General features: G+C 74.4%; 50 protein-coding genes and 1 riboswitch (1 of these 51 running past the window's edge). Of the genes, 34 read left to right on the forward strand and 16 right to left on the reverse strand.

From position 1 onward, the window contains the following. Positions 1–151 precede the first annotated feature (151 nt). From ACI79X_RS19830 to uvrB, 3 genes are all read right to left on the reverse strand, one after another. Positions 152–733 carry a TerD family protein gene (locus tag ACI79X_RS19830; RefSeq protein ID WP_457027137.1) on the reverse strand — a complete coding sequence of 194 codons (582 nt, stop codon included), beginning with the start codon at positions 731–733 and terminating at the stop codon, positions 152–154. Between the two features lie 265 nt (positions 734–998). Continuing rightward, positions 999–2,120: a TerC family protein gene (locus ACI79X_RS19835; RefSeq protein WP_457027138.1), complete on the reverse strand. Its 1,122-nt coding sequence runs from the start codon at positions 2,118–2,120 to the stop codon at positions 999–1,001. A gap of 396 nt (positions 2,121–2,516) precedes the next feature. Then, positions 2,517–4,628 carry an excinuclease ABC subunit UvrB gene (uvrB, locus tag ACI79X_RS19840; RefSeq protein ID WP_457027139.1) on the reverse strand — a complete coding sequence of 704 codons (2,112 nt, stop codon included), beginning with the start codon at positions 4,626–4,628 and terminating at the stop codon, positions 2,517–2,519. Positions 4,629–5,164: 536 nt separating this feature from the next. Between uvrB and glgX the strand changes: the two genes are divergently transcribed. The 5 genes from glgX to ACI79X_RS19865 all read left to right on the forward strand — a co-directional run bounded on the left by glgX (position 5,165) and on the right by ACI79X_RS19865 (position 13,260). Then, entirely contained in the window at positions 5,165–7,270 is a 2,106-nt protein-coding gene (gene glgX, locus ACI79X_RS19845) for a glycogen debranching protein GlgX (RefSeq protein WP_457027140.1), read from the forward strand. Further along, positions 7,267–9,600: a malto-oligosyltrehalose synthase gene (gene treY / locus ACI79X_RS19850; RefSeq protein ID WP_457027141.1), complete on the forward strand. Its 2,334-nt coding sequence runs from the start codon at positions 7,267–7,269 to the stop codon at positions 9,598–9,600. Before glgX ends, treY begins: the two co-directional genes overlap by 4 nt. A 243-nt stretch (positions 9,601–9,843) precedes the next feature. After that, a riboswitch (cyclic di-AMP (ydaO/yuaA leader) is annotated at positions 9,844–9,978 on the forward strand. A gap of 3 nt (positions 9,979–9,981) precedes the next feature. Beyond that, positions 9,982–10,557 carry a transglycosylase family protein gene (locus ACI79X_RS19855; protein WP_457027142.1) on the forward strand — a complete coding sequence of 192 codons (576 nt, stop codon included), beginning with the start codon at positions 9,982–9,984 and terminating at the stop codon, positions 10,555–10,557. Positions 10,558–10,780: 223 nt separating this feature from the next. Next, positions 10,781–12,532 carry a malto-oligosyltrehalose trehalohydrolase gene (gene treZ / locus ACI79X_RS19860; RefSeq protein WP_457027143.1) on the forward strand — a complete coding sequence of 584 codons (1,752 nt, stop codon included), beginning with the start codon at positions 10,781–10,783 and terminating at the stop codon, positions 12,530–12,532. After that, on the forward strand, positions 12,532–13,260 hold the full coding sequence (locus tag ACI79X_RS19865) for a dihydrofolate reductase family protein (RefSeq protein ID WP_457027144.1): 729 nt from the start codon (positions 12,532–12,534) through the stop codon (positions 13,258–13,260). The genes treZ and ACI79X_RS19865 overlap by 1 nt, the downstream gene beginning before the upstream one ends. On the opposite strand, the gene ACI79X_RS19870 is transcribed toward ACI79X_RS19865, so the two are convergent. Then, on the reverse strand, positions 13,236–13,958 hold the full coding sequence (locus tag ACI79X_RS19870) for a VOC family protein (RefSeq protein WP_457027145.1): 723 nt from the start codon (positions 13,956–13,958) through the stop codon (positions 13,236–13,238). The genes ACI79X_RS19865 and ACI79X_RS19870 overlap by 25 nt on opposite strands. Positions 13,959–14,118: 160 nt before the next feature. Here ACI79X_RS19870 and ACI79X_RS19875 point away from each other — a divergent pair, with 160 nt between their 5' ends. After that, complete coding sequence (locus ACI79X_RS19875; protein ID WP_457027146.1) at positions 14,119–14,481, forward strand: peroxiredoxin; 363 nt, start codon at positions 14,119–14,121, stop codon at positions 14,479–14,481. Here the strand turns inward: ACI79X_RS19875 and ACI79X_RS19880 are convergent. After that, positions 14,471–17,053, reverse strand: a complete 2,583-nt coding sequence (locus ACI79X_RS19880; RefSeq protein ID WP_457027147.1) for an ATP-binding protein — start codon at positions 17,051–17,053, stop codon at positions 14,471–14,473. The genes ACI79X_RS19875 and ACI79X_RS19880 overlap by 11 nt on opposite strands. A gap of 34 nt (positions 17,054–17,087) precedes the next feature. Continuing rightward, positions 17,088–18,620 carry a serine/threonine protein kinase gene (locus ACI79X_RS19885; RefSeq protein ID WP_457027148.1) on the reverse strand — a complete coding sequence of 511 codons (1,533 nt, stop codon included), beginning with the start codon at positions 18,618–18,620 and terminating at the stop codon, positions 17,088–17,090. Between the two features lie 115 nt (positions 18,621–18,735). Between ACI79X_RS19885 and ACI79X_RS19890 the strand changes: the two genes are divergently transcribed. The 4 genes from ACI79X_RS19890 to ACI79X_RS19905 are packed head-to-tail and all read left to right on the forward strand — an operon-like array spanning position 18,736 to position 23,477. Continuing rightward, positions 18,736–19,803 (forward strand): ATP-dependent DNA ligase, encoded by a 1,068-nt coding sequence (locus ACI79X_RS19890; protein WP_457027149.1) that lies wholly within the window; start codon positions 18,736–18,738, stop codon positions 19,801–19,803. A gap of 35 nt (positions 19,804–19,838) precedes the next feature. Continuing rightward, the gene (locus tag ACI79X_RS19895; protein WP_457027150.1) at positions 19,839–21,404 is read left to right on the forward strand and encodes an alpha/beta hydrolase; all 1,566 of its coding nucleotides are present in this window, start codon (positions 19,839–19,841) and stop codon (positions 21,402–21,404) included. 26 nt (positions 21,405–21,430) lie between these two features. Further along, positions 21,431–22,504 (forward strand): DNA polymerase domain-containing protein, encoded by a 1,074-nt coding sequence (locus tag ACI79X_RS19900; protein WP_457027151.1) that lies wholly within the window; start codon positions 21,431–21,433, stop codon positions 22,502–22,504. A 49-nt stretch (positions 22,505–22,553) separates the two neighbouring features. Then, entirely contained in the window at positions 22,554–23,477 is a 924-nt protein-coding gene (locus ACI79X_RS19905; protein WP_457027152.1) for a tyrosine-type recombinase/integrase, read from the forward strand. Positions 23,478–23,506: 29 nt separating this feature from the next. Here ACI79X_RS19905 and ACI79X_RS19910 read toward each other — a convergent pair whose 3' ends face one another. After that, a complete protein-coding gene (locus ACI79X_RS19910; RefSeq protein WP_457027153.1) occupies positions 23,507–23,878 on the reverse strand; it encodes a hypothetical protein in 372 nt (123 codons plus the stop codon). A 128-nt stretch (positions 23,879–24,006) separates the two neighbouring features. Between ACI79X_RS19910 and ACI79X_RS19915 the strand changes: the two genes are divergently transcribed. Together ACI79X_RS19915 and ACI79X_RS19920 are read left to right on the forward strand one after the other, a co-directional pair. Beyond that, positions 24,007–25,992 (forward strand): primary-amine oxidase, encoded by a 1,986-nt coding sequence (locus ACI79X_RS19915; RefSeq protein ID WP_457027154.1) that lies wholly within the window; start codon positions 24,007–24,009, stop codon positions 25,990–25,992. Between the two features lie 47 nt (positions 25,993–26,039). Beyond that, positions 26,040–26,633, forward strand: a complete 594-nt coding sequence (locus ACI79X_RS19920; RefSeq protein WP_457027155.1) for a TetR/AcrR family transcriptional regulator — start codon at positions 26,040–26,042, stop codon at positions 26,631–26,633. 4 nt (positions 26,634–26,637) lie between these two features. On the opposite strand, the gene ACI79X_RS19925 is transcribed toward ACI79X_RS19920, so the two are convergent. After that, on the reverse strand, positions 26,638–27,225 hold the full coding sequence (locus tag ACI79X_RS19925) for a TetR/AcrR family transcriptional regulator (protein WP_457027156.1): 588 nt from the start codon (positions 27,223–27,225) through the stop codon (positions 26,638–26,640). A gap of 285 nt (positions 27,226–27,510) precedes the next feature. Between ACI79X_RS19925 and ACI79X_RS19930 the strand changes: the two genes are divergently transcribed. From ACI79X_RS19930 to ACI79X_RS19995, 14 genes are all read left to right on the forward strand, one after another. Further along, entirely contained in the window at positions 27,511–29,007 is a 1,497-nt protein-coding gene (locus ACI79X_RS19930) for an APC family permease (protein WP_457027157.1), read from the forward strand. 31 nt (positions 29,008–29,038) lie between these two features. Next, a complete protein-coding gene (locus tag ACI79X_RS19935; RefSeq protein ID WP_457027158.1) occupies positions 29,039–30,385 on the forward strand; it encodes a flavin monoamine oxidase family protein in 1,347 nt (448 codons plus the stop codon). A gap of 28 nt (positions 30,386–30,413) precedes the next feature. Further along, positions 30,414–30,710 (forward strand): hypothetical protein, encoded by a 297-nt coding sequence (locus ACI79X_RS19940; protein ID WP_457027159.1) that lies wholly within the window; start codon positions 30,414–30,416, stop codon positions 30,708–30,710. Positions 30,711–30,885: 175 nt separating this feature from the next. Continuing rightward, positions 30,886–31,848 carry an MBL fold metallo-hydrolase gene (locus ACI79X_RS19945; RefSeq protein WP_457027160.1) on the forward strand — a complete coding sequence of 321 codons (963 nt, stop codon included), beginning with the start codon at positions 30,886–30,888 and terminating at the stop codon, positions 31,846–31,848. A gap of 8 nt (positions 31,849–31,856) precedes the next feature. Next, positions 31,857–33,473 (forward strand): FAD-dependent monooxygenase, encoded by a 1,617-nt coding sequence (locus tag ACI79X_RS19950; RefSeq protein WP_457027161.1) that lies wholly within the window; start codon positions 31,857–31,859, stop codon positions 33,471–33,473. A 28-nt stretch (positions 33,474–33,501) separates the two neighbouring features. Further along, the gene (locus tag ACI79X_RS19955) at positions 33,502–34,707 is read left to right on the forward strand and encodes a cupin domain-containing protein (protein WP_457027162.1); all 1,206 of its coding nucleotides are present in this window, start codon (positions 33,502–33,504) and stop codon (positions 34,705–34,707) included. Further along, positions 34,704–35,543 carry a hypothetical protein gene (locus ACI79X_RS19960; RefSeq protein ID WP_457027163.1) on the forward strand — a complete coding sequence of 280 codons (840 nt, stop codon included), beginning with the start codon at positions 34,704–34,706 and terminating at the stop codon, positions 35,541–35,543. The genes ACI79X_RS19955 and ACI79X_RS19960 overlap by 4 nt, the downstream gene beginning before the upstream one ends. Continuing rightward, the gene (gene fahA, locus ACI79X_RS19965; RefSeq protein ID WP_457027164.1) at positions 35,540–36,754 is read left to right on the forward strand and encodes a fumarylacetoacetase; all 1,215 of its coding nucleotides are present in this window, start codon (positions 35,540–35,542) and stop codon (positions 36,752–36,754) included. The genes ACI79X_RS19960 and fahA overlap by 4 nt, the downstream gene beginning before the upstream one ends. A gap of 40 nt (positions 36,755–36,794) precedes the next feature. Then, positions 36,795–38,243, forward strand: a complete 1,449-nt coding sequence (locus ACI79X_RS19970; RefSeq protein ID WP_457027165.1) for an aldehyde dehydrogenase family protein — start codon at positions 36,795–36,797, stop codon at positions 38,241–38,243. 32 nt (positions 38,244–38,275) lie between these two features. Next, on the forward strand, positions 38,276–39,400 hold the full coding sequence (locus ACI79X_RS19975) for an NDMA-dependent alcohol dehydrogenase (RefSeq protein ID WP_457027166.1): 1,125 nt from the start codon (positions 38,276–38,278) through the stop codon (positions 39,398–39,400). A 133-nt stretch (positions 39,401–39,533) separates the two neighbouring features. Continuing rightward, positions 39,534–40,226 carry an IclR family transcriptional regulator gene (locus tag ACI79X_RS19980; RefSeq protein WP_457027167.1) on the forward strand — a complete coding sequence of 231 codons (693 nt, stop codon included), beginning with the start codon at positions 39,534–39,536 and terminating at the stop codon, positions 40,224–40,226. A gap of 1,079 nt (positions 40,227–41,305) precedes the next feature. Further along, entirely contained in the window at positions 41,306–41,578 is a 273-nt protein-coding gene (locus tag ACI79X_RS19985; protein ID WP_457027168.1) for a hypothetical protein, read from the forward strand. Positions 41,579–41,725: 147 nt separating this feature from the next. Continuing rightward, on the forward strand, positions 41,726–42,001 hold the full coding sequence (locus ACI79X_RS19990) for a type II toxin-antitoxin system Phd/YefM family antitoxin (protein ID WP_457027169.1): 276 nt from the start codon (positions 41,726–41,728) through the stop codon (positions 41,999–42,001). Continuing rightward, positions 41,998–42,273 carry a type II toxin-antitoxin system RelE family toxin gene (locus tag ACI79X_RS19995; RefSeq protein ID WP_457027170.1) on the forward strand — a complete coding sequence of 92 codons (276 nt, stop codon included), beginning with the start codon at positions 41,998–42,000 and terminating at the stop codon, positions 42,271–42,273. The genes ACI79X_RS19990 and ACI79X_RS19995 overlap by 4 nt, the downstream gene beginning before the upstream one ends. A 199-nt stretch (positions 42,274–42,472) precedes the next feature. Here ACI79X_RS19995 and ACI79X_RS20000 read toward each other — a convergent pair whose 3' ends face one another. Continuing rightward, entirely contained in the window at positions 42,473–43,192 is a 720-nt protein-coding gene (locus ACI79X_RS20000) for an SDR family oxidoreductase (RefSeq protein ID WP_457027171.1), read from the reverse strand. Positions 43,193–43,274: 82 nt separating this feature from the next. Between ACI79X_RS20000 and ACI79X_RS20005 the strand changes: the two genes are divergently transcribed. After that, positions 43,275–43,853 carry a TetR/AcrR family transcriptional regulator gene (locus ACI79X_RS20005; RefSeq protein ID WP_457027172.1) on the forward strand — a complete coding sequence of 193 codons (579 nt, stop codon included), beginning with the start codon at positions 43,275–43,277 and terminating at the stop codon, positions 43,851–43,853. A 96-nt stretch (positions 43,854–43,949) separates the two neighbouring features. Here ACI79X_RS20005 and ACI79X_RS20010 read toward each other — a convergent pair whose 3' ends face one another. The 3 genes from ACI79X_RS20010 to ACI79X_RS20020 are packed head-to-tail and all read right to left on the reverse strand — an operon-like array spanning position 43,950 to position 47,439. Next, positions 43,950–45,500: an acyl-CoA synthetase gene (locus ACI79X_RS20010; RefSeq protein ID WP_457027173.1), complete on the reverse strand. Its 1,551-nt coding sequence runs from the start codon at positions 45,498–45,500 to the stop codon at positions 43,950–43,952. Next, the gene (locus tag ACI79X_RS20015) at positions 45,497–46,615 is read right to left on the reverse strand and encodes a DUF5938 domain-containing protein (protein ID WP_457027174.1); all 1,119 of its coding nucleotides are present in this window, start codon (positions 46,613–46,615) and stop codon (positions 45,497–45,499) included. The genes ACI79X_RS20010 and ACI79X_RS20015 overlap by 4 nt, the downstream gene beginning before the upstream one ends. A 20-nt stretch (positions 46,616–46,635) precedes the next feature. Then, positions 46,636–47,439, reverse strand: a complete 804-nt coding sequence (locus ACI79X_RS20020) for an SDR family NAD(P)-dependent oxidoreductase (protein ID WP_457027175.1) — start codon at positions 47,437–47,439, stop codon at positions 46,636–46,638. Between the two features lie 141 nt (positions 47,440–47,580). Here ACI79X_RS20020 and ACI79X_RS20025 point away from each other — a divergent pair, with 141 nt between their 5' ends. After that, entirely contained in the window at positions 47,581–48,198 is a 618-nt protein-coding gene (locus ACI79X_RS20025; protein ID WP_457027176.1) for a TetR/AcrR family transcriptional regulator, read from the forward strand. 31 nt (positions 48,199–48,229) lie between these two features. Here ACI79X_RS20025 and pdxR read toward each other — a convergent pair whose 3' ends face one another. Further along, positions 48,230–49,633 (reverse strand): MocR-like pyridoxine biosynthesis transcription factor PdxR, encoded by a 1,404-nt coding sequence (gene pdxR, locus ACI79X_RS20030; protein ID WP_457027177.1) that lies wholly within the window; start codon positions 49,631–49,633, stop codon positions 48,230–48,232. 68 nt (positions 49,634–49,701) lie between these two features. Here pdxR and pdxS point away from each other — a divergent pair, with 68 nt between their 5' ends. From pdxS to ACI79X_RS20050, 4 genes are all read left to right on the forward strand, one after another. Beyond that, a complete protein-coding gene (pdxS, locus tag ACI79X_RS20035; protein ID WP_457027178.1) occupies positions 49,702–50,601 on the forward strand; it encodes a pyridoxal 5'-phosphate synthase lyase subunit PdxS in 900 nt (299 codons plus the stop codon). Next, complete coding sequence (gene pdxT / locus ACI79X_RS20040; RefSeq protein ID WP_457027179.1) at positions 50,598–51,266, forward strand: pyridoxal 5'-phosphate synthase glutaminase subunit PdxT; 669 nt, start codon at positions 50,598–50,600, stop codon at positions 51,264–51,266. The genes pdxS and pdxT overlap by 4 nt, the downstream gene beginning before the upstream one ends. 81 nt (positions 51,267–51,347) lie before the next feature. After that, on the forward strand, positions 51,348–52,145 hold the full coding sequence (locus ACI79X_RS20045) for a hypothetical protein (RefSeq protein WP_457027180.1): 798 nt from the start codon (positions 51,348–51,350) through the stop codon (positions 52,143–52,145). A gap of 116 nt (positions 52,146–52,261) precedes the next feature. Next, entirely contained in the window at positions 52,262–54,001 is a 1,740-nt protein-coding gene (locus ACI79X_RS20050) for a GmrSD restriction endonuclease domain-containing protein (protein ID WP_457027181.1), read from the forward strand. A gap of 58 nt (positions 54,002–54,059) precedes the next feature. Here ACI79X_RS20050 and ACI79X_RS20055 read toward each other — a convergent pair whose 3' ends face one another. Continuing rightward, positions 54,060–54,299: a hypothetical protein gene (locus tag ACI79X_RS20055; protein ID WP_457027182.1), complete on the reverse strand. Its 240-nt coding sequence runs from the start codon at positions 54,297–54,299 to the stop codon at positions 54,060–54,062. A gap of 260 nt (positions 54,300–54,559) precedes the next feature. Between ACI79X_RS20055 and ACI79X_RS20060 the strand changes: the two genes are divergently transcribed. Continuing rightward, entirely contained in the window at positions 54,560–54,763 is a 204-nt protein-coding gene (locus tag ACI79X_RS20060; RefSeq protein WP_073420333.1) for a cold-shock protein, read from the forward strand. A gap of 66 nt (positions 54,764–54,829) precedes the next feature. Here ACI79X_RS20060 and ACI79X_RS20065 read toward each other — a convergent pair whose 3' ends face one another. Continuing rightward, the gene (locus tag ACI79X_RS20065; RefSeq protein ID WP_457027183.1) at positions 54,830–55,294 is read right to left on the reverse strand and encodes a hypothetical protein; all 465 of its coding nucleotides are present in this window, start codon (positions 55,292–55,294) and stop codon (positions 54,830–54,832) included. Between the two features lie 83 nt (positions 55,295–55,377). Next, complete coding sequence (locus tag ACI79X_RS20070; RefSeq protein ID WP_457027184.1) at positions 55,378–56,031, reverse strand: hypothetical protein; 654 nt, start codon at positions 56,029–56,031, stop codon at positions 55,378–55,380. Between the two features lie 173 nt (positions 56,032–56,204). Here ACI79X_RS20070 and ACI79X_RS20075 point away from each other — a divergent pair, with 173 nt between their 5' ends. Beyond that, on the forward strand, positions 56,205–57,308 hold the 5' portion of the coding sequence (locus tag ACI79X_RS20075; protein WP_457027185.1) for a histidine kinase. Its footprint extends 1,005 nt past the window's final position; the window shows 1,104 of its 2,109 coding nt (coding positions 1–1,104); its start codon is at positions 56,205–56,207; the stop codon falls past the right edge of the window.

Genomic DNA, 57,308 nt, shown 5'->3' on the forward strand with positions numbered 1-57,308 from the left:
GCGGGGGGGCGCGGGCCGGGGGGGGGCGGGGGCGAACAGGGGGGTACAGCCGGGCCGGGGGGTGAGCGGGGTGGGGCCGGGGGGGACGCCCCGGGCCGGGGCGCCGGACCCGGACGCGGTGGCGTCCGGGCCCGGCGGGTGGTGCGGCAGGTCAGCCGACGTTGACGCCGAAGTCCTGGGCGATGCCACGCAGGCCGGAGGCGTAGCCCTGGCCGACGGCGCGGAACTTCCAGTCGGCGCCGTTGCGGTACAGCTCACCGAAGACCATGGCGGTCTCGACCGAGGCGTCCTCGGTGAGGTCGTAGCGGGCGATCTCGGAGCCGTTGGCCTGGTTCACGACGCGGATGAAGGCGTTGCGGACGGCGCCGAAGTTCTGCTTGCGGTTGTCGGCGTCGTAGATCGACACCGGGAAGACGATCTTGTCGACGGTCGGCGGGACACCGGCCAGGTTGACCTGGATGACCTCGTCGTCGCCCTCGCCCTGGCCGGTGAGGTTGTCACCGACGTGGACGACGGAGCCGTCGGGGCTGCGCAGGTTGTTGAAGAACACGAAGCCCGAGTCGTCGGGGGTGACCCTGCCGCCGGCGTCGAGCATGATCGCCGACGCGTCGAGGTCGAAGTCGCCGCCGGAGAACGTGTTGACGTCCCAGCCGAGGCCGACGTTCACGGCGGTCAGACCCGGCGCCTCCTTGGTCAGCGAGACGTTCCCGCCCTTGGAGAGGCTGACACCCATCTGTTGAGCTCCCATGACTGTCGTCGAGCGCCGCGGCGGTCGCCGCTGCGCAGCGCACCGGCGGGCCGGTGCGACCGGGGGACGCGGGCGCGGGCGCCCGGCGCCGTCCCCCGGCACCGCCGCACCGGGTGCCGGTCGGGCACCCGGCGGAGCGGACGTGTCTCGGATACTGCCGCACGGTCACCCGGGTGAACAGGTGCCGCGACCCGGGCGCCGGACGGGGCCGGGCGGGCGCCACCCAGGCGCCCGCCCGGCCCGCGGCCGCTCAGGAGGAACGGTGCTCGCCGCGCTCGTCGGCACCCGTCGCAGCGGGGACGTCGCCCTCGGTGCGCACGGTCGGCGTCCCGGTCTCCCCGGCGACGGCGGCCGCGTCCCGGCCCGCGCTGGGCTCCGGGGCGCCCACCGCGGCGGCCTCGCGGGCGTCGCGGCGGCTGCGCGCCAGGCTCGCCACGGTGGTGACGAACAGCGTGACGACGATGACCAGGAGCGACAGCCAGGTCGGGATCTCCGGGATGGCGGTGACGTGCTCGCCGCCGTTGATGAAGGGCAGCTCGTTCTCGTGCAGCGCGTGGATGAGCAGCTTGACCCCGATGAAGCCGAGGATGACCGCCAGGCCGTAGTGCAGGTAGACCAGCCGGTCGAGCAGGCCGTCGATGAGGAAGAACAGCTGGCGCAGGCCGAGCAGCGAGAAGGCGTTGGCGGTGAAGACCAGGAAGGTCTCCTCGGTCAGGCCGAAGATGGCCGGGATCGAGTCGACGGCGAAGAGGATGTCGGCGCTGCCGATGGCGACCAGGGCGATGGCCAGCGGGGTGATGAAGCGCTTGCCGTCGACCTTGGTGACCATCCGGTCGCCGTGGTAGTCCGACGTCGTCGGGATGACCCGGCGGACCAGGCGCAGGAAGCCGTTCTCCTCGAACTCCTCGTCGTCGTCCCCGCCGGCGCGTGCCTGCGCGACCGCGGTGTAGATGAGGAACGCGCCGAACAGGTAGAAGACCCAGCTGAAGTTCTCGATCGCGGCGGCGCCGAGGAAGATGAAGACCGTCCGCAGGACCAGCGCGAACGCGATGCCGAAGAGCAGCACCTTCTGCTGCAGCTCCCGGGGCACCGCGAAGCTGGCCATGATCAGGACGAAGACGAAGAGGTTGTCGACGGACAGGCTCTTCTCGGTGATGTAGCCGGCGAAGTACTCACCGCCGTACTGGCCGCCGGCGAAGACCCACACCCCGATGCCGAACACCACGGCGATCGCGACGTAGGCCGCCGACCAGGTGGCGGCCTCCCGCAGCGTGGGGGCGTGCGGTGTGCGCACGTGACCGACGAAGTCGAAGGCGATCATCGCGATGATCGCGCCGACGGTGATCGCCCACACCCAGAAGGGGACGTCCATACGGTGGTACCTCCGGTCCACTGGCAGTTGTCAGCACCGGAGGTCTCTCCCACCGACCGGGATCGGTCGGCCGGTGGCGCCGGGGTCCTGCGGCCCGTGCTGACGACGCCACCGCGGCGGGATACTCCCCTCCACGCAGGACCCGGTCCGCGAGGCGCAGGAACGTCGCACGGGTGGGTCCAGGACGGTCAACGGGCGGCGGGGGGCGCCGGGTTCCCGGACGGGACAGACGGTTGCGTCCGCCTCCCCGGCCGGGGCGGGCGCGCCGGGGCCGGCCCGGCGACAGCGTGCGCCGGGGTGCAGCGAGGGCGCCCGGGACCGCACGTCCCCGCACACCGTCGGGCGCCGCGGACGGTCCCCGCGGGGCCGGCCCACCGGCCGGCCCCGCGGGCCGCGTCAGGCGTGCGCGGCGTCGAGCTGGCGCAGCTCCTTCTTGAGCTCGGTGAGCTCGTCGCGCAGCCGGGCGGCCACCTCGAACTGCAGCTCGCGGGCGGCGGCGAGCATCTGGTCGTTCATCTGGCTGATCAGGTCGGCCAGCTCGGCGCGCGGCAGGCCCTGGACGTCGATCGCCCCGGCCTTGCCCTTGGTCTTCGACGACAGCCCCGGCACCGGCGCCTTGCCGCGGGACTGCTGGCGGCCCGACCCGCCGACGAGCTCGGCGCCGCCGTCCTCGGCCTCGCGGTAGATCCCGTCGAGGATGTCGACGATCTTCTTGCGCAGCGGCTGCGGGTCGATGCCCCGCTCGCGGTTGTAGGCGATCTGCTTCTCGCGACGCCGGCTGGTCTCCTCGATCGCCGTGGCCATCGAGGGCGTGATCGTGTCGGCGTACATGTGCACCTGGCCCGACACGTTGCGCGCCGCGCGGCCGATCGTCTGGATCAGCGAGGTGCCCGAGCGGAGGAAGCCCTCCTTGTCGGCGTCGAGGATGGCCACCAGCGACACCTCGGGCAGGTCGAGGCCCTCCCGCAGCAGGTTGATGCCGACCAGCACGTCGTACTCGCCCTGCCGCAGCTCCCGCAGCAGCTCGACCCGGCGCAGCGTGTCGACCTCGGAGTGCAGGTAGCGGACCTTGATGCCGAGCTCGAGCAGGTAGTCGGTGAGGTCCTCGGCCATCTTCTTGGTCAGCGTGGTGACGAGGACCCGCTCGTCCTTCTCGGTGCGCTCGCGGATCTCGCCCACCAGGTCGTCGATCTGGCCCTTGGTCGGCTTGACGACGACCTCCGGGTCGACGAGGCCGGTGGGGCGGATGACCTGCTCCACCACGTCGCCCTGCACGCGGCCCAGCTCGTAGGGGCCCGGGGTGGCCGACAGGTAGACGGTCTGGCCGATCCGGTCGGTGAACTCCTCCCACTTGAGCGGGCGGTTGTCCATCGCCGAGGGCAGCCGGAAGCCGTGCTCCACCAGCGTGCGCTTGCGGCTCATGTCGCCCTCGTACATGCCGCCGATCTGCGGCACGGTCACGTGCGACTCGTCGATGACGAGCAGGAAGTCGTCGGGGAAGTAGTCGATGAGACAGGCACCCGCGGTTCCCGGCGCGCGGCCGTCGATGTGCCGCGAGTAGTTCTCGATGCCGGAGCAGAAGCCGACCTGGCGGATCATCTCGATGTCGTAGGTGGTGCGCATGCGCAGCCGCTGGGCCTCCAGGAGCTTGCCCTGCTTCTCCAGCTCCGCCAGCCGCTCCTCGAGCTCGGCCTCGATGGTGCCGATGGCCCGCTCCATGCGCTCCGGCCCGGCGACGTAGTGGCTGGCCGGGAAGACGAACAGCTCGTGGACCTCGCGCACGACCTCGCCGGTGAGCGGGTGCAGGTAGTACAGCCGCTCGACCTCGTCGCCGAACATCTCGATCCGGACGGCGAGCTCCTCGTAGACCGGGAAGACCTCGATCGTGTCGCCGCGCACCCGGAACGTGCCGCGGGTGAAGGACAGGTCGTTGCGGGTGTACTGCTCGGTGACCAGGGTGCGCAGCAGCTCGTCGCGGTCGCGCTCCTCCCCCACCGAGATCTTCAGCGCCCGGTCGACGTACTCCGACGGCGTGCCCAGGCCGTAGATGCAGGAGACGGTGGAGACCACGACGACGTCGCGCCGGGTGAGCAGGCTGTTGGTGGCCGAGTGCCGCAGCCGCTCGACCTCCTCGTTGATCGAGGAGTCCTTCTCGATGTAGGTGTCGGTCTGCGGGACGTACGCCTCGGGCTGGTAGTAGTCGTAGTACGAGACGAAGTACTCGACGGCGTTGTCGGGCAGCAGCTCGCGGAACTCGTTGGCCAGCTGCGCGGCGAGCGTCTTGTTCGGCGCCATGACCAGCGTGGGCCGCTGCACCTGCTCGATGAGCCAGGCCGTGGTGGCCGACTTCCCGGTACCGGTGGCGCCCAGCAGCACGGAGTCCTTCTCGCCCGAGTTGACCCGCTCGGCGAGGGCCTTGATCGCCGCCGGCTGGTCGCCCGAGGGCTGGAACTCGCTGACGACGCGGAAACGCCCCTGGGTGGGCCGGATGTCGGTGGTCGCGCGCACGGAGACGACGGTACGACCGACCGGCGACAGAAACCGGTGTGACGGGACGGGCGGCTGCGCCCCGGGGGACGGACGGGACCGTGCCGGTTGACCGGGAGGGGCCTCGGTGCTCGTCCCGGCGCGTCGCGCCCGCTAGCGTGTCGCCTCGCAGGAGCGCGCAGGGACCAGTGCCACCCGGAGACAGGGCGAGGTCGGACCCGGCGCAGCTCCCCGGCCGCCGGACAGGCGCCGCCGGACCTGCGCACGACGCCCCCCGCGGCCCCGCCGTGGGGGGCGTCGTCGTCGGGGCCCCGTCATCAGGGCCCCGTCGTCGGGGCCCCGTCGGCGCAGGGCTCCAGGGGACCGGCCACCGGGCCGCCGGGACCGCTGTGACGCGTGGGACGTGACGTCCGACGCGGCAGGTGTGGGCGGTCGCGGATCGGGCAAGGGACGTGCGGGCACCCCCGTGTCCAGACCCCCTGCCGACGCCCGTGGCGGGGGGCCGTCGCGCCCCCGGACCCCGCCCGCGGGCGCCCCGTGCAGGAGGAAACACGTCCATGACCCAGGTGTGGCCCGGCTCCGCCTACCCCCTCGGAGCCACCTACGACGGCACCGGGACCAACTTCGCCATCTTCAGCGAGGTCGCGGAGAAGGTGGAGCTCTGCCTCTTCGACGAGGCGGGCAACGAGGAGCGCATCCGGCTCCCCGAGATGGACGGCTACGTCTGGCACGCCTTCCTGCCCGGCATCCAGCCCGGGCAGCGCTACGGCTTCCGCGTGCACGGCCCGTACGACCCCGAGAACGGGCACCGGTGCAACCCGAACAAGCTGCTGCTCGACCCCTACGCCAAGGCCATCGACGGCAACGTCGACTGGGACGAGGCCTGCTTCGGCTACCGCTTCGGCAGCGGTGAGCGCAACGACGACGACTCCGCGCCGCACATGCCGAAGTCCGTCGTCGTCAACCCGTACTTCGACTGGGGCGTGGACCGCCCGCCGCGGACCCCCTACAACAAGACGGTCATCTACGAGGCCCACGTCAAGGGCCTGACGATGACGCACCCGCGCGTCCCCGAGGAGCTGCGCGGCACCTACGCCGGCATCGCGCACCCGGCGGTCATCGAGCACCTGCAGTCGCTGGGCATCACCGCGATCGAGCTCATGCCCGTGCACCAGTTCGTGCAGGACGACACGCTGCTGCAGAAGGGCCTGCGCAACTACTGGGGCTACAACACGATCGGCTTCTTCGCGCCGCACAACGAGTACGCGCAGCAGACCGACGGCCAGCAGGTCCAGGAGTTCAAGGGCATGGTCCGGACGCTGCACGAGGCCGGCATCGAGGTCATCCTCGACGTCGTCTACAACCACACGGCCGAGGGCAACCACATGGGCCCGACGCTGTCGTTCAAGGGCATCGACAACCGGACGTACTACCGGCTGGTCGAGGGTGACGAGCAGTACTACATGGACACCACGGGCACCGGGAACTCGCTCAACGTCCGCACCCCGCAGGCGCTGCAGCTGATCATGGACTCGCTGCGCTACTGGGTCACCGAGATGCACGTCGACGGCTTCCGCTTCGACCTCGCCTCCACCCTCGCCCGGCAGTTCCACGAGGTCGACCGGCTGTCGGCGTTCTTCGACCTGGTGCACCAGGACCCGATCGTCAGCCAGGTGAAGCTCATCGCCGAGCCGTGGGACGTCGGCGACGGCGGCTACCAGGTGGGCAACTTCCCGGCCCTGTGGACCGAGTGGAACGGCAAGTACCGCGACACCGTCCGCGACTTCTGGCGCGGCGAGGACGCCACCATCGGCGAGTTCGCCAGCCGCATCTCCGGCTCGGCCGACCTGTACAAGCACTCCGGCCGCCGGCCGGTGGCGAGCATCAACTTCGTCACCGCGCACGACGGGTTCACCCTCAACGACCTCGTCTCCTACAACGAGAAGCACAACGAGGCCAACGGCGAGGGCAACAACGACGGCGAGAGCCACAACCGCAGCTGGAACTGCGGCGTCGAGGGCGAGACCGACGACCCGGAGGTGCTCGAGCTGCGCGCCCGCCAGCGGCGCAACTTCATCGCCTCGCTGATGCTCAGCCAGGGCGTGCCGATGCTGCTGCACGGCGACGAGCTCGGCCGCACGCAGAACGGCAACAACAACGGCTACTGCCAGGACTCCGAGCTGACCTGGATCGACTGGGACTCGGTCGACGAGGGGCTGCTGGAGTTCACCAAGCTGGTCACCCGGCTGCGCACCGAGCACCCGACCTTCCGCCGTCGCCGGTTCTTCCACGGCCGCCCGGTGCGCCGCGAGGAGGGCGACCCGGTGCAGGACGTCGCCTGGTTCACCCCGTCCGGCGAGCTGATGAGCGACGAGGACTGGGACGCCGGCTTCGCCAAGTCGCTGGCCATGTACCTCAACGGCCACGGCATCCGGGAGACCGACGAGCGCGGCGAGGACGTCGTCGACGACTGCTTCTACCTCGCGTTCAACGCCCACCACGAGCCGATCGAGTTCACCGTGCCGCCGGGCGAGTACGCCGAGGGCTGGACGGTCGTCGTCGACACCGCGGAGCTGGGCGCCGTCGAGCCGGTGCAGGTCAAGGCCGGCGACACCGTCCGGGTCGAGGCGCGCGCCACCGTCGTGCTGCAGGCCGCGCCGTGAGCGAGGCGACCGAGCGCCGCCGGGGCGTCCCGGCGGCGACCTACCGGCTGCAGGTGACCGCCGGGTTCACCCTCGACGACGCCGCGGCGGTGGCCGGCTACCTGGCCGACCTCGGCGTGAGCCACGCGTACACCTCCCCGCTGCTGCGCTCGGCGGCGGGCAGCACGCACGGCTACGACACCGTCGACCACGCGCACGTCGACGAGTCGCGCGGCGGGCAGGAGGGCTTCGACCGGCTCGTGGCGGCGCTGCACGAGCACGGGCTGGGCCTGGTGCTCGACCTCGTGCCCAACCACATGGGCGTGGCCGACCCGGCCGAGGCGCCCTGGTGGTGGGACGTGCTCCAGCACGGCCGCGACAGCGCGCACGCGTCGGCGTTCGACGTCGACTGGGACTTCGGCGGCGGGCGCGTCCGCATCCCGGTCCTGGGCTCGGCCGACGACGTCGAGAAGCTCGAGGTGGTGGACGGCGAGCTCCGCTACTACGACAACCGCTTCCCCCTCGCGCCCGGCACCGGCGAGGGGACGCCGCAGGAGGTGCACGACCGGCAGCACTACGAGCTGGTCGACTGGCGGCGCGCGGACGCCGACCTCAACTACCGGCGGTTCTTCGCCATCAACACCCTCGCCGGGCTGCGCGTGGAGGACTCGGAGGTCTTCCGGGCCACCCACGAGCTGGTGCTGCGGCTCGTCGAGGACGGCGCCGTCGACGGGCTGCGGATCGACCACCCCGACGGCCTCGCCGACCCGAAGGGCTACCTCGACCGGCTGGCCGAGGCCTCCGGCGGGCGCTGGACGGTGGTCGAGAAGATCCTCGAGCCCGGTGAGGACCTGCCCGACAGCTGGCGCACCGCCGGCACCACCGGCTACGACGCGCTCGCCGAGGTCGACGACGTCCTCGTCGACCCGGCGGGCGAGGCGGGCCTGACCGCGCTGGACACCGAGCTGTCCGGCCGGGAGGTCGACTACGCGCAGCTGGTGCACGACTGCAAGCGCGAGGTGACCGACGGGATCCTCGGCTCGGAGGTGGCCCGGCTGGTGCGGGTGATCGGCGAGCTGCCGGGCGTTGACGTGGAGACGGAGAAGGAGGCGCTGGCCGAGCTGCTGGCCACCTTCTCGGTCTACCGCAGCTACCTGCCCGACGGCCGCGAGCACCTCGACGCCGCGGTGGCCGCCGTCCGCGACCGCCGGCCCGACCTGGTCGCCGCGGTCGACGCGCTGCACCCGGTGCTGGCGCAGGCCGGCACCGAGGCGGCCACCCGCTTCGAGCAGACCAGCGGCCCGGTGATGGCCAAGGGCGTCGAGGACAGCGCCTACTACCGGTGGGCGCGCTTCGTGGTCCTCAACGAGGTGGGCGGGGACCCGGCCCGGTTCGGCAGCACCGTCGAGGAGTGGCACGAGGCGCAGGCGCGGCGGCTCGCGCGCAAGCCCGAGTCGATGACCACGCTGACCACGCACGACACCAAGCGCAGCGAGGACACCCGGGCCCGCCTGGCCGTCCTCGCCGAGGTGCCCACCGAGTGGGCCGACCTGGTGCGCGGCTGGCTGTCGCGCCACCCGCTGCCCGACCGGCCGCTGGCGCACCTGGTGTGGCAGAACCTGGTCGGCGCCTGGCCGCTGTCCCGCGAGCGGGCGCACGCCTACGCGGAGAAGGCGGCCCGGGAGGCCGGGCTGTCGACGACGTGGACCGACGTCGACGAGGAGTTCGAGGCCGCGCTGCACGCGATGGTCGACGCCGCCTTCGACGACGCGACGACGCACGGCGAGATCGAGGCGTTCGTCGAGCGGATCGCGGCGGCGGGGCGGTCGAACGGGCTGGCGCAGAAGCTGCTGCAGCTGACGATGCCCGGCGTCCCCGACGTCTACCAGGGCACCGAGCTGTGGGACCACTCGCTGGTCGACCCGGACAACCGCCGCCCGGTCGACTACGACGAGCGGCGCGCACTGCTGGCCCGGCTCGACGGCGGTGAGGTGCCCGGGGTCGACGCGACCGGCGCGGCCAAGTTGCTGGTCACCTCGCGGGCGCTGCGGCTGCGCCGGGACCGCCCGGAACTGTTCACCGGCTACACGCCCGTGCAGGTGACCGGGTCCGCCGCGCAGCACGTCGTCGCCTTCGACCGCGGGTCCGGGGAGCAGGGCGGCGCGGTGACGGTGGCGACGCGGCTGCCCGTGGCGCTGGCGGCGTCCGGCTGGGGCGACACCGCGCTGGCGCTGCCCACCGGAGCCTGGCGGGACGTCCTGACCGGCACCCGGGTGGTCTCCGACGCCGGCGGGACGCCGGTGGGCGAGCTGCTCGCCCGGCTGCCGGTGGCGCTGCTCGTCCGCGACTGAGACGGAGGTCACGCGGGGACCGGGCGGTCGCCCGGCCCCTGCGTGACCTGCGGCTCCTCCCCGTGGCCGACGAGGCGCCCCTCCCGACACGCCCGTGACGCGTGGGGCGGACGAGCCACGGCGTGACCCGTTCGTTACCTTGGCTGCGCACGCGGGTCCAGAACGGCCACGTGCCGGAGCCGGTCCGCCGAACCCCGTCCGCCGGGCTCCGTTCCTCTGCACAGCCAGGACGGGGGTGGGGGACCCATCTCGGCGCCTGCACCGTGGTCACGGGGGGACCGGACGCAGCGCCTCGGGGTGAAGCCGCACGTCGTGCGGCCGGGGCACCGATCGCTCCGAACCCGACAGCTCACCTCGCAGGCGGTGGATCGGAGATCCCCCATGCGCACGTCCACCTCCCTGATCCGCCGTGCCCTCGTGACGACCGGCGTCGCGGCGGTCGCCCTCGGCGTCGCCGCCGGCCCCGCCTCGGCCGCCGCCCCCAACGACTGGGACGCCGTCGCCCAGTGCGAGTCCAGCGGCAACTGGTCGATCAACACCGGGAACGGCTACTACGGCGGGCTGCAGTTCAGCCAGAGCACCTGGGCCGCCTTCGGTGGCACCGCCTACGCGCCGCGCGCCGACCTGGCCACCAAGGCGCAGCAGATCGCCGTCGCCGAGCGCACGCTCGACGTCCAGGGCCCGGGCGCCTGGCCCACCTGCGGCGAGGGCCTGGACCCGTCGGCGCCCGAGGCGGGGTCCCCGGCCGCGGCACCGGCCCCGGCCCCCGCTGCCGCCCCGGCCGCCGCGCCCGCCGCCTCCGGCGACACGCACACCGTCGTCCGCGGCGACACGCTGGCCAAGATCGCCCGCGCCGAGGGCGTCGACGGCGGCTGGCGGGCGCTGTGGGCGGCCAACCGCGACGCGGTGCCGAACCCGAACCGGATCTCGGTCGGCCAGGTGCTGCAGCTGCCGTGACCCGCGTGCGGCGGCCGGGGCTCCCCCGGCCGCCGCACCTGGTGGCAACCCCGGGCGCAGCGCAGTGGCCCGCCAGCCGGCCGCGGCGCAGTGGTCGGCCGGCCGCGGCGCAGTGATCGGCGGGCGGCAGCGCAGTGATCGGCGGGCCGCAGCGCAGTGATTGGCGGGCCGCAGCGCGGGCAAGACGGTCCGGTCACCCCGCACGCCCCCTGGAGGTCCCCGCATGTCCGCACCCGTCGAGTTCGCCGTCTGGGCGCCCGTGCCCGAGCGGGTGCGCGTGCAGGTCGACGACGCCGTGCACGACATGCGCCGCGACGAGCGCGGCTGGTGGCGCGCGGAGGTCGAGGCCGGCCCCGACGCCGACTACGGCTTCCTGCTCGGCGACGACGACACGCCGCGACCCGACCCGCGCGCGCGGCGGCAGCCCGCCGGCGTGCACGGCCTCTCCCGCCGGTTCGACCCGTCCGCGTACGCCTGGGGCGACACCGCGTGGACCGGGCGCCCGCTGGCCGGCGGCGTCGTCTACGAGATGCACGTCGGCACCTTCACCCCCGAGGGCACCCTCGACTCGGCGATCGACCGGCTCGGCCACCTCGTCGACCTCGGCGTCGACTTCGTCGAGCTGCTGCCGGTGAACACCTTCGACGGCGCCCACAACTGGGGCTACGACGGCGTGCTCTGGTACGCGGTGCAGGAGAGCTACGGCGGCCCGGCCGCCTACCAGCGCTTCGTCGACGCCTGCCACCAGCGCGGCCTCGGCGTCATCCAGGACGTCGTCTACAACCACCTCGGGCCGTCCGGGAACTACCTGCCGCTGTTCATGCCGGTCTTCAGCGAGGGCGGCGCGAACACCTGGGGCGAGTCGGTGAACCTGTCGGGGCCCGACTCCGACGAGGTGCGCCGCTACATCCTGGACAACGCGCTGATGTGGCTGCGGGACATGCACGTCGACGGGCTGCGGCTCGACGCCGTGCACGCGCTGGTCGACGAGCGCGCCACCCACGTGCTGGAGGAGATGGCGCGCGAGGTCGAGGCGCTCTCGGTCGCCGTGGGCCGGCCGCTCACGCTCATCGCCGAGAGCGACCTCAACGACCCGCGCCTGGTCACCCCGCGCGTCGCCGGCGGCACCGGCATCGACGCGCAGTGGAGCGACGACTTCCACCACGCGCTGCACGCCACGCTCACCGGCGAGGGGCAGGGCTACTACCGCGACTTCGCCGAGGCCGGGCTCGGCGGGGTGGCCAAGACGCTCACCGGCGCCTTCTTCCACGACGACGCGTGGTCGAGCTTCCGCCGTCGCCACCACGGCCGGCCCGTGGACACCACCCGGCTGCCGGGCTGGAAGTTCCTCGGCTACCTGCAGGACCACGACCAGATCGGCAACCGCGCCGTCGGCGACCGGATCTCGGCCACCCTCTCCCCCGGCCTGCTCGCCGTCGGCGCCACCCTGGTGCTGACCAGCCCCTTCACCCCGATGCTCTTCATGGGCGAGGAGTGGGGCGCCGCCACCCCGTGGCAGTTCTTCACCAGCCACACCGACCCGGACATCGGCCGGGCGACGGCGGAGGGCCGCAAGAGCGAGTTCGCCGGGCACGGCTGGGACGCCGACGAGGTGCCCGACCCGCAGGACCCCGAGACCTTCCGCCGCTCGAAGCTGGACTGGTCGGAGCCCGAGCGCGAGCCGCACGCCCGGCTGCTCGAGGTGCACCGGACGCTGCTTGCCCTGCGGCGGCAGCACCCCGAGCTCGTGGACGCCGACCTGTCGGCCGTCGAGGTCGGCTGGGACGACGAGGACCGCGTGCTCGTGGTGCACCGCGGCGGGCTGCGCGTGGTGGCCAACCTGTCCGGCGAGGAACAGGAGGTCGACCTCGACCGGACGGCGACCGGCGTGCTGTTCGCGACGTCCGGCGAGCCGGCGCTGGACGGGACGACGGTGACGCTGCCGGCCGAGAGCGCCGCGATCCTCACCACCTGATGCGCCGGCTGCACCCGGACCCCGCGGACGGCCTGTCCGACGCCGACCTGGCCGAGGCGTACCGGCTGCCGCCCGGCCGGTCGCTGCGGGTGGACTTCGTGACCTCCCTCGACGGGGCGATCGCCGTCGGCGGGCGGAGCGCGGGGCTCGGGTCGCCGGGCGACCAGCGGGTGTTCCGGACGCTGCGGGCGCTCGCCGACGGCGTGCTGGTGGGCGCCGGCACGGCCACCGCGGAGGGCTACCGGCCGGTGGACGCCGACCCCGCCGTGGTGGCGCTGCGGGCCTCGCTGGGGCGGCCGGCGGCGGCGCCGGTCGTCGTCGTGTCGCGGCGGGCGTCGCTCGCGCCGGACGGCCGGCTGGCGGTGCCCTCGACCGTGCTGGTCACCTGCGCGGCGGCGCCCGCCGAGCGCCGGGCCGCGCTGGCCGCCGCCGGCGTGGACGTGCTCGTCTGCGGGGACGACGACGTCGACCTGCCGCTGGCGCTCGACCGGCTGGCCGGGCGGGGGCTCGAGCAGCTGGTGTGCGAGGGCGGGCCGGCGCTGCTGGCGGCCGCGCTGGAGGCGGGCGTCGTCGACGAGCTCGACCTGACCCTCTCCCCCGCGCTCGTCGGCGGCGAGGCGCGGCTGGTCGGGCCCGCGCTGTCCGCCGTCGTCCGCCCGCGGCTGCTGCAGGTGCTCGAGGAGGACGGCGTCCTGTTCACCCGCTACGCGGTGGGCGCCCAGCACTGAGCCGAGAGCTCCTGCGCCTGCCGGCGGGCGTCGGCCGTCGCCTCGCGCTGGGCGGCGTCGAGCGGGACGGCGGCCAGGTCGCGCAGCGCCTCCCGGGCGGCGGCCGGCTCCTCCCGCCGCACGGCCAGCTCGGCGAGGAAGGCGAGCGCCTCGACGCGCTCGACCGGGTCGGCGTCCGGGGACCGGCGCAGGGCGCCGGCGAGGAGCTTCGTGGCCTGGTCGACGTCGCCGCGGGAGTCGGCCGCGACGACGGCGTCGGCGAGGCTGCGGGCCAGCCGGGACGCCGGCACGGCCGACTCGGGCTCCGCTCCGCCGCGCACGACGCGGATCCAGTTGCCGCCGGGGTCGACCACGCTGAAGCCGGTCGACCCCTCGGCGTTGCACCGCGGCCGCGGCCGGGTGATGCGCGGGAAGCCGGTCAGCGGCAGCCGCCCGTACCGCTCCCGGAGGCCGGCGGCGAAGGCCCCGGAGAGCTCCGCCGGGTCCTCCACCACGAGCAGGCAGCTGCCGTAGGAGTCCTCGGGACGGTGGCCGGGCAGCGCGAACCAGTGCAGGTCCACGTCGTCGCGTCGCGTGGCGAGACAGGGGTTCGGGCGCTGCTGCCGGTACGTCGTCTCGAAGCCGAGGGCGGCGGCGAAGCCGGCCACCTCGTCGATCGAGGCGCAGGGCAGCAGGGGGACGGTGCGGGCGCCGGCCATCCCCGCAGTGCACCACCCCGGCCCGCTCCGGCGCACGTGCTCACGTGGGTACCGCTGGCGCTCGGATGGGGATCCGCGCCCCATGTGCGCAGGTCATCGCGTCCCTAGCGTCGTCGCCGGACCCGCCGCCCCGGGCGGGCCGCGACCGCAGGAGGACGTCATGGGCAAGGCCGTCGTCAGTCTCGCCACCGGTCTCGAGGACCCGGAGAAGGTCACCGTCGCGATGCTCATGGCCGTCGGCGCCGCCGAGACCGGCCGCGAGACGGTCGTGTTCGCGGCCAAGGAGGCCGTCCGGCTGGCGCTGGAGGGCACCGCGGTCGGCACCGCGTGCGCCGGGTGCCCGCCGCTGCCCTCGCTGATGGACCGCTTCCTCGCCGCGGGCGGTCGGTGGTTCGTCTGCCCGGTCTGCTTCGAGGCCAAGCAGCTCGACGCGGGCCGGCTGGTCAAGGGCGCCGAGCTGGCCGGGACCATCCCGCTCTGGACCTGGATCGGCGACGAGGGCGCCACCACCTTCAGCTACTGAGCAGCCCCAGCTCCACGGCCCGGCGGACCGCCTCCCGCCGGCCGCCGGCGCCGAGCCGGCCGAGGACCGCGGTCACGTGGTGCTCGGCCGTCCGCGGCGAGACGACCAGCCGCGCGGCGATCTCCGCGTTGCTCAGCCCCTCGGCCAGCAGCCGCAGCACCTCGGCCTGCCGGGCGGTCAGCCCGGCCGGGTGGGCGCGGGAGGTCCCCCGGCGGCCGTGCCGCACGGCGAGGCCCAGCTCCCGCATCCGCCGGGCCACCCGCGCGGCCAGCGGCGCGGCGCCCAGCGCCCGCGCCGTCTCCAGCGCCTCCGCCAGCGCCGTCGGCTCGTCGAGGGCGGACAGCCACAGCGCCCGGTCGCGCGGCCAGCCGATGGCGCCGAAGGCGTCGGCGGCGGCCCGCGGGTCCGCGGCCAGCAGGGCCGCGTGCGCCGGGGCGGACGGGCCGGCGGCGTCGTGGCGCACCCCGGCCAGCGACGCCCAGGCCGCGAGCCGCCCGCCGCCCCAGCCGACGGCACCGGCCGCCCGGGCCAGCTCCACGGCGCGGGCGGCGCGCGCGCCGGGCAGCGGCCGCCCGCGCACGAGCGCGTCCTCGACCTCCAGCTCCAGCACCGGCACGAGGCGCTGCAGCTCGCCGGTGCGGTCGGCCCGCGCCGCGACGTCGGCCAGCCGCTCGACCGCGTCGGGGTCACCGCGCCGCACGGCCCGCTCGGCCAGCAGCGTGCGCGCCAGCAGGTCGCTCACCGAGCCGTCGCGGCCGGCCTCCGCACGGGCGGCGGCCTCGACGTCCACCGGTTCGCCGGCGCGCAGCCGCAGCCAGGCCGTCGTGAGCCGGGCGTAACCGCCGAGCGCGTCGACCTCGTGCGCCGCGGCGTGCGCGGCCGCCCGGTCCGCGGCCGCGCGGGCGGCGTCCGGCCGCAGCCACAGCAGCTGCGTCCAGGCCAGGTTGACCAGCGCGCGCACCGCCTCGTGGTGGTCGCCGCACGCCGCGGCCGCCCGGTGCGCCTCCTCGAGCGTCGCGGTGGCCGCGGGGTCGGCCTGCGCCTCGACGGTCCCGGTGGTCACCCGCGCGTGCGCGGCGGTGGCGGCGTCCCCGAGCCGGTCGGCCAGCGCGGCCGCCCGCCGGCCCTCCGCGAGCGCCTCGTCCGCGCGGTCGCCCAGCATGGCCAGCTGCGCCCCCGCGGCCCGGGCGCGCGCCAGGTCGGCCGAGTCGCCGAGCGGCTCCAGCAGCGCGACCGCCTCGGCCGCCTCCCGGCGCGCGGCCGCGCCGTCCCCCGCGTACCAGTGCAGCCGCGCGCGGACCCGCGCGCACCGGCCCAGGCCCCGCCGGTCGTCGGTGGCGCGGTGCGCGACCGCGGCGGCGTCGACGGCCGCCAGCGCGTCGGGGACCCGGCCGGCGAGGTACGCGGCGCCCGCCAGCTCCTCGTACAGCGCGGCCCGCTCCGCGTCGGGCAGCGCCCCGGCCAGCGGCACCGCGCGGCGGTAGTGGGCGAACGCCTCGCGGTTGGCACCCGCCGCCGCGGCGGCGCGGGCGGCGGGCAGGGCGGCCGCGGCCAGGGCGGCGACGTCGCCGGCGGCCTCGGCGTGGTGCACGAGGTCGGCGGGGTCGGCGCCCAGGCGCTGCAGCGCGGCGAGCACGGCCGCGGACAGCCGGCGCCGGTCGGCCGCCGGGAGCGCCTCGGAGACGGCGCTGCGGGCGAGCTCGTGCCGGAAGGCGACGGCGTCCGGTCCGACCCTCAGCAGGCCGGCCCGCTCCGGCTCGGCGGCCGACGCCGCCCAGCCCGGGACCGTCGCGTCCAGGACGTCGGTGCCGGTCCGCGCCGGCACGACCGACACGAGCTCCACCAGCGCCCGGGCCGCCGGCGACAGCGCGGCGACGCGGCCGGTCACGGCGTCGCGCACCGACGGCGGCGGCGCCGTCGTGCCCGCGGCGGCGAGCTCGGTGACGTAGAACGGGTTGCCGCCGGTGAGCGCGTGCACCCGCGCCGCGCCGTCGCCCACCGCCTCGCCCACCGCCTCGCCCACCGCCTCGCCCACGAGCTCGGCCACCGCGGCCGCCGACAGCGGCTCCAGCGGCAGCCGCGTGACCGCCGGCGGCGGCAGGGCGGCCAGCGCGGACCGCAGCGGCGCGCCGCCGTCCGGCTCGGCGTCGCGGTAGGTGAGCACCAGGACGGCGGGGAGCCCGGGCACCCGCCGGCCGAGCGCGCGGACGACGTCGAGCGTCGCGTCGTCGGCCCAGTGCACGTCCTCGAGCACCAGCACGGTCGGTCGGGACAGCTCGGCGAGCACCGCGTCCAGGACGTCGCCGCGGCCGGCCAGCGCCGCGGCCAGCGGGCCGCCGGCCTCCCGGGCGACGTCGCGCAGCGGACCGTGCGGGCGCGGCGTGGCCAGGTCGTCGCAGCGGCCGGTGAGCACGCGGACACCGGGGACCCGCACGGCCGGCCCGGTCACCAGCGCGGTCTTGCCGATGCCCGCCTCGCCGGTGACGAGCACGACGCCGCCGCGGCCGGCCGCCGCCGACCGCGCGGCCGCGGCGAGGGCGGCCAGCGGCTCCTCCCGCTCCAGCAGGCGCACGTCCGGACGCTAGCCCCACGGGGCCGCGCGCCGGTCAGTCGTCGCCGCCCCGGCCTCCCCGCCCGTTCCCCCGGCCGTTCCCGTTCTCGTCGCCCTTGCCGTTGCCGCGCCCCTCGTCCTCGCCCTCGTCCTCCTCCTCGCCGGGCGCCGGGGAGGGCGCCTCCGTCGTCGGCGCGGTGGTCGGCGGGGCGGGGGCCGGCGGCGGGGCGACGGCGTGCGTGACGGTGACGACCGTGCCGGGCGCGAGCGCGCCGACGGGGTCGAGGGTGATCACCTGGCCGTCGGGGACGTCGGCGGTGGTGACCGGGCGCGGCGTCACCTGCAGGCCGAGGGCGGTGAGCTCCTGCTGCACCTCGCCCACGGGGCGGCCGACGTAGTCGGCGGCGGCCACCGCGACCGTCGGGTCCGGGGCCGGCGCCGAGGTGGTGGTGGGGGCGGGAGCGGCCGGGGTCCCGCCGTCCCCGGCGTTCGCCAGCACCACGCCGACGACGACGGCCAGCGCCGCGAGCAGCGCCACGAGCGCGACCAGCAGGCGCCGGCGGCGTGGCTCGGGCGCCGGCGGGGCGGACGGGGACGCGGGCGGTGACACGGGCGGCGACACGGGCGGCGACGCCGCGGCCGACGGCACGGGCGGCGGCGTCAGCACCCGGGTGGCCGGCGGTGGGACGGCGCCGCCCAGCACCGCGGTGTCGGCGCGGGCGAGCGCGGCCGCGCCGGCGGCGGCGGCGCCGGGCGCACCGCCGGAGGTCACGGCGTCGAGGGCCGCGCGCAGGGCCGCGCCGTCGGCGAACCGCCGGGCCGGGTCCTTGTCCAGCGCCCGCTCGACCACCGCCCGCAGGCCGGCCGGGACCTCTTCCGGGAGCGGCGCCGGCGAGGCGTGCACCTGCATGAGCGCGACCTGCATCGGCGTCTCGCCGTCGAAGGGCAGCCGCCCGGTGAGGCACTGGTAGCCCACGAGACCGAGGGAGTAGACGTCGCTGGCCGGGGTGGCGGGCAGGCCCGACACGAGCTCCGGCGCCATGTACTGGGCGGTGCCGATGACCTGCCCGGTGCCGGTGAGCGCCGCGCTGGCCGACGACCGCGCGATGCCGAAGTCGGTGATCTTCACCGTGCCGTCGGTGGCGACCAGCACGTTGCCCGGCTTGACGTCGCGGTGCACGACGCCGGCCGCGTGCGCGGCGCCGAGGCCGGCCGCCGCGTCCCGGAGCAGCCGCGCCGCCTCCGGCGGGTCGAGCGGGCCGCGGGTCAGCAGCCCGGCGAGCGACTCGCCCTGCACCAGCTCCATGACCAGCCAGGCGACCGGCTCGCCGTCGGCGCCGTCGCTGCCCTCCCCGTAGTCGAACAGGGTGGCGATGTGCGGGTGCACCAGACCGGCGGCGTGCTGCGCCTCGGCGCGGAACCGGGCGCGGAACGTCGGGTCGCCGCTGAACTCGCCGCGCAGCACCTTGACCGCGACGTCGCGCCGCAGCAGCTCGTCGCGCCCGCGCCACACCTGGCCCATCCCGCCGGTCGCGAGCAGGGACTGCAGCGTGTACCGGCCGCCGAGCGTGCGCACGCCCGCCGTCACCGGCCTCCCCCGTCTCCCGGATGCATCCCCCGAGGATCCCGCACGCCCCCGGGGACCACCCGTCCGGTCGACGTCGTCGTGTGCCGTGTCGGGCCCCGCTGGTTGACTGACCTGCATGGACCTGCCCGTGCTGCCGCCGGTCAAGCCGATGCTGGCGAAGGCGGCCACGAAGCTGCCCACCGCCGACGGGCTGTTCTACGAGCCCAAGTGGGACGGGTTCCGCTGCATCGTCTTCCGCGACGGCGACGAGGTCGAGCTCGGCAGCCGCAACGAGCGCCCGCTGACCCGCTACTTCCCCGAGGTCGTCGCCGCGGTGAAGGAGGCGCTGCCCGAGCGCTGCGTCGTCGACGGCGAGATCGTCGTCCCGCAGGGCGACCGGCTGCACTTCGAGTCACTCCTGCAGCGCATCCACCCCGCGAAGTCGCGGGTGGACCTGCTCGCCGAGCAGACGCCGGCGCACCTCGTGGCCTTCGACCTGCTGGCGATCGGCGACGAGTCGCTGCTGGAGACGCCGTTCGCGCAGCGCCGCGCCCGGCTGGAGCAGGTGGTCACCGGCACCGACCGGGTGCACCTGACCGCGCTCACCCAGGACGCCGCCACCGCGCAGCGCTGGTTCCAGGAGTTCGAGGGCGCCGGGCTCGACGGCGTCGTCGCCAAGGCCCCCGACCTGCCCTACGGGCCCGACCAGCGGCTGATGACCAAGGTCAAGCACGTGCGCACCGCCGACTGCGTGGTCGCGGGCTTCCGCTGGCACAAGAGCGGGCCGATCGTCGGGTCGCTGCTGCTCGGCCTGTACGACGACGGCGGCCTGCAGCACATCGGCGTCGCGGCGTCCTTCCCCATGGCCCGGCGCGCGGAGCTGGTGGAGGAGCTGGCGCCCTACCGCGCCGACGCGCTCGACGGGCACCCGTGGCAGGACTGGGTCAACGCCGAGCTGCAGGAGGACGGCGAGCACCGGATGCCCGGGGCGCAGAGCCGCTGGAACGCGAAGAAGGACCTGTCCTGGGTGCCGCTGCGGCCCGAGCTGGTCGTGGAGGTCAAGTACGACCAGCTGGAGGGGCGGCGGCTGCGGCACACCGGGCAGTTCCTCCGCTGGCGTCCCGACCGGGCGCCGGAGAGCTGCACCTACGACCAGCTCGACGTGCCGGTCCGCTACGACCTCGCCGAGGTCTTCACCGGATGACCGGCGGCGGCCCGTCCCGACCTACGGTGGACTCCATGCGTCTGCGCCGCGGCATGCTCGCCGCCACGACCGGACTGCTCCTGGCGGTCACCGGCTGCACCTCGTTCTCCGAGTCCTCCGGCGGCGCCGACGCGTCGTCGTCGGCGGCCTCCTCCACGCCCGCCGAGCCCGAGGCCGCGCCCATCACCTGGACCGACTGCGACGCGCAGATCACCGACCTGGTCGCGGGCACCCCCGGCAGCGAGCGCGACCTGGCCTTCGAGTGCGGCCGCACCGAGGTGCCCATCGACCACGACGAGCCCGACGGCGCCACGCTGCCGCTGTTCCTCGTCCGCGCGGCGCTCGCCGGCCAGACCGACCGGATCGGCTCGCTGCTGGTCAACCCCGGCGGCCCCGGCGGCTCCGGCGCCGACGCGGCGATCGGGCTGGCGCTGACCATGCCCGAGGACGTGCTCCGCCGCTTCGACCTGGTCGGCTTCGACCCGCGCGGGGTCGGCCTGTCCACCGCCGTCGAGTGCATCCCGGCCGAGCTCAAGGACCGGTCCACCGCCGCCGAGCCCCGCCCGACGACGCAGGCGCAGCTCGACGAGGTGCTGACCCTGGCCGACGAGGCCGCCGACGCCTGCGCCGACGAGTACGGCGACGCGCTGGGGACCTTCAACACCGTCGACACCGCTCGCGACATGGACCTGCTGCGGGAGGCGCTCGGCGACGAGCAGCTGACCTACCTCGGCTACTCCTACGGCACCACGCTCGGCTCCACCTACGCCGAGCTGTTCCCGCAGAACGTGCGCGCGCTGGTGCTCGACGCCGTCGTCGACCCCGACGCCGACCCGCAGGAGAAGGCCGAGTCGCAGGCGGCCGGGTTGGAGGCGAGCTTCGACGCCTTCGCCGCCAACTGCACCGGCCTGGTGTCGGGCTGCCCGCTCGGCGGCGAGCCGCGGCGGTTCCTCGACGAGCTGCTCGCCCAGGCCGCCGGCGCGCCGATCCCGAGCGCCCGGCCCGGCGAGACCCGGACGGCGACGCCCGGCGTGATCATGACGGCGGTGCTGTCGGCGCTGTACGACACGGCGTCGTGGCCGCAGCTGTCGCAGTCGCTGGCCGCCGCGCGCAACGGCGACGCCGCGGGCGTGTTCTCCCTCGCCGACTCCTACACCGGCCGGCTCGAGGACGGGTCGTACACGAACCTGATCGACGCCAACCTCGCCATCAACTGCGCCGACACCCCCGAGGACGAGACCTTGTCCGAGGAGGAGGTGCTGCAGCTCGCGCAGGACTGGTCGGCCCGCTACCCGCTGTTCGGCGCGGGCTCGGCCGCCGGGCTCTACAGCTGCTCGACGTGGGACGCCCCGCGCACGCCGCTGCCCGAGCGCGACGCCGAGGGCAGCGCGCCGATCCTGGTCGTGGGCAACACCGGCGACCCGGTGACCCCGCTGCCAGGCGCGGAGGACATGGCCGAGGACCTCACCGCGGGCTCGCTGCTGGTCTGGCAGGGGCAGGGCCACACCGCCTACCCGAAGACCGACTGCATCAGCGCCGCCGTCAACGCCTACCTCATCGACCTGACGGTGCCCCAGGACGGGCTGACGTGCCCGGCCTGAGCCGTCCCGACCCCGGGAGCTGACGGGTGGCCAGCAGCAAGGACGCCGTCGTCCTGACCGTCGACGGGCACGAGGTGCGGGTCTCCAGCCCGGAGAAGCCGTACTTCGCCGAGCACGGGATCCGCAAGATCGACGTCGTCGAGTACTTCGTCGCCGTCGGCGAGGGGATCCTGTTCGCCCTGCGGGACCGGCCGACGACGCTCGAGCGCTGGCCCGGCGGGGTGTTCGAGGGCGCCCGGCTGTCCACCCGGATGGACAACACCGGCGACGCCTTCTACCAGAAGCGGGTGCCCAAGAACGCGCCCGAGTGGGTGCCGACGGCGCACATCACCTTCCCCAGCGGGCGCACCGCCGACGAGATCGCGCCCGACTCGGTCGCCGTCGTCGCGTGGTGCGCCAACCTCGGCACGCTGACCTTCCACCCCTGGCCGGTGGACAAGGCCGACGTCGAGTCGCCGAACCAGATCCGCATCGACCTCGACCCGCAGCCGGGCACCGACTTCTCCGATGCCGTCCGGGTCGCGCCGCACGTGCGCGAGCTGCTGCACGAGTTCGGCATGGAGGGCTGGCCGAAGACCTCCGGCGGGCGCGGGGTGCACGTGTACGTGCCGATCCAGCCGCGGTGGACCTTCACCGACGTGCGCCGCGCGGTCATCGCCTTCGGCCGCGAGCTGGAGCGCCGGCTGCCCGACCGCGTGACGATGTCGTGGTGGAAGGAGGAGCGCGGCGAGAAGATCTTCATCGACTACAACCAGATGGCCCGGGACCGCACGATCGCCAGCGCCTACTCCATCCGGCCGAAGCCGCACGCGCCGGTCTCCGCCCCGCTGGACTGGGACGAGCTGCCCGACGTCCACCCCACGGACTTCACCGTGCTGACCATGCCGGAGCGGTTCCGCGCGGTCGGTGACAAGCACGCCGGTCTGGCCGGGCACGCGTTCGGCATCGAGCCGCTGCTCGAGCTCGCCGAGCGGCAGGCCACCGACCTCGGGCTCGGGGACATGCCCTATCCCCCGGACTACCCGAAGATGCCGGGCGAGCCGATGCGGGTGCAGCCGAGCCGTGCCAGGCGTCCCACCAGCGAGAACGCGTCGTCGTGAGGTCCTCCGAGACCTAGCACAGCGCTCACTCGCCCGATAACCTGCCGCCGTGGCGATCCGGCTCGAGGACCTGCTGGCGTCCTTCCGGCGGCACCTGCGGGCCGCCGCCAAGGCGCCGCGGACGATCGAGCTGTACGGCCAGAGCGTCGAGTACTTCGGCCGCTGGCTCGCCGACCGCGGCCGGCCGGCGACGCTGGACGAGCTGACCAGGCACGCGATCAGCGCCTGGCTGGCCGAGCTCGCCGAGACGTGCGAGCCCTCCACCGTCGGGACCCGGCTGCGCGGCATGCGCCGGTTCTGCCGCTGGCTGGTCACTGAAGGAGAACTGGAGAAGGCACCCACCGACGGCATCGAGATCCCAAGCCCACCCGACAAGCCTGTGCCGATCCTCAGCGACCAGGAGATCGCCGCACTGCTGACGGCGTGCGCGGTCGGCCGTGGCAGGCCGGGTGTGTTCAACCGCGCGGTGTTCCTCGGCCGCCGCGACGAGGTGGTGCTGCGGCTGCTGCTCGACACCGGCGTGCGGGTGTCGGAGCTGTGCGGACTGGAGCTGACCGACGTCGACCTGGACCGGGAGCTGGCCTACGTCACCGGCAAGGGCTCCCGTCCGCGGGTGGTGCCGTTCGGTGCGAAGACCGCGCAGGCGGTGGATCGCTATCTACGGGCGCGGGCCCTGCACCCCTACGCCCGGTCGCCGCGGCTGCTGCTCGGCCAGCGCGGCCCGATGACGCCCGATGGCGCCCGCGACGTGCTGCACACCCGTGCCACGCAGGCCGGGGTCGCCGACGTCCACCCGCACCGGTTCCGGCACACGTTCGCGCACAGGTGGCTTGCTGGAGGAGGACAGGAGCGGGACCTGATGATGCTGGCCGGCTGGCGCAGCGACGACATGCTGTCCCGCTACGCCGCCTCAACAGCGGTCGAGCGTGCCCACGACGCCCACAGGCGCCTCGGTCTCGGAGATCGACTCTGATCCGGTGCATGGCGGACCGTCGCGCGCCATCAGGCGGGGTCCCCGACCGGTCGTAGGTCAAGGGTCGCGCGGCCGTCGAGCACCAGTCCCCAGGTGGCCGACGCCAGCCCGACGGCGGCGATCACGGTCATCGCCGCTCCGACCGCATCCGGCGTCCCTCCGTGCTGCGCCGCACCATGCCCGCCGGCGAGCAGCGGATGCACTCCCCCCATGGCCGCCGACACCACGGCCATCTGCACCCAGGTCCGGCGCCGCGGCAGCAGGACCAGGTGCAGGGCGCACGGCAGGCAGGCCATGCCCATGACGACGAGGACGAGCAGGCGCGCGGGGCTGCCCTCCGGGTGGCCGATGAGCGTCAGGACGTGCAGTCCCGCCGAGATCACGGCAACCGTCGCGGTCACGGTCCGCAGGACGCGCCCCGGACGGGCCGCATTCGTATTTGCAACGCGGACTTCACATACCGAGACGCCGGTTGTAGCGTGGGTCACGCAGTCTTTCTACATCCGTAGAACCAAGACAGGGAGTCCTCATGGCCGCACCCGCCCAGGCGCCGCCCGCGACCCACCCCCTCGCGCAACTCACCGCCGGCGAGGTGACCGCCACCAGGACCGTGCTCGCCGACGCCGGTCTCGTCGCCGAGTCGACACGGTTCGTCTACCTCGGGCTCGAGGAGCCGTCCAAGGACGAGCTCTACGGCGACGGCACGCCCGACCGTCGAGTCCGCGCGCTGCTGCACGACGTCAGCCGCCCGGCCGCCCGCGACGTGGTCGTCTCACTGACCCGGGGCGAGATCCTCTCCGACCGCGCCCTCGACGCCGCCACGGACGGCCAGCTGCCCGTACTCGATGAGGAGTTCGCGCTCGTCGAGGAGGTCCTCTCGACCGACGAGCGGTGGCTGGCCGCGCTGGCCGCACGGGGGCTCGACGTCGCCGACGTCCGGGTCGCCCCGCTGTCGGCGGGGGTCTTCGAGTACCCGGAGGAGGAGGGCCGCCGGATCCTGCGCGGCCTGGCGTTCCGCCAGGACCATCCGCGAGACCACGCCTGGGCCCATCCGATCGACGGCCTGGTGGCCTACGTCGACGTCATGGACAAGACCGTCGACCAGGTCATCGACCTCGGCCCGGTCCCGGTCCCCGAGGAGTCGGGCAACTTCGACGACCCGGCCGTGACCGGTCCGATGCGCACCACGCAGCGACCGATCGAGATCACCCAGCCCGAGGGGCCGAGCTTCACGCTCGAGGGCAACCTGCTGACCTGGGAGGGCTGGCAGCTGCGCGTGGGCTTCGACGCCCGCGAGGGCCTGACGCTGCACCAGCTCGGCTTCCTCGACGGCGACCGGCTGCGCCCGATCATCCACCGCGCCTCGATCGCCGAGATGGTCGTGCCCTACGCCGACCCCTCCCCCGTGCGCTCCTGGCAGAACTACTTCGACACCGGCGAGTACCTGGTCGGCCGGTACGCCAACGCTCTCGAGCTCGGCTGCGACTGCCTCGGCGACATCACCTACATGGACGCCGTCATCGCCGACGAGCGCGGCAACCCCCAGGTGCTGCGCAACGCCATCTGCATGCACGAGGAGGACTTCGGCGTCCTCTGGAAGCACACCGACCTGTGGGCCGGCTCCTCGGAGACCCGACGGCAGCGTCGGATGGTGATCAGCTTCTTCACCACCATCGGCAACTACGACTACGGCTTCTACTGGTACCTCTACCTCGACGGCACCATCGGGTTCGAGGTCAAGGCCACCGGCGTCGTGTTCACCTCGGCCTATCCGGGCGAGGGGTACCCCTACGCCTCCCAGCTGGCACCGGGGCTCGGCGCGCCGTTCCACCAGCACCTGTTCAGCGCACGGCTGGACATGATGCTCGACGGCCGCACCAACAGCGTCGAGGAACTGGACTTCGTCCGGGTCCCGATGGGACCGGACAACCCGCGCGGCAACGCCTTCGCCCAGCGGCGCACCCCGCTGCGCCGGGAGTCCGAGGCCCAGCGGATGGCCGACCAGTCCGCCGGCCGCGTCTGGCACGTCACCAACCCGAACAGCCGCAACCAGCTGGGCGACCCCGTGGCCTACGCCCTGCTGCCCGAGGGACAGCCGGCCCTGCTGGCCGACGAGGGCAGCTCGATCCACCGCCGGGCCACCTTCGCCACCAAGCACCTGTGGGTCACCCGCTACGACCCGGCCGAGCGCTACGCGGCGGGCGACTTCGTCAACCAGCACGCCGGCGGCGCCGGTCTCCCGCAGTACGTCGCGGCCGATCGCGGCCTGGAGGCCACCGATCTCGTCGTGTGGCACACCTTCGGGCTCACCCACGTCCCACGCCCTGAGGACTGGCCGATCATGCCGGTCGACTACACGGGCTTCCGGCTCAAGCCGGTCGGCTTCTTCGACCGCAACCCCACCCTCGACGTCCCCCCGAACGCCACCGCGCACTGCCTGGCCCGGTCGACCGGCGACGTGACCGGCGGCAGGAGCGACGCAGGAGCCACCGACGGCGGCTGCTGCCATGGCTGACCTCGTCGTTGGGGACACTGGCGTCTCCGACGACGAACGGGGCACCCGTGCCGAAACTGGTGGACCACGAGACCAAGCGCCGCGAGATCCTCGAGGTCACCTGGCGGATCATCGCCACACGCGGCGCGGACGCGGCGACGATGCGCGAGATCGCCCGTGAGGCCGGCCATGCCAACGGTGCGCTGGCGTACTACTTCGCCGGCAAGGACGCCCTCATCGAGGCCGCCTACACCTACGTCTACGACCGGACCAACGACCGGATCCGGGAGGCGACCGTGGGCCTGCGCGGAGTGGCGGCGCTGCGCGCCTTCCTCGTGGAGGTCCTGCCCACCAGCGAGCTCACCCGGCTCGAGGCCCGCATCGTACTGCCCTTCTGGAGCCGTACGGTCGCCGACCAGCGTTTCGCCGAGCTCAACGACGCCGCCATGCAGCGGTGGCGCAGGGAACTCGGTGAGCTGCTCCGGCAGGGCCGGGAGGACGGCGACGTCACGGTGGACGTCCCGGACGGCGTTCTCGCCGAGCAACTGCTCGCCATGGCCATGGGTCTGCAGGTGCTGGCCACCACGCACGGCGCCCCTACACCGGCGACGACCCAGCTGGCGATGCTCGACGCCTTCCTCGCCGGTCTCCGTCCCCGCTGACGCGCTACCCCGCGAGGGGACGCAGGAGCGCGCGCAGTCGCTCCAGACCACCCCGGCTGGCCGCCGCGTCACCGAGGCAGACCTGCTGGAACACCAGGCCGTCGACGGCAGCGAAGACGAGGTGCACCAGCCCGTCGTCCGCAGCGATGCCCGCAGCCTCGAGCTCGGCCCTCAGCGCCTGCCGATAGGTCTCATAGACCTGCTCGACGTGCGGACGCAGTTCAGGCCGGCGCCGGGCCTCCAGGATCAGCTCGTACTGGAACGCCTGGTCGTCGGGGTTGGCCTGCACCATCTCGACGACGCCGGCGAACAGCGCCTCCAAGTCGCCGCTGCCCGGAGCGGCGCTGATCGAGCCGACGCTGTTGGCCAGCGAGAACTCCAGGGCGGCCTCGAGCAGGGCGTCCCGGGTACCGAAGTGGTGCGCCACCAGCCCGTGGGCGACACGAGCCTCCTGCGCGACCGATCGGTAGGTCAGGTGGCGCAGCCCCCGGGTGGCCACGACGTGGACGGCCGCCGCGAGCAGAGCCTGTCGGCCCTCGCCATAGCCCGGTGCCGGGCGCGCGGTCATCGCCGCCGTCTCGGTCCTCGTCATGCCACCCCGTTCCTCGATGGGTCGACGGTACGCACGACGTCATGCCTCACGCGGACGCGACCCGGCCAGCGCGCCTGACCGTGCAGGAAAGTGAAGCTGACCACTTGACCAGTTTCGGGCGCGCGTGCATCCTCTGTGTCGACGATCACAACTGTCCAGTTGGACAGTTCCGCTCGTAGCGCCGGTACTCCGCAGTCCGCCGTCTCGGATCAGGGACGGCGCCGCTCTCCCGCTGTCGTGGTTCCCGCCCGCAGCGTGGTCCGCCGCCCATTCATCGGAGCAACCATGTCCCAGGCAACGCACCCCCCGGCCACCCCCGTCGACCAACGGGGCGGCAACCGCCAGCTCAAGCGCGGCGCGATCGGCGTCGTCGGCATCCTGTTCTTCGTCCTGTCCGCCCAGGCGCCGTTGACGGGCATCGGCGGAGCGCTGCCGCTGGCCGTCGCGCTCGGCAACGGCTCCGGTGCACCCGCGGCTTACCTGGTGGTCGGCCTCGTGATCGCACTCTTCGCGGTGGGCTTCATCGCGATGAGCCGGCACGTCACCGAGGAGGGCGCCTTCTACGCCTACATCGGCCGTGGTCTCGGGCGCCGGCTCGGCACCGGCTCGGCACTGCTGGCGCTGTGGTCGTACAACACGGTCCAGGCCTGCATGTACGGCCTCTACGGCTTCATCGTGTCCTTCCTCCTGGACACCTACCTCGGCTTCGCTCCTCCGTGGTGGGCGTGCTCACTGGTCACGATGGCCGTGGTGCAGGTGCTCGGGTCCCTGAACATCGACCTCGGCGCCCGTTTTCTCGGAGTGCTGGTCGCCGCCGAGATGTCGATCCTCCTGGCCTTCGCGCTGGTCACCCTGTTCACCGGTGGCGGCCCCGAGGGGTTGAACCCCGGCGCATCGTTCGCCCCGTCGGCCTTCCTCGCCGGTGCACCCGGCATCGCCCTGACCTTCGGGATCGCCTCGATGTTCGGCTTCGAGTCGACGGCCATCTACTCGGCCGAGGCCAAGGACCCCGCGCGCACCGTGCCGCGCGCCACGTACCTCGCCGTCGCCACGATCGCGCTGTTCTTCGCGCTCGTCTCATGGATGGTCGTCAGCCACTACGGCGCCAGCCAGGTCGTCGGCGCCGCCGGCAGCGCGCTGGAGTCCGGCGACGGCACGGTGCTGCTGTTCGCTGCCATCTCCGACGCCCTCGGCCCGTGGGCGGCCGAGGTGGGCGGCGTGCTGCTGGCAACCTCGCTGCTGGCCGGGATCCTCGCGTTCCACAACGCGTCGAACCGCTACGTCCACTCACTCGGACAAACGGGCATTCTCCCGTCGGGCGCCGCCCGCACGACGCGGCAGGGTGCGCCGTACGTCGCCAGCGCGCTGCAGACCGTCCTGGCGCTGCTCCTGGTCATGCCGTTCGCGGTCCTCGGCATGGACCCCGTTCTCACGCTCTTCGCCTGGTTCAGCGGCGTGGCGGTGCTCGGGCTGGTCGTCCTGTACTTCCTGACGTCGATCTCCGTGGTCGTCTTCTTCCGCCGGACACACCTGGACACCCGGCCCTGGCAGACGCTCATCGCCCCGGTCCTCGCCGCCGCGCTGATCGCCGCGCTCGCTGTCCTGGTGCTGACGAACTTCACCCTGCTCATCGGGGGCTCGGTCGGTACTGCTCTGCCGTTGATCGCATCCGTTCCGCTGGTGGTGCTCGTCGGAGTGGTGCTCGCGTCAGTCCGTCGGACGGCGCCTGATGCCGACACCCCGGCCGCCGCGTCGAACCTGACCGGCGCCACCTCCCACTGACCGTCCTCCGTACGCCCTCCAAGGAGAAGACATGAGCACCTCGAACGATGCCGACGTCATCGTCATCGGCGCCGGGTTCGCCGGCGTCACGGCCGCCCGGGAGCTGCACCGGCAGGGACACCGAGTGCTGGTCCTGGAAGCCCGCGACCGCATCGGCGGCCGAACCTGGACCGACAGCCGGCTCGGCCGCGACCTGGAGATGGGCGGCACCTGGGTCCACTGGATCCAGCCGCACTCCTGGGCCGAACTCAGCCGGTACGGCATCGACGTCAAGCCCTCTCCCACCCCGGTCCGCGGTCATTGGATCAGCGGCGGCGCCCTGCACAGCGGTACGGCGGACGACCTGCTCGCCGTCATCGACCGCGGCATGACAGCCAGCACAGCAGAGGCACTCACGCACTTCCCGCAGCCCTACCGGCCACTCCTGGGCGGGGACTCACTGACCACGATCGATTCCCTGACGATCCGCGAGAAGCTGGAGCAGATCGGCCTGGCCGCCGACGAGTTCGACGCCGTCGAGGGCATGTGGGCGACGAACTTCAGCGGCCGGACCGAGGACGGCGGCTACGCGCAGGCGCTGCGCTGGTGCGCACTGGCCGGCGGCAGCTGGCAGCTGATGTTCGAGGCCTGCGCCACCTACAAGGTGGTGGGCGGCACCCGCCGGCTGATCGAGGCGATGGCCGCCGACGCCGGCGTGGAGATCCGCACCGGTGCGCGCGTCTCCGCGGTCACCCAGGACGACGGAGGCGCCACCGTCACGCTCCAGGACGGCACGACCCTGGCGGCGGCGGCGGTCGTCGTGACCCTGCCGCTCAACGTGCTCGACGCGGTGACCTTCGACCCACCGCTGTCGGAGGGCAAGCGCCGGGCCGCACATCAGGGTCAGACGTCCCAGGGGGTCAAGGTCTGGGCACGGCTGCGCGGCGAGTACGAGCCGTTCGTCGCCCTGGCCCCGGGATCGGCACCACTGACGCTGTGCCAGGTCGAGGAGGTCGGCGACGGCGAGACGCTCGTGGTCGCCTTCGGTTCGGTCAGCGAGCGGCTCGACGGCAACGACCGGGCAGCGGTCCAGGAAGCCCTGCGCGCCTGGCTGCCCGACGTCGAGGTGCTCGAGACGACGAGTCACGACTGGGTGTCCGACGACCTCTCGGGCGAGACCTGGCCGATGCAGCGGGCGGGACAGCTCACCGGAGCGCTCGCCGAACTGCAGCGACCGGAGGGGCGCGTGACGCTCGCCGGTGCCGACTACGCGAACGGGTGGGCCGGCTTCATCGACGGCGCCATCGAGAGCGGCATGCGCGCCGCGCGCCACGTGCACACCTTCCTGACCACGGACGACATGGTCCTGCCCGAGCAGCCGGCCCTGTCCCAGTCCTGACCCACCACCACCTCCCGGAGGAATCCCCATGAAGCAGCACCTCGTCGAGTTCGTCCACATCCGCGTGCGGGAGGGGCAGGAGGAGGAGTTCCTGGCCAGCCGCCCGGGCGCCGTCGCAGCTGTCCAGGCCGCCATTCCGGGCTTCGTCGCCGCTCCGGTCATCGCCAAGGGCGAGGACGGCCTGTGGACCGACGTGTGGATCTACAACAGCGTCGAGCAGGCAGAGGCGGCCAACGCCAAGGCCGCCGGCATGCCCGAGTTCGGGCGGATGGCAGCCGTCAGCGAAGTCGTGTCCATCGACATGGCGTGGATGCCCGTCACCTGACCCCGGACTCCGGCGCCCGGGCTCCCACGACCTCTGTCGGGCGCCCGGGCGCCGCCGTTTCGCGACAGCGAGACCTCACGACCCCTTGTGTCGCAGGCCACCCCCGCCGTACGGTGAGACCGGTAGAAGAACGTGGCGTTCGTTTATCGGACAGCAACGGATCAGGAGAACCCTCATGGCAACCAAGCCCTTCGCCTCCTCCGCCGACCTCGGCGTCAAGGAGCAGACCCTCGAAGTGCTCGCCGACGGCGTGTACGCCCTGACCGCGGAGGGCGACCCCAACCTGGGCGCCATCGAGGGCGAGGACTTCCTCGTCTGCTTCGAGGCGCTGGCCACCCCGGTCGCCGCCCGCCGCTGGCTGACCAAGCTGCGCGAGCACACCGACAAGCCGGTCCGCTACCTGGTGCTGAGCCACTACCACGCCGTCCGCGTGCTGGGCGCCAGCGCCTTCGACGCCGAGGTGATCGTGGCCTCCGAGCAGACCAAGCGCCTGATCGAGGAGCGCGGCCAGCAGGACTGGGAGAGCGAGTACGGCCGGATGCCGCGGCTGTTCGAGGAGCCCGCGTCCATCCCGGGCCTCACCTGGCCGACGGTGACCTTCCGCGACAAGCTCACCATCGAGCTCGGCGGTGACCGCGGCGAGCTGGTCCTGGAGTTCCTCGGCCGCGGGCACACCGAGGGCGACATCGTCGCCTGGCTGCCCAAGCAGGAGATCCTCTTCGCCGGCGACCTGGTCGAGTCCCAGGCCGCGCTCTACACCGGCGACGCGTTCCACTTCGACTGGGCCGCCGGCACCCTCGACCGGGTCAAGGCCCTCGGCGCGCAGCAGCTGGTCGGCGGCCGCGGCAAGATCGCGCGCGGCCGCGAGGAGGTCGACGCCGCCGTCGAGCAGACCCGCGACTTCCTGCTCACCATGCAGCGCACCGTCGGCGACGTGCACCGCGGCGGCGGCACCCTCAAGCAGGCCTTCGAGGCCACCCACGCCGCGCTCGCCCCGAAGTACGGCAACTGGCCGATCTTCGAGCACTGCCTGCCCTTCGACGTCCAGCGCATCTGGGACGAGATGGACGGCATCGAGCGCCCCGTCATCTGGACCGCCGAGCGCGACCGCCAGGTGTGGGACGAGCTGCAGGGCTGAGGGCGACCGTGACCACCACGACGCAGATGACCCCGGAGAACGCCGGGGCCCCGCCGGTCGTCGTCATCGGCTGCGGCCCGGTGGGTCAGACCACGGCACTCCTGCTGGCCCGCTGGGGACTGCGCGTCGTCGTGCTCGACGGCCGTCCCGCCCGGGACCTGGTCGGCAGCAAGGCGATCTGTCAGCAGCGTGACGTCCTGGACGTCTGGGACGCCGTCGGTGTGGGCGCCGAGATCGCCCGCCGCGGGGTCACCTGGACCACCGCCCGCACGTTCCACCGCGACTCCGAGGTGTTCAGCTTCGAGTTCGCCGACCGCGGGCAGTCGCCGTTCCCGCCGTTCGTCAACGTCTCGCAGTGCCTCACCGAGGAGCTGCTCGACCGGGCGATCGCCGCCCAGCCGCTCATCGACGTCCGGTGGGGCCACGCGGTCACCGGCATCGACCAGGACGCCGCAGGGGTGTCGGTCTCCTGCGCCAACGGCGCGACGGTGTCCGGGAGCTACGCAGTGGCCTGCGCCGGCCCCCGTGCCGACGTCGTCCGCAGCGCGCTCGGGCTCTCCTTCGACGGGCAGACCTTCGGCGACCAGTTCCTCATCTGCGACATCCGCACCGAGCTGCCCGGGTGGGAGACCGAGCGGCGCTTCTACTTCGACCCGGAGTGGAACCCCGGCCGCCAGGTGCTCATCCACCCCTGCCCGGACTCGACGTTCCGGATCGACTGGCAGGTGCCCCCGGACTTCGACCTCGCCGCCGAGGAGGCCTCCGGCGGGCTCGACCGGCGGATCCGCCAGGTCATCGGCGACCGGGACTACGAGATCGTGTGGAAGTCGGTCTACCGGTTCCACTCCCGCGTCGTCGACCGGATGCGGGTGGGCCGCGTCCTGGTGGCCGGGGACGCCGCCCACCTGGTCTCCCCCTTCGGCGCCCGGGGCCTGAACTCCGGCGTCCTCGACGCCGAGAACGCGGCCTGGAAGATCGCCTTCGTCCTGCGCGGCTGGGCGCCGGAGTCGCTGCTGGACAGCTACCACGACGAGCGGCACGCCGCGGCCGTGGAGAACCTCGACGTCACCGGGGCGACCATGCGGTTCCTCGTGCCGGGCAGCGAGGAGGAGGCCCGGCACCGGCTAGAGGTCCTGGAGCGGGCCGCCACCGACCCCGCGGCCCGCGCGCAGGTCGACTCCGGCCGGCTGGCCGAGCCGTTCTGGTACGTCGACTCCCCCCTGACCACCCCCGACCCGGCTCGTCCGTTCCCCGGCCGGCCGGCACGCGGCGACGTCCCCGTCCCGGCCCCCGGCGTGCTGGTTCCGGACTTCCCGGTGACCGTGCCCGGTCGCCCCGACGTCGTCCGTCTGCGGCAGCTCGCCCGCGAGGGCGTGACCGTCCTGGTCGGGCACGACGCCGAGGTCCCCGGCCTCCCCACCGGCGACCTCCCCGTCGCGGTCCACCGCATCGCCGACCTCGACTCGAGCGGCCTGCTCGCCGAGGCGCTGGGCGCCCGTCCCGGTGAGACGTGGGTGCTGCGCCCCGACGCACACGTCGCCGCTGTCCTCGCCCGTGTCAGCGATGTCGCCCCTGCGGTGGCCCGGCTGCTCGCCCGTCCCGTCCCTGCTCCCGTCCCGGCCTGATCAGCACCCGTACCGAGGAGGCACTCCCATGGCGTTCTACCGGCAGGTGGGCGAGGTCCCGCCCAAGCGGCACACCCAGTTCCGCCGTCCCGATGGCGGTTTGTACTCCGAGGAGCTCGTCGGGGAGGAGGGCTTCTCCAGCGACTCCGCGCTGCTCTACCACCGCGGCATCCCCTCGGCGATCGTCGACGCCCGCCCGTGGGAGCTGCCCGACCAGACCCTCACACCCAACGCCCCGCTGACGCCGCGACACCTCAAGCTGCACGACCTGTTCCCCGGCGAGGAGCACAAGGCGACCGACGCCGTCACCGGCCGGCGACTGGTGCTCGGCAACGGCGACGTCCGGATCTCCTACGCCGTCTCCTCGGCGACCTCGCCGTACTACCGCAACGCGACCGGCGACGAGTGCGTCTACGTCGAACGCGGCACGGCGACGGTCGAGACGTCCTTCGGCGCCCTCGAGGTCGGTCAGGGCGACTACGTGGTCATCCCCCGCACCGTCACGCACCGCTGGATCCCGACCGGCACCGAGCCGCTGCGCACCTACGCCATCGAGGCCAACAGCCACATCGCCCCGCCCAAGCGGTACCTGTCGAAGTACGGGCAGTTCCTGGAGCACGCCCCGTTCTGCGAGCGCGATCTACGCGCCCCCACGGAGCCGCTGCTGGCCGAGGGCACCGACGTCGAGGTCTACGTCAAGCACCGCGGGAGGGGTCCGGGAGGACTCACGGGCACGGTGCACGTCGTCCCGGAGCACCCCTTCGACGTGGTCGGGTGGGACGGCTGCCTGTACCCCTACGTGTTCAACATCGCCGACTACGAGCCGATCACCGGCCGGGTCCACCAGCCCCCGCCGGTGCACCAGGTCTTCGAGGGGCACAACTTCGTGATCTGCAACTTCGTGCCCCGCAAGGTCGACTACCACCCCCAGGCCGTGCCGGTCCCCTACTACCACTCCAACGTCGACTCCGACGAGATCATGTTCTACGTCGACGGCGACTACGAGGCCCGCAAGGGCTCGGGCATCGGCAAGGGCTCGATCTCCGTGCACCCGGGCGGGCACAGCCACGGCCCGCAGCCCGGCGCCGTCGAGCGCTCCCTGGGCGTCGAGGCCTTCGACGAGCTCGCCGTCATGGTCGACACCTTCCGGCCGCTCGATCTCGGTGAGGGCGGGCTCGCCGTCGACGACGGCAAGTACGCCTGGAGCTGGTCGGGACGGGGTCCCTCGGCATGACGGCCCTGTTCACCGGGCTCTTCGACGACGCCGCGCTGTTCCCCCCGGGCAATGCGCCGATGGCTACCGCCGTCCCCGCGCACCGCCAGCTGCGGGCGCGCCTCGGTGACCTGGTGGGGCCATTCGTCGTCCCCGCCGCCCGGCTCGACGAGCTGGGCGCACACCTCGGTGACGGTGAGCCCTTCGGCGTCTCGCTGATCGCGGCGGCCGGCGACCTGCCGGCCGCCGCGGCCCGGGTGACCGCTGACCCCCGCCTGCGGCTGGCCGCCGTCGAGATCCCGGTCGTCGCGGACGCCGCCGCGGCCCAGGACGCCGTCGGAGGGCTCGACGCTGTCCTGCCCGCGGACGTCCCCGCCGCGGTGGAGGTGCCGCGCTCCGGTGCCCGCGACGACGTCCTGGACGTGCTCGCCGGCACCCGTTACCGGGCGAAGCTGCGCACCGGCGGTGTGCGCGCCGACCTGTTCCCCAGCCCGGAGGAGCTGGCGGCCACCCTGAGCGCCTGCGTCACCCGCGGCGTCGCGGTCAAGTGCACGGCCGGTCTGCACCACGCCGTTGCGCACACCGACCCGGCCACCGGCTTCCCCCACCACGGCTTCCTCAACGTGCTCGTCGCCGCGGACGCCGCGGCCTCGGGGGCCGCAGGAGCGGACGTGGCCCACTGGCTCGGCGAGGTCGACGCGGCAGCCCTCGTCTCCGCAGTGCGCTCGTGGCCGGACGAGCGCGGCGTCCGGGCCCGCGCCGTCTTCACCTCCTTCGGCACCTGCAGCGTGCTCGAGCCCGTCGACGACCTCGTCAGCCTCGGCCTGCTGCCCACACCGGATCGGATCCCCGCATGACCCAGCCCCCGACGACGTGGCTCGACCTCCCGCCCGACACCGGCTTCGGCGTCGACAACCTCCCCTACGGCGTCTTCTCCGACGCCTCCGGCCGCCGGCGCACCGGCGTCGCCGTCGGCGACCGGATCCTCGACCTCGCCGCGGTCACCGGTGACGACGTGCACGCCACCGGCACGCTCAACGCGTTCCTGGCCCGCGGTCCGCAGGCGTGGGCGGACTTGCGCGCGCAGCTGACCGGGTGGCTCACCGACGAGGCGCACCGCGACCGGGTCGAGCCGCACCTCCTCCGGCGGGACGATCTGACACTGCACCTGCCGGTCGAGATCGCCGACTACGTCGACTTCTACAGCTCACAGCACCACGCCGAGAACCTGGGCCGGATGTTCCGCCCGGACTCCGCGGCCCTGACGCCGAACTGGAAGCACCTGCCCATCGGCTACCACGGCCGCACCGGCACGGTGCAGGTGTCGGGCACCCCCGTGGTCCGGCCGAGCGGGCAGCGCAAGGCCCCCGCCGACGACGCCCCCACCTTCGGCCCGTCCCAGCGCCTCGACATCGAGGCCGAGATGGGCTTCGTCGTCGGCTCGCCGTCCGAGCTCGGCCGGCCGGTGCCGCTGACCGGCTTCGCCGACCACGTGTTCGGCGTCTGCCTGGTCAACGACTGGTCCGCCCGCGACCTGCAGGCCTGGGAGTACGTGCCGCTGGGCCCCTTCCTCGGCAAGTCCTTCCTCACCTCGGTCTCGCCGTGGATCGTGCCGCTGCCCGCGCTGGAGGCCGCTCGGGTCGCCCCACCGGCGCGCGACGTGCCGCTGCTGCCCTACCTCGACGACGCCGGAACCGAGCCGTGGGGCTTGGACATCGCGATCGAGGTCCGGCTCAACGGGGAATTGGTCTCCTGCCCGCCGTTCGGCCTCATGTACTGGACGCCGGCACAGCAGCTGGCCCACATGACCGTCAACGGCGCGAGTCTGCGCACCGGGGACCTGTTCGCCTCCGGCACCGTCTCCGGCCCTGCGAAGGACCAGCGCGGCTCGTTCATCGAGCTGTCCTGGGGCGGACGGGAGCCGCTCACTCTCCCCGACGGCACGACACGCACCTTCCTCGAGGACGGCGACGTCGTCACCCTCACCGCCACCGCCCCCGGCACGGGCGGCGGCCGCATCTCCCTCGGCGAGGTCACCGGCCGCGTCGAGCCGGCTCCCGCGCCATGAGCACCCCCACCGCACCCGAGCGACCCACCGGAGGACCGCGATGACCACTCCCACCGTGAGCGAGCCCGTCGACACCACCTCGGACACGCCGACCTACGAGCGCCTGCTCGCCGCCGTCACCGACGCCGATGGCCGCGAGGTCCTCGACCCCGCCACCGGTGAGGTCGTGGGCCGCGTCGCCGAGCGGTCAGCCGACGACCTCGACGCCGCCGTCGCGCGGGTCCGCGCCGCGCAGCCGGCCTGGGCCGCCCGCACCGACGCGGAGCGCATCGACCTGCTGCTGCGCGCGGCCGACGCGGTCGAGGCGGCCGCCGAGCCGCTGGCCGAGCTGCTCTCCCGGGAGCAGGGCAAGCCGCTCAACGGCCCCAACGCCCGCTTCGAGGTCGGCGCCTGCGCCGCCTGGCTGCGCGCGACCGCCGCCACCGAGCTGCCCGTGGAGACCGTGGTCGACGACGGCGAGACACACGCCGAGTTGCACTACCGGCCCGTCGGCGTCGTCGGTGCGATCGGCCCCTGGAACTGGCCGATGATGATCACGATCTGGCAGGTCGCCCCCGCCCTGCGGATGGGCAACACCGTGGTGGTCAAGCCCTCGGAGTACACCCCGCTGAGCGTGCTGGCCCTCGTGCACGTCCTGAACGGCGTCCTCCCGGCCGACGTGCTCAGCGCCATCGCCGGCGGCCGGGAGGTGGGCGCCCGCCTGTCGGGTCACCCCGGCGTCGACAAGCTCATGTTCACCGGCTCCACCGCCACCGGCCAGGCCATCATCAGGAGCTCCGCGGACACCGTGAAGCGGCTGACCCTCGAACTCGGCGGCAACGACGCCGGCATCGTCCTGCCCGACGTCGACCCCAAGGCCATCGCCGAGGGCCTGTTCTGGGGCGCGTTCATCAACACCGGCCAGACCTGCGCCGCGCTCAAGCGCCTCTACGTGCACACCGACGTCTACGACGAGGTCTGCGCCGCCCTCACCGAGGTCGCCCGTGCCATGCCGATGGGCCGCGGACTCGACGAGCGCAACGTGCTGGGTCCGCTGCAGAACAAGGCGCAGTACGACATCGTCGCCCGGCTGGTGGACGCCGCCCGGGAGTCCGGCGCCACGGTCCTGCTCGGCGGCAACCCCGACCCCGACGCCCCCGGCCACTTCTACCCCATCACCCTGGTGGCCGACATCGCCGACGACAACCCGCTCGTCGCCGAGGAGCAGTTCGGCCCCGCGCTGCCGATCATCCGCTACGACGACGTGGACTCCGCCGTGGCGATGGCCAACCGGCTCGACGTGGGCCTCGGTGCGTCGGTGTGGAGCAGCGACCGTGACGCCGCGCGCGCCGTCGCCGCCCGGCTGGAGGCCGGCACCGTGTGGATCAACGCCCACGGCGGCGTGCACCCGATGATCCCGTTCGGCGGGCACAAGAAGTCCGGCTACGGCCTGGAGTTCGGCGTCGAGGGCCTCAAGGCCGTCGCCGCCCCCCAGGTGATCAACGGCTGACCGCCGACCACTGCTCCGGAGGGAACACGCAAGTGCCCATCACCACCAAGGTGTCGCTGGTCCGCAAGGCCCCCGGCACCTACGAGACCGCCACCGTCGAGCTCGACGACCCCCGTCAGGGCGAGGTCACCGTCAAGATCGCCGCGTCCGGCCTGTGCCACTCCGACGACCACGTCGCCACCGGCGACGTCCCGGTCGGCATCTACCCCTTCGTCGGCGGCCACGAGGGCGCCGGCGTGGTCACCGCCGTCGGCCCGAACACCCCGGGGTTCGAGGTCGGCGACCACGTCGTCTTCTCCTTCCTGCCCGCATGCGGCAAGTGCGAGTTCTGTGCGCAGGGCCTGTCCAACCTGTGCGACCTGGGCGCCTCGCTGCTCACCGGCGCCCGCGCCGAGGACCCGACGTCCTTCCGGATGACCGAGAACGGCCAGCCCGTCGGGCAGCAGTGCGGCATCTCCACCTTCGCCGAGTACACGACGGCCTCGGTCGACTCCGTCATCAAGATCGACAAGGACATCCCGCTGAAGGCCGCGGCGCTGGTCGGCTGCGGCGTGCCCACCGGCTTCGGGTCGGCGGTGAACTCCGCGAACATCAAGCCCGGTGCCACGGTGATCGTCATGGGCATCGGCGGGATCGGCGCCAACGCGCTGCAGGGCGCGGTGCACGCCGGCGCCAGCACGGTCATCGCCGTCGACCCGGTGGAGTCCAAGGCGGAGTGGGCCCAGCAGTTCGGCGCCACCCACTTCTTCACCGGCATCGAGGAGGCCGCCGACTACGCCCGGTCGATCACCAACGGGCAGGGCGCCGACGCCACCATCGTCACCATCGGCGTGGTGCAGGGCGAGCACGTCGCGCAGGCGCTGGCCAGCATCCGCAAGGCCGGCACCGTGGTCCTCACCGGCCTGGGTGACCTGACCGCCGTGGGCGCCCCGATCGCGCTCGGGGACCTGACATTGATGCAGAAGCGGCTGCAGGGCTCGCTGTTCGGGGAGTCCAACCCCCGCCACGACGTGCCCAACCTGCTGCGCATGTACCAGGCCGGTCAGCTCAAGCTCGACGAGCTGGTGACCACCGAGTACACCCTCGATCAGGTCGCCCAGGCCTACGAGGACATGCACGCCGGCCGCAACATCCGCGGCGTCATCGTCTTCGACTGACCGTCCCCGCGAGTCGTACCGCCCCGGCGCCACGAGGCACCGGGGCGGTACGACACCACGGTCTCCGCCGCCGTCCGGCCTGCCGGCGTCGCGACCGTAGGCTGGGACCACCGGATCGAGGAGGCGACGGACCATGGCGGCCGACGAGGGCGCAGGTGCGCCGCAGTCCCAGACGCTGGATCGAGGACTGCGCATCCTCGAACACCTGGCGACGGTCGCGGCTCCCCAGCCGATCGCGGAGGTCGCCCAGTCCGTGGGCCTGCACCGCTCCATCGCCTACCGGCTGCTCCGCACGCTCGAGGACCACCAACTCGTGGAGCGGGACCCCGTCGGTCACTACCGCCTGGGCCTCGGCATGGCCGCGCTGGCCCGTGGCGTGCGGACCGATCTGCAGACCGCTGCCCTCCCCCACCTCAACGCCCTGGTCGCGGACCTGGGCATGACCGCGTTCCTCGTCGTCCGGGCCGGCGACGAGGCCGTGACCGTCACCAGCATCGAGCCCCAGACCTCATCGGCCCACGTCGCCTACCGGCCCGGCATCCGCCATCCCGTGGGCCGTGGGGCGCCGGGACTGGCGCTGCTGATCCCCGAGCCCGCCCGGGCCGACGACCGCCAGGAACTCACCGAGGCACGCGCACTGGGGTGGGCCACCTCGCACGGTGAGGTCATCCCCGGGTTCCGCTCCGTGGCCGCACCCGTCCTCGGGCCGGACGGCGGCGTCCGCGGCGCGCTCGCCGTCGTGTTCGTGGACGACGCGGTCGACACCACCGAGATCGGTCCGGTCGTGGTCGCGGCGGCCGCTCGGGTCGGTGCGCGGCTGCGCTGAGCGCCGGCTCGGATCCGCGTCGGACGCCGCCCGCGCTACGACGCTCAACCCGCGATGTGGCCACTCGCCGCGTGACGACGCAGGCGGATTGGCCGGCTCCGCGCGCTGCGCGCGGACGCAGCTCGCCACGTCGGTGCACGCCGAGCGCTCGCGGCCCTCAAGGCCTCCTTCGCCACGCGGATCCTGTGGTTGAGCCGTGCTCCACCGAGGTGAGCGGCACGACCCTGACCTGCGCTTCAACTCCACTGGAGCCTGCACGGGCACGAGGCGACACACCTCATGCACTCGGCGCACCGCAACTCGTCGGACGGGTTGCCGGAGGTCGCTGCTGACGCTGATCGCATGTCGGGCGGACGCAGCACCAGGGACCGGGCGCAACGGCGGGACGCCGAACGACGACGGCGGGACCGGACCGGACATCGGGCTGCCCCCGACCCGTCTGCACGGGCCGAGGTGCCGGCGCGCGATATGCCGGATGCCGGTGCCCGGCGCCGAGCGGCGGTGTCCTGCGCCTGGTGCGGCAGTGCGATCACGCCCTGGTCCCGCGGGCCCATCCCCAAGTGGTGTTCCGTCAACTGCCGGCGCCGCGCCTGGGAGCAGGCCCGCGCGGCGGGCTCGGGTCGATCAGCTGTCGAGGTGGTCGAGCGGCGGGTGGAGGTCCCGACGGTGACGGCCCCGACTCGTCGCGACTGGGGACCGCTCCTGGCGGAGCTGGCTCGCCAGCTCGAGGACGGCCGCGTCTACGAGCGCGACCTCACGGCACTGGGCACCGCCCTGTCCACCGTCCTGGAGGCGTACCACCGCCGGCCGTCCGTCCGTGACCGGTCCCGGAGCGGAGCCCTCCCCCACCTGCGGTGAAACCCGCCCGCGAAGCGCTCTTGTCAGCTTGTTCCGGCCGTGACGGCTGTCCCCAGCCGCCCTCCAGCGAAGACACGTACTGGAGAAGGGGATGACCTCAGGGACGCCCGGTGGCCGCCCGTAGGAGCCACTGCGGAAAGGCAACAGCTCCGGTCTCCAGTCCGACAGTTGCTCCAGCGTCACCGGAGGCCGGCCGGAGGCACGACCGCACCCTCGGTGCCATGCCGGCCGACCGCTCGCTCATCGCGCGCCTCGCCGCGCACGAGTCGTGGGCCAGGACCGCCGACCCCAGCGCCCGGACGGAGCCAGCACGCCGCGCGATGCTCGACCGCTTCGAGCGCCCGGTCGACCCCGACGGCGTGCTGTCCCCAGAGGAGCGGGCACGCCGCGCGGCGCACGCGCGCAAGGCCTACTTCACCCGCCTCGCCTTGCGATCGGCCCAGGCACGACGCAAGCCCTCGTCGACCGGCGCCCATGAGGACGACAGCCACTAGACGCCGCAGTACCACCGCGCCTGTCGTCCTGATCGCTGCGCGCGCCGACCAAGGGCCGACGCGGCCCCGTGCGAGAGCTCACCCCCATCCCCAGCGGACTCGCCGAACTCCTTGACCGCAATAGGCGACCTGACCACAATTAGGGTCATGACGACGCAGTCGCTGGCGGCGGTCAAGGCCCATTTCAGCCAGGTCATCGACGAGGTCGCCGGCACGCACGAACGCGTCACCGTCACCAGGAACGGCAGCCCGGTCGCGGTCATCCTCGCCGTCGAGGACTACGAGTCCCTGGTGGAGACCCTGGAGATCCTCTCCGATCCCCGAGCACGCTCGGACATCAGGCAGGCCGAGGAGACGATGGCCGCCGGTGAGGTCTACGGCGAGGCCGAGGTGCGGGCCGCACTCGCGGCCCGCCGGCGGTGACCGACCTTCCTCGGTTCACCGTCGTCCTCTCGGCAGCGGCCACGCGCGCCATCGAGCACGATCTCCCCGAGCCGGTGGCTGTCGCGGTCGTCGACTTCCTCTTCGGGCCGCTGGCCGCGAACCCCTACCGCGTCGGGAAGCCGCTGCGCTTCGATCTCGAGGGCTACTGGTCCGCGCGTCGGGGCCAGTACCGCGTCATCTACTCGATCCACGACGACGAGGTCCTGGTCAGGGTCGTGCGGATCTCACACCGCGCCGACGCCTACGGCTGACCGACATTCCGTGCCGGTCAGGGCGCGACAACTCGCCCGATAACCTCCCCCCATTCGCTCACCCGCGACCTGCGCTTTCACCGCTCTGAACAGCGCTTTCGGGTTTCGCTCCCCGAAGATGCCGGGCGAGCCGATGCGGGTGCAGCCCAGCCGCGCCCGGAAGCCCGAGCCCGCCGCCGACTGAGCCGGCGCCGGCCGTTCACCGCGTCCCGAGGGCGGAGAACAGCCGGTCGTACCGCTGCTCCGGGTCCAGCGGGAGCCCGGCCTTGACGAAGCGCGCCCAGTCGTCGGCCAGCACCTCCTGCGCGCCCGACTCGACGGCGTCGAGGGCGGCGCCCACCAGCACCGACGGCGCGATCTTCGGTGCCTGCAGGCCCCGGGCCATGTCGGTGTCGACCAGGCCCATGTGCACGCCCACGACGTGCGTGCCCTGGGCAGCGAGCTCGAGGCGGGTGCTGTCGGTCAGCATCCAGGCCGCGGCCTTCGACGCGGCGTAGGCGCCGGAGCCCGGGGCGGTGAACCAGGACAGCGCGGAGACGACGTTGAGGACGGCCCCGCCTCCGTTGGCCCGGAGGACCGGCGCGAACGCGCGGGTCATGAGCAGCGGGCCGTAGAAGTTCGTGTCCATCTCCCGCCGGATGGCCGCCTCGTCGCCGCTGACCAGCGCCGTGCCCGTGGAGATGCCCGCGTTGTTGACCAGCACCTGCACGTCGCCGGCCGCGCGGGCGGCGGCCTCGATCTGGCGGGGGTCCGTGACGTCGAGCTCGATCGTCTCGACGCCGTCCGCGCGCACGGTGCGCACGTCGCGGGCGGCGGCGTAGACCTTGGCGGCCCCGCGCTCGACGAACTGGGCGACGAACTCGGCACCGATCCCCCGGTTGGCCCCGGTGACCAGCACCACCGCGTCCTGCAGCCTCATGACGACCTCTTTCTGTAGCGATCACTATGGATTGCGGCGACCGTAGCAGGTTCCATAGCGATCGCTACGGTATGGTCGCGGAGTGGCAGGGAGACCGCGGAGCTTCGATCGCGACACGGCGCTGGCCGCTGCCGTCGAGCAGTTCTGGCGCTCGGGCTACGAGGGCACCTCGATCGCGATGCTGACCGGAGCCATGGGGGTGACCCCACCCAGCCTCTACGCCGCCTTCGGCGACAAGGAGACCCTCTTCGCGGAGGCCTCCGCCGAGTACTTCCGCCGCACGTGCGAGGGCGTCGACCGCGCGACCGCCCTCCCGACGGCACGCGAGGCCGTCGCCCGGATGCTGGACGACACCGCGCGGGCGCACACCGACGCGTCGACGCCGCCGGGCTGCCTGGTGCTGACCGAGCCCCGCCTCGCCGCCCAGCGGGCGGACCTGCACGAGCGGCTCAGGGGACGGCTCGACCAGGGGGTGCGGGACGGCGACCTCCCGGCGGGCACGGAGACCGACCGGCTCGCCTCCTTCCTCGTGGCGGTCATGCGCGGCATGTCCGGGTGCGCCCGGGACGGGGGCACCGCCGAGGACCTCCTGGCGATCGCCGAGATCGCGCTGACCGCCCTGCCGGGGGGCGAGGCGCCCGGACCGACACCGGTGGGCTGAACCTCCAGCCCGGGAACCAGCCGGTCCTGCTGGCCCACCGCGACCTTCGTGCACCGGAACTCGCGCCCGTCGGCGCATCGACCGGACGGATCGCGCTCAGGCGAGCAGGCGGGCCCGGACGTCGGGTTTGAGCACCTTCCCGATCTTCGAGCGGGGCAGGTCGGCCCACACCTCCACCTGCTTGGGGGCCTTGACCGGGCCGATCCGGTCCCGGGCGAACGCGCGCAGCTCGCCGGGGTCGAGGTGCACGCCGGGTCGGGCCTGCACGACGGCGACCACCCGCTCGCCCCACTTGTCGTCCGGGAGCCCGAGGACGGCACAGTCCTGGACACCGGGGTGCGTCATCAGGACCCGCTCGACCTCGGCCGAGTACACGTTGAAGCCGCCGCTGATGATCATGTCCTTGGCCCGGTCCACCAGGTAGAGCCAGCCGTCGTCGTCGAGGTAACCGATGTCGCCGGTGTGGTGCCACCCGAACCGGGAGGCCTCCGTGGTGGCGGCCGGGTCGCGGTGGTAGCCGTCCATCACGAGCGGACCGCGGACCACGACCTCGCCCCGCTCGCCCGGGGGCAGGAGCCGGCCCGCGGCGTCCATGATCCCGACCCGGGTGAGCGGGGTCGGGCGGCCGGCGGAGTGCAGCCGCTCGCGGGCGACGCTCCCGTCGGGGCGGAAGTGGTCGGCGGGCGCCATGGTCGAGACCATCATCGGCGCCTCGGACTGGCCGAAGAGCTGGCCCATCACCGGCCCGATGCGGGTCAGCGCCTGCTCGAGCCGGTCGGCCGAGATCGGGGCGGCGCCGTACCAGAGGCACTGCAGTGACGAGAGGTCCGCCGAGTCGAGCTCCGGGCGCTCGAGCAGCATGTAGACCAGCGTGGGCGGCAGGAACGCGTGGGTGACGCGGTGCCGCTCGACGAGTGCCAGGAACTCGCCGAGGTCGGGCCGCGGCATGACGACGACCTCGCCGCCGAGGGCCATCACGGGGAAGCACAGCACTCCCGCGGCGTGGGTCAGCGGGGCCAGCGCGAGGTACCGCGGTCGGCCGCTGAACGGGTAGCTCATCAGCGTCAGCGCCGCCATCGTCTCCAGGTTGCGGCCGGTCAGCCGCACCCCCTTCGGGCGCCCCGTCGTCCCGCCGGTGCCGACGAGCACGACGACGTCGTCGGGCGGCGAGAGCCCCTCCTCGGGCAGGTCGACGCCGTCGGCGTCGTCGAGCCAGGCGGCCAGGGACGGGTCACCGCCCCCGGGCCCGTCCTCGTCGCCGTCGAGGCGGACCAGGGTCGTGAGCCCGGGCAGCGCGTCCCGGACCTTCGTGACCAGCGGCGCGAAGGCGGCCTGGTAGAGCAGCACCGAGCACCCGAACAGGTCGAGCAGCTCGCGGTTCTCCCCGGCCTCGTTGCGCGGGTTGACCGGGCACCACACCGCGCCGGCGCGGGCGATGCCGAAGACGCACGCGAACGCCGTCGGGTCGTTGGCCGACAGGACGGCGACGCGATCGCCGGGGCGGGTGCCCGAGCGCACCAGCGCCCGGGCCACCCGCCGGCTGAACGCCTGGACCTCGCCGTAGGACGTCGGCCGCCCGTCGACGGTCAGGCACGGAGCGCCGGCGCCGAGGTCGGCGCCCTTGTCGAGGTAGGCGGTCAGGCTCATCGGTGCTCGGTCACCACCGGGTCGAGGACGAGGCCGAACTGACGCAGCACGCCCAGCAGCTGCCGGTGGCCGAAGGCCTGGCAGCCGGAGGCGAACCCGGCGCGCAGCGGGGGCTGCTGCAGCAGCGACATCGCGCACCAGGCCTGCAGGAGGCCCGTCTGCTTGTAGTTGCTGTTGCCGTGGATGACCACGTGCTTGCGCCCGAGCGGACCGGAGGCGTGCACCGAGTCGACGGAGATGTTCAGCCGCGGGTTCTCGCGGGGCGGCATGCCGGTGGCCCACTGGTCGGCGATGGCCGCCAGCGCGTCGTCCCACTGCTCGCGGGGCAGCGTCTTGACGTCGCTCTCCACCGCCGCGGTGGTGGCGACGACGGCCTCCATGACCGGCCGGTTCATGACCCCGCCCTGCACCTTGACGTTGGCCACCCGCGGGTCGTCCTTGAACCACACCGGGTGGCTGGTGCCGCCCCACGGCACCGTCAGGCCGAGCTCGTGCTGGCCGGGGACCACGACGTCCCACCTCGAGAGCGGGTCGAGCTTCACGTACTGGTTCTCCTGGAGGTGGAACCAGTCGGCCTTGAGGATGGTGAAGATCGTCTGGGTGGAGGCGTAGGTGGGGAACCCCTTCCACAGGACGAGCACGTCCAGGGTGTCCAGGCCCGGCGTCTCCAGGGCGATCTGGGCGGCGATCTCGCCGGTCGTGTACATCTGCGCGATGCCCGGGGCCAGCAGCAGCCCCTTCTCCCGGAAGTCCGCCGCGAACCGGTCGCGGACCGCCATCACCCAGTCCTGCTCGCCCGTGGTGTCCAGGTAGTGCGCGCCCGTCGCCAGGCACGCCTCGGCGACCTCGGAGCCGAGCTTGATGAACGGGCCGACGGTGTTGCAGACGACGCGGGCGCCGTCGAACAGCTCCGTCAGCGCCTCGACGGTGTGCTCCACCTCGACGATGTCGTGGTCGGCGGTCTCGATCCCCGGGATCCTCCCGACCACCTCCTGCAGCAGGTCCTTGTTCCGGCCCGCGGCGACGAACGGGACGTTCAGCTCGCGCAGGTACTCGCAGATCAGCCGGCCGGTGTAGCCGGAGGCGCCGTAGACGACGACGGGCTTGGTGCTCATGGTCGGATCCCCTTCTCTGCTCAGGAGCCCATGCCGCCGTCGACGGCGAGGCCGGTGCCGTTGACGAAGCGGGAGGCGTCGGAGGCGAGGAAGACCACGGCGTCGGCCATGTCGGCCGGCTCGCCCAGGCGGCCGGACGGCGTGAGCGCCACGACGGCGCCGACCGCCTCCTCGACGCTGGGGAACAGCCCCAGCTCGGCGCAGTCGACGGCGAGCTTCATGCCCATCTCCGTCGGGACCAGGCCCGGGTAGACGCAATTGACGCGCACGCCGTAGCCGAGCTTGCCGGCCTCGGCTGCGGCGATCCGGGTCATCCGGTCGATCGCCGACTTGCTCGCGGAGTAGCCGGCGATGCCGGGGAAGGCGATGGTCGCCGCGACGCTGGCGATGTTGACGATCGACCCGCCGCTCCCGGCCGCCCCGCCGGGGCGCATCGCGCGCAGGCCGTGCTTCATGCCGAGGGCGGTGCCGACGACGTTGACGTCGAGCATGCGGCGCAGGTTCTCCGGGTCGAGGTCCACCACCAGCTCCGTGACCTCGATGCCGGCGTTGTTGACCAGGACGTCCAGACCGCCCAGCTCGGCGACGGTCTCCGCGATCGCCGCCTCCCAGCTCGCCTCGTCGGTGACGTCGAGGTGGGTGAAGGCCGCCTTGCCTCCGTCCCCCGCGATCTGCCGGGCCGTCTCCGCGCCGAGGTCGTCGAGGACGTCCCCGATCACGACCGACGCGCCCGCGCGGCTGAGCGCCTGCGCCATCGCCTGCCCGAGGCCCCGCGCTCCCCCGGTGACCAGTGCCCTGCGTCCGTCCAGCTCTCCTACCGACATGCCGGTGTCCTTCCTCGTCGAAGCCCGGTGTGACGCCGGTCATGCTGGTGCTGTGTCTGGACAGTCGTCAAGACTTCTCTTGACGACTGTCCAGAGTCCGCGCCGGGCCGGTAGCATCCGCGGACACGAGGAGGAGGACGCGTGACGGCAGCAGCACACCGCCCGGGTCGTCGGCCGGTGGACAAGGTCGCCGCCCGGCGCAGCGAGCTGGCCGCCGCGGCGCTCAAGACGCTCGCCGAGCGCGGGTACGCGCAGACGGGCCTGCGCGACATCGCCCAGAACTCGGAGTTCTCCCACGGCGTCCTGCACTACTACTTCGCGGACAAGACCGACCTGATCACGCACTGCGTGCGCGAGTACAAGGAGCAGTGCGCGACCCGGTACGACGAGGTCGTGGCCACCGCGACGACGGCCGAGGACCTCGCGGCCGGCTTCCTGCGGAAGCTGGCGGAGACGCTCACCGGCGAGGCGCCGATGCACCGCCTCTGGTACGACCTGCGCAACCAGTCGATGTTCGAGCCGGCCTTCCGGGCCGACGTCGCCGAGATCGACCTGCTGCTGGAGCGGATGATCGAACGGGTCGTCACCCGCTACGCCGAGCTCTCCGGGCGGACGCCTCAGGTCGCCCCGCCGGTCCTGTACGCGGTCTTCGACGGCCTGTTCCAGCAGGCGCTCCTCCGCCAGCTGGCCGGGGACCCCTCGGCCGCCGGCGACCTCCGGGCCGCCGTCGGCCAGGTGCTGCCGCACCTGGTCCGCTGACGCCGGCCGGCGACGGCCCCGGCACCCGGCGTCAGGCGCCGTCGAGCAGCTCCGACAGGACGGCGAGCCCGCGGCGCAGCTCCAGGTCGGTCGGGGCGCCGTAGCCGAGCACCAGCCCCGGGAACGCCGGCGGTCCGGCCGAGTAGTCGGCGAGGTCGGCGACGACGACCCCGCGGCCGGCGGCGGCGCGGACGAGCGCGGCGGCGTCGGCGCCCGGGCGGAGGTGGACGACGACGTGCAGGCCACCGTCGAGCGCGCCCAGGGTGACGTCGGGCCGCTCCCCGAGCGCGGCGACGACCATCGACCGGCGGTGGTTGTAGTGCCGCTGCGCCCGCGCGGTGTGCCGGGCGAGGCCGCCGTCGGCCAGGTAGTGCGCGAGCGCGGCCTGCTGCACGCCCGACACGGGCGAGTCCAGCAGCGTGCGGGTGGCGCGCAGCCGCTCGCCGAAGGCGCCGCGCGGCACCATCCAGCCGCAGCGCAGCCACGGGCTGAGCGTCTTCGACCAGCTGCCGACCAGCACCACGTCGGCGGGCGAGGGCAGGGAGGCCATGGCCGGCAGCGGCCGGCGGCGGTGGCGGAACTCGCTGTCGTAGTCGTCCTCGAGCACGACGACGCCCTGCACCGCGGCCCACCGCAGGAGGTCCACCCGCTCCTGCACCGGCATCCGGCCGCCCAGCGGGTACTGGTGCGACGGGGTGAGCAGCACCGCGTCTGGCGCCGGGGACAGCGCGCGCAGGTCGGCGACGCGGGGACCGTCGGCGTCCACCGGCAGGGGCACGACGACGGCGCCCGCGGTGGCCAGCACCCGCCGGGCCGCCGGGTAGCTGGGGTCCTCGACCACGACCCGCGGCCGGCGGCCCGGCGACCCGAGGACCGTGACGGCCAGGGCGAGGGCGTCGCTGGCGCCGGCGGTGACGAGGACGTCGTCGGCGCCGGCCTCCACCCCGCGCACCCGGCGCAGGTAGACGGCGACCGCCTGCCGCAGGGCGGGCAGCCCGAGCGGGTCGGGCGGCCCGGCCGGGAGGTCGTCGGCCACGGCCCGGCGCCAGGCGGAGCGCCACTCGGCGTCGTCGAGCAGCCGGGTGGCGGGCCGCCCGGGGGTGAGGTCCACGACGTGCCCGGCGGCCGGGGACGACGGCTCGGGCCGGGCCGGCGCGGGGCGGGCGACGGTCACGTCGGGGCGGACGGCGACCACCGTCCCGCCGCCCCGCCGCCCGGTCGCGAAGCCCTCCCCCACCAGCTGCTCGTAGGCGGTGACCACCACGCCGCGGGACACCCCGAGGTCGGCGGCGAGGGCGCGGGTGGACGGCAGCGTGTCCCCCGGACCCAGCGCCCCGCCCAGCACGGCGGCCCGCACCGACGCCGCGATCTGCACGCTCAGCGGCGTCCCGGCCGCCCGGTCGACGGGGACGAACAGGTCGCCGGTGTACGCCACTTGGTCCTCCCGCATCCGCCCGGTTTGGACTGCTGCCAGGACCAAAGCATGGCGCACCGTGGGCGACCATGAGCGAGCAGACTCCCTTCGTCACCGGCACCGACCGCGTCAAGCGCGGCCTGGCCGAGCAGCTGCGGGGCGGCGTGATCATGGACGTCGTCACGCCCGAGCAGGCGCGCATCGCGGAGGACGCGGGCGCCGTCGCCGTCATGGCGCTGGAGCGGGTGCCCGCCGACATCCGCGCCCAGGGCGGCGTCGCGCGCATGAGCGACCCCGAACTGGTCGAGGGGATCGTCGCGGCCGTCTCCATCCCGGTCATGGCCAAGGCGCGGATCGGCCACTTCCTCGAGGCGCAGGTGCTGCAGAGCCTCGGCGTCGACTACGTGGACGAGTCGGAGGTGCTCACCCCGGCCGACGAGGAGCACCACATCGACAAGCGCGCGTTCACCGTGCCCTTCGTCTGCGGCGCCACCGACCTCGGCGAGGCCCTGCGCCGGGTCGCCGAGGGCGCGGCGATGATCCGCAGCAAGGGCGAGGCGGGCACCGGCAACGTCGTCGAGGCGGTGCGCCACATCCGCGCGATCCGCGGCGGCATCCGCCGGCTGGCCGCGCTCGACGAGCAGGAGCTGTACGCCGCGGCCAAGGAGCTGCGCGCGCCGCACGAGCTGGTCGCCGAGGTGGCGCGCACCGGCCGGCTGCCGGTCGTGCTCTTCACCGCCGGCGGCATCGCCACCCCGGCCGACGCCGCCCTGCTGGTGCAGCTCGGCGCCGAGGGCGTGTTCGTGGGCTCGGGCATCTTCCGGTCCGGCGACCCGGCCCGGCGCGCCGCGGCGATCGTGCAGGCCACCACCTTCGCCGACGACCCCGACGTCGTCGCCAAGGTGTCCCGCGGGCTGGGTGAGGCGATGGTCGGCATCAACGTGGACACGCTGCCGGAGTCGCAGCGCCTCGCCGGCCGCGGCTGGTGAGCGCGCCGCGCATCGGCGTCCTGGCGCTGCAGGGCGACGTCCGCGAGCACCTCGCCGTCCTGGGCGGGCTCGGCGCCGACGCGACGCCGGTCCGCCGCCCGGCGGAGCTGGCCGGCCTCGACGGGCTCGTCCTGCCCGGCGGGGAGTCGACCACGATGACCAAGCTCGCGGTGCGGACCGGCCTGTTCGGCCCGCTGCGCGAGGCGGTCGGCTCGGGGCTGCCGGTCTACGGCACCTGCGCCGGGCTGGTGCTGCTGGCCCGCCGCCTCCTCGACGCCCCGCCGGACCAGCCGACGCTCGGCGTCCTCGACGTCACCGTCCGCCGCAACGCGTTCGGCCGGCAGGCGGAGTCGTTCGAGTCGCCGGTGGCCGTCGCCGGCGTCGCGGGCGGGCCGGTGACGGCGGTGTTCATCCGGGCGCCGTGGGTGGAGTCGGCCGGGCCGGGGGTGGAGGTGCTCGGCCGCGTCGAGGACGGGCCGGCCGCGGGCCGTGCCGTGGCGGTGAGGCAGGGCGACGTGCTGGCCACCAGCTTCCACCCGGAGCTGACCGGCGACGACCGGGTGCACCGGCTGTTCGTCGACCTGGTGCGCGAGCGCCGCGCGAGCACGCTGCGCGACCGGGAGCAGCCGGGCGGTCGCCGCCGTCCGCGTGTCGCCACCGCCTGAGCCGCTCCGGCGGCCGCACGCCCCCTCCCGACGAGACGGCCAGGTATCCCTTGCCCGCCCTGACCCCGGGAGAGGAGCCCCATGGCCCGCGAGCTCGACGCACGCACGGAGGGCGTCCTCTGGGGCGCCACCGCCCTCGCGGCCCTCGGCGTGGTCCTCGTCCTGCTCCTGGCCGGCGGTGGCGACCTCCCGGCGGGCGCGCCGGTCCCGCGCGCGGCCGACGCGGCCGCTCCGGAGGCCGCCGGCGACCCCGGCCCGGCGCCCGCGGAGGACGGCGCGGGAGGCGGCGCAGCGGCCGACGCGCCCGCTGATCCGCCCCTTCCCCCGGCGGACGGCGGCGCGCCCACCCCGGTAGCCGTGGGCGACCCCGACGACGGGGGCGGCGTCACCGGCTCGCGGGCCGCCCCCGCCCGCTCGCCCGCACCCCAGGCGCCCGGCGCCGCCGGGCAGACCGCCGGCCGGACGACCGCCGGCACCTCCTCGCCCCGCCCGGGCTCCCCGGCACCGGGACCCGCGCAGGGCCCGGTCACCTCGCAGCCCGGCCCCTCCACCCCGCCGCCCACGACGACGCCGCCCACGGGCAGCCGCCCGCCGACGACCCCGCCGACGTCCCCCACGACGACGCCGCCCCGGACGACACCCCCGACCACCACGCCACCCACCACCCCACCCACCCCGCCTCCCACCACCCCACCCACCCCGCCGCCGACGACGCCCGCGCCGCCCACCACCACAACACCGCCTCCCACGACCACCACCCCGCCGCCGACCACGACGCCGCCCGAGGAGGAGCCCCCGGCCGAGGAGCCCCCGGCCGAGGAGCCCCCGGCCGAGGAGCCCCCGGCCACGACGCCGGGTGAGGTGCCGCCGGAGGGCTGACACCGCCCCGCACCCCGTCTGCACCACCCGTCACACGAGACGACAGGTTCCTGTACGGCTCCGTTCCCGTGCCGCACGATGCGCACCGGTGCACCGGAGCTCACAGGGAGCCGCTCATGCCGTCGCTGTCCGACCCCGCCGTCGCGGCCGTCCTGGCCCGCCACCGGGAGCGTTCCCCGTGGTCGCCGGTGGGGCCGGTGGTCGCCCGGGCCGCCGCGCTCGGCTTCGACGTGAGCGCCTTCGGCGGGGACGACGACGGCCTGCGCCTGGTCGCCGGCGCCTCCGCCGGCCGGCGCACCGGCCTCGTCGTGGACGCCGCCGGCCTGGTCGCGGAGGACCGCGGCGACCGGGCGTTCGCCGCCTCGCTGCCCGGTGCGGTGGAGACCCCGGTCGACGTGCGCTTCCCCTTCGCCGGGGCCGACCCGTTCGCCGTCCTGCTCGCCTTCTCGGGGCACGCCGCCGCTGCGCCGGCCGGTCCCGTCCCGCCGCCGGAGCGGCCCGCGCCCGCTCGCGGCGCCCGTCCGCGCCGGGTCGTCCTGGGCGTCGTCGCGGCGCTCGTCCTGCTGGTCGTGGCCGGCGGCCTCGCGAGCGCGGGCCCGCCCGGCGCCCTGGCGGTGACCGGGTCCGTCCTGCTCCTGGTCGGGCTGGGTGCCGTCGTCGCCGGCCGGGCCCGCTGGGCGCGGATCGCCTCGCGCCGGGCCGGGAGCGCCGTGCTCGCCGCCGGGCTCGTCGTCACCGGCATCGGCGGGGCCACCCTGCCGCCGGCCGAGCCGACGGCAGCCACCGTCGCGGCGCCCGCGACCTCGGCCCCGCCGGCGTCCTCCCCCGCTCCCGATCCCGCGGCCGCCGAGGCCGCCGCCGCGTCCGCCGACGCCGCGGCCGGCGTCGCGGAGACCAGCGAGGCCGCCGTCGCCCCGGTCGACACCGCCACCGGCCTGCTGGGTGACGGGGCCACCCGGGCCGCCGTCGACACCGCCGCGCCGGCCACCGCCCTCGCCGCGCTCGCGGCGGTCCCGGTCCAGGGCCGGGCGCCGCGCACCGGCTACGACCGCGACCTGTTCGGCGCCGGCTGGGTCGACACCGACCGCAACGGCTGCGACACACGCAACGACGTCCTCGCCCGCGACCTCACCGGCGAGGTGTTCAAGCCCGGGACCCGGGACTGCGTCGTGCTCACCGGTACCCTCGCCGACCCCTACTCCGGCCGCACCATCGCCTTCCAGCGCGGCCAGGGCACCAGCGAAGCCGTGCAGATCGACCACGTCGTCGCGCTCTCGGACGCCTGGCAGAAGGGCGCGCAGCAGTGGGACGCCGCCCGCCGCACGCAGTTCGCCAACGACCCGCTCAACCTGCTCGCCGTCGACGGCCCGCTCAACATGCAGAAGGGCGACGGCGACGCCGCCACCTGGCTCCCGCCGTCGCGCTCGTACCGGTGCGCCTACGTGGCCCGGCAGGTCGCGGTGAAGGTCGCCTACGGGCTCTGGATGACGCAGGCCGAGCGCAACGCGATCGCCACCGTGCTCAGCGCCTGCCCGGCCGAGCCGCTGCCCGGCGGGGTCGTCGCGCCGGTGCGCCGGACGGCGGCACCCACGACGGCACCCACGACGGCACCCACGACGGCGCGCCCGGCACCCGCTCCGGTGCCCGCCCCTGCTCCGGCACCCGCCCCTGCTCCCGCTCCGGCGCCTGCGCCTGCGCCTGCTCCGGCGCCCGCACCCGCTCCGGCGCCGGTCTCCACCTACTACGACAACTGCTCCGCGGCCCGCGCCGCAGGGGCCGCGCCGGTCCGGCTCGGTGACCCCGGCTACGGCCGGCACCTCGACCGGGACGGCGACGGGGTGGGCTGCGAGAACTGAGGCGCCGGTCCCGCACCCCGCGCCCCCGTGGCGCGGGGGCCGGGACCGGCGCCCCGGCTCAGTCGGCCAGCAGGGCGGCGTATGCGCCGAGGCGGTGCGCGAGCGCGGCGGCCGTGCCGGTGGAGCGCAGGACGTCGGCCAGGAGCGCGGCCAGCTCGTCGCCGTGACCGTCGCCGTCACCGTGGCCGTCACCGGCGCGCGCGCCGGCGGGCTCGTCGAGCTCGGCGGCCAGCACCGCGTCGAGGTCGGCGACGTCGAGGTCGGCCAGCTCCACCAGCACGAGCGGGGTGGTCTCCATGACGGGCTCCTCGGGTCGGGCCGGGCTCCGTCCCGGCACCCAGACCCTGACCACGCCGCCGCACCGGGGGCTCACCGCGACCGCACGATCGCCGCAAGACCGCGCCCGGAGAGGCCGCCGGACGTGACCGCCGCCACGCCGGGAGCATCCGATTCCGCCCCGGACCCCCACGGAGGCGTCCGTACGGCTAGGGTCGACGTGTCGGGAAGGCCCTGCGCTCTGGCAGGACCCCGATGCACCATCGCAGCTAGGAGCGAGCAATGCCCGAAGGAACTGTCAAGTGGTTCAACGCGGAGAAGGGGTTCGGCTTCGCCACCCCTGACGGTGGCGGACCGGACGTGTTCGTCCACTACTCGGCCATCCAGACCAGCGGGTACCGCTCGCTCGACGAAGGCCAGCGGATCTCGTTCGACGTCGAGCAGGGCCAGAAGGGCCCGCAGGCCGCGAACGTCACCCCGCTCTGATCTCCTGATCAGCACAGCGCCCCCGCCCGGTCCGCCGGGCGGGGGCGCTGCCGTTCGTGGGGTCGGCTACCGGGCGCGCGGCACGTAGCCGCCCACGAGCGCCTGCATGAGCAGCGCCCCGGCGTCCGGGCCCACCGCCCGCGCCGCGTCGGCGAAGGCCCGCCAGCGGTCCCGCTCGACGTCGGTCGGCGCGTTGCGCGCCCGCAACTCGGCCTGCTCGAGCAGCCGCTCCCACTCCCCCTGCGGGGTCGGCCACAGCCCCGCCAGCCGCCGCGCCTCGGCGGAGATCCCGGTGATCCGGACGATGTCGCCGGCGTGGTTGGTCAGCGGCTCGATGTAGCCGGCCGCGGCCAGCGCCTTCGCCGCCGCGACGACGTCGGCCTTCGGCAGCCCGCTGCCGGGCACGACGGAGCCGAGCAGGTACGGCGCCCCGCCGTGCTTCGGCTCGTCGACCAGCCGGGCGATCGCCCGCAGCACGGGCAGGTCGCGGGTGAACCAGGTGTCGGGCAGGGACCGGTCGGGCGTCGTCACGGCGACCAGTCTCCCCGGGGACGCCGCGGCGCCCCGCCACCCGGGGTCACGGGGCGGCGGGGCGGACACGGCGGCAGCTCCGCTCAGCGGCGGGTCAGCTCCGGCCGGGTCACGAGGACCAGGCCCAGCACGCCGTAGCCGAGGACCAGGTGGCCGGCACCGACGAGGGACTCCGTCGTCGCGCCCGCCACCGCGGCGACCGGGAACATCACCAGCGCCCACGTCTCGGCGAGCACCGGCCACACCCGGGCGGCCCCCCGCCACCGCCCGGCGATCGCGATCCGGATGCCGATCGCGGCCATGCCGAGCATGGACAGCGGCCAGGACAGGTCCAGCGCGACGAAGAACGGTTCGTCGGTCAGCCCGGGCGCGACCAGCCACTGCACCGACGACCCGATCGCCAGCGCGAGCAGCACGTGCTCGGCGTGCAGGAGGCTGCGGGCCAGCCGGCCGGTCCCCGTCGCCCGCGTCCGCAGCTGCACGGCCACCAGCGCGACCAGACCGAGCTGGAACAGCAGCGTGGCGGCCTTGTAGGCGGGCGGGTAGGCGTCGGTGGCCGGGTCGACGTCGGCGGTGGCGAGCAGGCCGACCGCCCAGGCGACCGCGCCGGTCGTGGTGGCCAGGCCGCCGAGCCGGACGAGCCGGGACGGGTCGGGCGCGTGCCGCGGACCGGCGCCCGGCGGGGTGCCGGGCGCGGCGTCGGTGCGGGCGGACGACGGGGTGGTGCTCAGCGACATGGGTCCTCCGGGGAACGGCGCGGCGCCCCGTGGCACCGCCTGCCGGGGACCGTGCCGGGGCGGCGTCCCGGGCGGCCAGGGCGCTCGCGCACGACCGCTCCCGCGGGGATCCCGGCCGCGCCGGGACGCCGTGTCCCTGTCGTCCGGGACACCGGCTCGGGCAGGATCCGCGCGTGACGGTCGGCGAGCGGGTCCCGGCGACGGCGACGCCGGGAGGCCCACCGCCGCGACGCCGGCGTCCCCCGCGCGGGCTCGCCTGGTCCGGCCCGGCCACGACCCTGCTCGCCGTCGCGGCGACCGCCGTCCTCGACGTGCTCACCCCGGACGCGGCGCGGGCGGCCGCCGGGGCCGGGCCCGGCTGGGAGATCGGGCTGCCGGGCCTGCTCCTCGCCGTCCCCGGTGCGCTGCTGCTCTCCCGGGCGCCGCGCAACGCCGTCTCGTGGGTGGTCGCCGGCACCGGCCTGTTCTGGGCGCTCGACGGCCTGGCCTCGTCCTGGCTCACGTACGCGGTGCAGGACGACCCGCCGCTGCCCGGCGCCTCGGCGGCGATGTGGTTCGTCGGCCGGCTCGGCGCCGCGCTGCTGCTGGGGCTGCCGCTGCTGCTCCTGCTCTACCCGGACGGCCGGCTGCCCCGCGGCCCGTGGCGCGCCGTGTCGGTCACCGCCCTCGTCGCCACCGCCGCGCTGCCCGTGCTGCTGCTGGTGACGCCGTTCGCGATCGCGGCCGAGCGGGGCGGCACGCCGACGCCGGAGGTCTACCGGGGCCTCGACCTCGACCCGGCCAGCCTGCCGCTGCCCCGGGACGTCGCGCTGCCGCTGCTCGAGCTGGCCTTCCCGGCGACCGGGCTCGGGTTGCTCCTCGCGCTGGCCGTCGTCGTGGCGCGGCTGCGGTCGGCCACCGGGGACGACCGGCGGCGGATGCGCTGGCTGCTGTGGGCCGGCGTCGCCGACGCGCTGGTGCTGCTCGGGGCGCTCGTCTTCCCGCAGGCGACGCTCGGCCTCGACCTCAGCCTGGCCGTCGGGCTCACCGGGCTGGCGGTCACCCTCGGCATCCTGCGGCCCCGGGCGGTCGACATCGACCGGCTGCTCGGCGGCACGCTCGTCTACGGCGGGCTGGCCGCGGGCGTCGTCGTCGTCGACCTGGCCGTGCTCGCCGCCGCCGGGACCCTGCTGGGGGGCCGCTTCGACGAGCGCAACGCCGTCGTGGTGACGCTGCTGGTGGTCGCGGCCGTCTACGTCCCGCTGCGGGCCGCGCTGTGGCGGCTGGTGCGCCGCTGG

The sequence above is a fragment of the Geodermatophilus sp. SYSU D01119 genome, assembly GCF_054049975.1.

Bases quoted from the DNA above. Each gene is read 5' to 3' on its own strand.
- ACI79X_RS19830 (WP_457027137.1), bottom strand. From the start codon at position 733: ATGGGTGTCAGCCTCTCCAAGGGCGGGAACGTCTCGCTGACCAAGGAG.
- ACI79X_RS19835 (WP_457027138.1), bottom strand. From the start codon at position 2,120: ATGGACGTCCCCTTCTGGGTGTGGGCGATCACCGTCGGCGCGATCATC.
- glgX (WP_457027140.1), top strand. From the start codon at position 5,165: ATGACCCAGGTGTGGCCCGGCTCCGCCTACCCCCTCGGAGCCACCTAC.
- ACI79X_RS19855 (WP_457027142.1), top strand. From the start codon at position 9,982: ATGCGCACGTCCACCTCCCTGATCCGCCGTGCCCTCGTGACGACCGGC.
- treZ (WP_457027143.1), top strand. From the start codon at position 10,781: ATGTCCGCACCCGTCGAGTTCGCCGTCTGGGCGCCCGTGCCCGAGCGG.
- ACI79X_RS19865 (WP_457027144.1), top strand. From the start codon at position 12,532: ATGCGCCGGCTGCACCCGGACCCCGCGGACGGCCTGTCCGACGCCGAC.
- ACI79X_RS19870 (WP_457027145.1), bottom strand. From the start codon at position 13,958: ATGGCCGGCGCCCGCACCGTCCCCCTGCTGCCCTGCGCCTCGATCGAC.
- ACI79X_RS19875 (WP_457027146.1), top strand. From the start codon at position 14,119: ATGGGCAAGGCCGTCGTCAGTCTCGCCACCGGTCTCGAGGACCCGGAG.
- ACI79X_RS19890 (WP_457027149.1), top strand. From the start codon at position 18,736: ATGGACCTGCCCGTGCTGCCGCCGGTCAAGCCGATGCTGGCGAAGGCG.
- ACI79X_RS19895 (WP_457027150.1), top strand. From the start codon at position 19,839: ATGCGTCTGCGCCGCGGCATGCTCGCCGCCACGACCGGACTGCTCCTG.
- ACI79X_RS19915 (WP_457027154.1), top strand. From the start codon at position 24,007: ATGGCCGCACCCGCCCAGGCGCCGCCCGCGACCCACCCCCTCGCGCAA.
- ACI79X_RS19925 (WP_457027156.1), bottom strand. From the start codon at position 27,225: ATGACGAGGACCGAGACGGCGGCGATGACCGCGCGCCCGGCACCGGGC.
- ACI79X_RS19930 (WP_457027157.1), top strand. From the start codon at position 27,511: ATGTCCCAGGCAACGCACCCCCCGGCCACCCCCGTCGACCAACGGGGC.
- ACI79X_RS19935 (WP_457027158.1), top strand. From the start codon at position 29,039: ATGAGCACCTCGAACGATGCCGACGTCATCGTCATCGGCGCCGGGTTC.
- ACI79X_RS19940 (WP_457027159.1), top strand. From the start codon at position 30,414: ATGAAGCAGCACCTCGTCGAGTTCGTCCACATCCGCGTGCGGGAGGGG.
- ACI79X_RS19945 (WP_457027160.1), top strand. From the start codon at position 30,886: ATGGCAACCAAGCCCTTCGCCTCCTCCGCCGACCTCGGCGTCAAGGAG.
- ACI79X_RS19955 (WP_457027162.1), top strand. From the start codon at position 33,502: ATGGCGTTCTACCGGCAGGTGGGCGAGGTCCCGCCCAAGCGGCACACC.
- ACI79X_RS19960 (WP_457027163.1), top strand. From the start codon at position 34,704: ATGACGGCCCTGTTCACCGGGCTCTTCGACGACGCCGCGCTGTTCCCC.
- fahA (WP_457027164.1), top strand. From the start codon at position 35,540: ATGACCCAGCCCCCGACGACGTGGCTCGACCTCCCGCCCGACACCGGC.
- ACI79X_RS19970 (WP_457027165.1), top strand. From the start codon at position 36,795: ATGACCACTCCCACCGTGAGCGAGCCCGTCGACACCACCTCGGACACG.
- ACI79X_RS19980 (WP_457027167.1), top strand. From the start codon at position 39,534: ATGGCGGCCGACGAGGGCGCAGGTGCGCCGCAGTCCCAGACGCTGGAT.
- ACI79X_RS19985 (WP_457027168.1), top strand. From the start codon at position 41,306: ATGCCGGCCGACCGCTCGCTCATCGCGCGCCTCGCCGCGCACGAGTCG.
- ACI79X_RS19990 (WP_457027169.1), top strand. From the start codon at position 41,726: ATGACGACGCAGTCGCTGGCGGCGGTCAAGGCCCATTTCAGCCAGGTC.
- ACI79X_RS20000 (WP_457027171.1), bottom strand. From the start codon at position 43,192: ATGAGGCTGCAGGACGCGGTGGTGCTGGTCACCGGGGCCAACCGGGGG.
- ACI79X_RS20010 (WP_457027173.1), bottom strand. From the start codon at position 45,500: ATGAGCCTGACCGCCTACCTCGACAAGGGCGCCGACCTCGGCGCCGGC.
- ACI79X_RS20015 (WP_457027174.1), bottom strand. From the start codon at position 46,615: ATGAGCACCAAGCCCGTCGTCGTCTACGGCGCCTCCGGCTACACCGGC.
- ACI79X_RS20020 (WP_457027175.1), bottom strand. From the start codon at position 47,439: ATGTCGGTAGGAGAGCTGGACGGACGCAGGGCACTGGTCACCGGGGGA.
- pdxS (WP_457027178.1), top strand. From the start codon at position 49,702: ATGAGCGAGCAGACTCCCTTCGTCACCGGCACCGACCGCGTCAAGCGC.
- ACI79X_RS20045 (WP_457027180.1), top strand. From the start codon at position 51,348: ATGGCCCGCGAGCTCGACGCACGCACGGAGGGCGTCCTCTGGGGCGCC.
- ACI79X_RS20050 (WP_457027181.1), top strand. From the start codon at position 52,262: ATGCCGTCGCTGTCCGACCCCGCCGTCGCGGCCGTCCTGGCCCGCCAC.
- ACI79X_RS20055 (WP_457027182.1), bottom strand. From the start codon at position 54,299: ATGGAGACCACCCCGCTCGTGCTGGTGGAGCTGGCCGACCTCGACGTC.
- ACI79X_RS20060 (WP_073420333.1), top strand. From the start codon at position 54,560: ATGCCCGAAGGAACTGTCAAGTGGTTCAACGCGGAGAAGGGGTTCGGC.
- ACI79X_RS20070 (WP_457027184.1), bottom strand. From the start codon at position 56,031: ATGTCGCTGAGCACCACCCCGTCGTCCGCCCGCACCGACGCCGCGCCC.